This window comes from Pseudoalteromonas sp. Ps84H-4 (assembly GCF_024124645.1).
GTDB lineage: Bacteria > Pseudomonadota > Gammaproteobacteria > Enterobacterales > Alteromonadaceae > Pseudoalteromonas > Pseudoalteromonas lipolytica_C.
The window spans coordinates 115,344-173,014 of sequence record NZ_JAMXSK010000005.1; the positions used below are offsets into that span (position 1 = coordinate 115,344).

The window sequence follows — 57,671 nt, forward strand, 5'->3', positions numbered from 1 at the left end:
TCAATTGCACTTTCGCCAATCGTTAGCTCGCGACGTGTTGGTACGTTGAAAACAATTTTACGAAGCGGGCGACGTGGATCGCTCTTTTTGCTTTTAAGCTGATTAAATGTGTATAAACAGTCTTGTGTCGTTTCGACTGCTTGGCGGACTTTCCAGTAGGTGTCACGACTTTTAACATGTTGCTCAGTTAAAAAGCACACAGCTTCCATCGAACCTGTTTCGTTTAGCGTGTTAATCGTTTTTGAGATGATTTGTTTGTATTGTTTGTCATCAAGCTCACGCTCTTTACCACAACCAACTAACAGTACGCGCTCGCTCAGTACATTGGGAACGTGGTGTAATAACAATACTTGACCAGGTTTTCCTTCAAGATCACCGCGGCGAAGTAAGTTTGAGATATAACCGTCACTTATTTTATCTAGCTGTTCACCAATGGGCGATAAACGACGTGGCTCATAAACGCCAACTACAATACATGCGCTACGTTGTTTTTCTGGACTACCACTTTTTACGCTAAATTCCATTGTTACTCCTGATGTTGAGTCTAAATACCTTCGTAAAATAAGGGTAAGAAATTCATTTTGAGCTGTTTCTTACATTTTTTAGTTTATAAGCACTAATGTTAGTACATAAACTGTGACTCTATTTATGTGTTTTTGAACTTTATCTTAATGTGAATATCAATATCACATAATAGAGGCCATCTGTACCATTTAAGCAAGATTATATGTTCTTGCTAGGTATGATATTTAACTTTGATGGCATATAATAAAGTGAGTAAAATAACTAGTTTACTCAAAATTCCTTACTATTCCAGTGAAACTCGATGTTTAACAGGGGCGAGCATTGCTAATTTTTCGTTATTTGACCACTGAAGTCTTAAAGTCGCAGGTCGCCGTATTTTTAACTTTGATGACTATTTTCGTGTCTCAAAAGTTTGTTGTTATTTTAGGAGACGCCTCTGAAGGGGGGCTTCCTGCTAAGCTTGTGCTTTCGATGATTGCACTAAAACTACCTCAACTTGCTTCACTTATTCTGCCTTTAAGTATCTTCTTGGGTATTATCTTGGCGTACAGTCGCATTTATGCTGACAGCGAAATGACAGTTTTCAGAGCATGTGGTGTGAGTGAGTGGTACGTGGTTCGAGTGACACTTATTTCAAGCACTGCTATGGCCGTATTAGCAGGGGCGCTTACACTCTATATCGCGCCATGGGCCAGTGAGCAAGAATATCAATTAAAAGAGCAAGCTAAAGCTGACGCTGGCTTGTCGGCTTTACGTGCCGGACGTTTTCAGCAAACCGGGAACGAAAAAGCGGTTGTGTTTATTCACAATATTGAAAATGGTGGCAAAGAGCTTCACAAAGTATTTGTTGCCCAGTTGCCAGACCGAGAGAAAGGTGACTTAGCCCGTTTAGTATATGCTGAGCGTGGGGTGGTGATTGAACAAGAAAATGGTGAGCAACAACTTGTTTTAAACGACGGTAAACGTTACGAAACCGATGGCGAAACAGCTGCCCTTAACTTAACCGAATTCGATGGCTATAGTGTGCAAATCCAAGATCAAGAAATTGAGCATCAGCGCCGTAAATTAGAAGCTGTTCCAACATTTGATCTGTTTAAAATGAAAACCACTGAAGCAATTGCGCAGTGGCAATGGCGTTTAGCTATTCCGCTTTCAATTCCATTATTAACTTTATTAGCAGTGCCTTTAAGTGTGGTAAATCCACGTCAAGGTAAATTTGCTAAATTAGTGCCTGCAATCAGCTTATATTTAGGGTATTTCATATTACTGAATGCCGCTAAGTTTGCTGTTGAAGATGGCAAAATTCCGCCTTCAATTGGTTTGTGGTGGATCCATTTATCAGCCTTGTTTATTGGTGGGTTCTTGATTATTAAAGGTCGTCCGCTCGGTGCGTGGTTAAAAGCAGTAGTGACTAAGCGGGAGTTAAGCGCATGATGAAAACACTCGACTGGTATTTAGGTCGCAGCATAATTCAAACAACCGGTTTTGCCTTAATGGTATTGGTGGGTATTAGCACCCTAATAAAGTTTATTGAGCAGTTAAAATCGGTTGGTCGTGGTAGCTATGATATTGCAACAGCCCTTATTTACACACTGTATAGTATGCCAGGCGATTTAGTTATTTTCTTTCCGATGGCTGCGCTAATTGGTGGCTTAACGGGACTTGGTGCGCTGGCCTCAAACAGTGAGCTGGTAGTCATGCAAGCGGCGGGGATGTCACGGCTGCAAATTATTGTTTCAGTAATGAAAACCGCTATGTTTATGGCTATTTGTATGATGGCACTAGGTGAGTGGGGTGCACCAGAAGCACAGCTCAAGGCAAAAGATATCCGTAACCAAGCGATTTATGGCGGGGATGTTTTTAATGCCAAACAAGGGGTGTGGGCAAAAGATGGTAACAACTTCATAAATATCGAAGATGTTGATCAACAAGGCATACTTCGCGGTGTACACATGTATCATTTTGATAAGTCACTGCAATTAACACAAATTACGAAAGCTGAAGAAGCACTCAACCGCAAGGATGGCTGGTTACTTCGCGATGTTAATAAGGTAATGATTACACCTGAACAGATCACTACCGAGCAACAAGGTGAAGAGTTTTACAGCTCCCAACTTACCGCCGAAAAGCTAGGGGTTGTATCTGTAAAACCTGAGGCTTTATCGTTCACTGGATTATGGTCTTATTTAAGCTATTTGAAACAGAATGAGCAAGATACGAGCACCTATGAATTAGCATTGTGGCGTAAGATTATGCAGCCTATATCGATAGCCGTGATGTTATTAGTGGCATTATCATTCATATTTGGACCACTTCGTACCGTGACAATGGGCGCACGCATCATTATGGGCGTGATCACAGGTATCACTTTTCACCTAACCAATGAGATTTTTGGTCCTGTGGTTATGGTGTATCAAATTCCAGCCGTGGTAGGGGCTGTATTGCCAAGTGTTTTATTTATTGGCTTTGCTACTTACTTATTGAATAAACGGGTGTAATGCTCGTTTAAGACACAAAAAAAGCGTGGTTTTGAGCCACGCTTTTTTTGTGCTTGATTTGTTGCTTAATCAAGTGAGCGATAAATACGTTTATTTTCTTCTTTGGTTAAGGTGATAACTTCTGTTTTTGCGATGTAATCTTGCAATGCGCGCTTATTTTTAAAATCAACCAACACCACTAGATTCCCTAAACCTAATAGCGCAGTAATCGCTCTGATAGCACCTTGATGCCAACTCATTAAGCGACCATCGAGGGTTTGCACCTTCAAACGCCATGCACGCATACCAATAGTTTGGCCACTTTTAGCCCAAAAATAGCTAAAGAAACTAATACTCACCACTACCAATAACGCACTACGAATCCCATAAAGTAATGGCGAATTTTGAATGAATGCCGATACATCTTCGGCGTTGCCAATGCTAAGTACATCTAATGAAATTAGCCCTTGAACAGCTAATAAATACAGTACAGTTGTCAGCATCGCAAAAGCAATTACAACTAAGGTATCGTAAATTAAAGAGGCAAAACGGCGCCAGAAACCGGCACGTGGAAACTCAGCTGACATAAACTATCTCATCCAATTAAATTGCGCAGTAGTTTAGCAAAGTACTTAGCAAACAAGAAATACTTAGCGAAGCTTTAGCGCGTCGACAAACAGGTCTGACCTGCTATAGTAAAGAAAATAATAAAAATGAGTACACAACTATGGCTGTTTCTCAAAGTGAAACCCATCAGGTATTTAATCAACCTAAACCGCTTGAAAATTACAACGCCTATAAGGCTGACAGCGTGCTTCAGTATTGGCAAAACCGTTTTGCAGGGCAATGGGGGGCTGCACATTTAACGGCGTTTGGAGAGCAAGTGGGCGGCACATTATTGCGTGCTGGGTTCTTAGCAAATAAACACTTGCCAGAACTAAATACACACAGCCGCTTTGGCGATCGCATAGACCAAGTTGATTATCATCCAAGTTATCATCAGCTGATGCAGCATGCCATAGAGCAAGGGCACTGCGCATTGCCTTGGCAACAAAAAAAGGCTGGTAGTCATGTTGTAAGAGCAGCGATGGCGGTGCTCCACAACCATGCTGATCCGGGCTCCGGCTGCCCATTAACCATGACCTTTGCCAGTGTGCCTGCAATAGCCAGTCAAAAAAATGTAGCGGCTATGTGGCTACCTAAAATACTGGCAAATCATTACGATTCAGATAATAAACCTTGGTACGAAAAAAAGGGTGTCACCATAGGTATGGCGATGACCGAAAAACAAGGTGGCTCTGATGTTAGAGCTAACACCACCAAAGCCGACGCCATCAATGAGAGTGGTGCAGGGCAATTATATGCTTTAACCGGCCACAAATGGTTTTGCTCAGCGCCCATGAGTGATGCATTTTTAGTACTCGCTAATACCGATGAAAAGCAATTATCTTGCTTTTTAGTGCCACGCTGGCTCGAAACTGGCGAGAAAAATGCCATGTATATTCAGCGCTTAAAAAATAAGTTAGGTAATCAATCAAATGCGAGTTCTGAAATTGAATTTAGAGGTGCGCATGGCTGGTTACTCGGGGAGCCAGGAAGAGGTATTGCTACAATCATTCAAATGGTTGCTCTAACTCGTTACGACTGCATGCTAGGCTCAAGTTCGTTGATGTTACAAGCAGTAAAAGAAGCAATATGGCATACATCTGGGCGCAGTGTATTTGGGAAAAATCTGCATCAACAGCCACTGATGCTCAATGTGCTGGCTGATTTAGCTATTGAAGCAGAAGCTGCACTTGCGATTTCAATGCGTATTGCTCATGCCCTTGATAATCAAGATGATAGCAATGAAGTGGCATTGATACGCAGTGCCACGGCAATCGGTAAATATTGGATTTGTAAGCGGGCAGTGCAGCACACTTATGAGGCTATGGAATGTATTGGTGGTGTGGGTTATGTTCAAGACAACATTACCAGCCGACTTTATAAAGAAGCACCAGTTAACTCTATTTGGGAAGGCTCTGGTAATGTGCAGTGCCTTGATCTTTTGCGCGTGTTTAGCCGTGAACCTGAATCACTTGAGGTGCTTATCAATGAGCTTGAAAAAGCGCGCAGTTTGCACCCTGATTTTGCGATAAAACTCGATGAACTTAAAGAAATACTCACAGATACCGCAAACTTCGAAATGCATGCTCGGCGCATAATTGAAAGGCTGGCACAGCTTTGGCAAGCAGCAACGCTATTGCAATTTGGCGAACCGTTTATAGCAGATGCGTTTGTGAAAAGCCGATTAACCGGTGTGGGGTTTAGTCAATATGGTTGCCTTAGTTGTGATATTGATTGTCAGGCCATTGTTTCGAGAATGATGCCAAAACTCTAAAGTTAACAACTTGTTTAATAATTGTTCGGTTGAGTAGCCGCTGCGCACAAAAGGCTTGCTGCCTTACCCATTCTTTGTATAATGCTTGGCATAGAGACAAAAGCAGTTTAAAAAGTTTTTGCTCTAAAGTGGTTTTTCTTTATCTTCTCGTGTTTAGAAGGTTAAAGAAAAATGAAGCCAGTATGATGGAATTGGTAGACATGACGGATTCAAAATCCGTTGCCTTCGGGCGTGGCGGTTCAAGTCCGCCTACTGGTACCACTTTTTAACCCTAGCCAATTGGTTAGGGTTTTTTTATGCCTGAAAAAGCTATCAGCCATCAGCTATCAGCTATCAGTTTTTAGCCGATCGGTGCGGTTATTGGTTTTTGAAACCACCCTCAGCAATTCAATTCGTAAAGGTATTGTAGGAGGTACTTTAGTGCCGAACTAGCAAAACCTACCCAAATAACACCAAACCAGCAATGCTAAAAAACATAATTCATGGCTAAAGCCATTCCTACGGGTACATTTTGCCCAGAGCCTAGAACCTAGCACCCAGAGCCTAGCACCTATAACTCAAATCTAAGTACCAATTCAGCCACTATTAAAGCAACTTTTGTTCTATTTATAAGCGGTCAAGTTCGAACTATGCTTAATTATTAAATAACCCCGAAAAATGTGTGCTTTTTTGCTCGCAATGTCATCATTTTAGACTAGTGTCCGATGGTGTTTAGAACAATCTTATAATACAATTTGTGGTCTAAGTATAAGTGAAGTCAATCACTTAGTGCATTGAATCGGTAGGGTGGCATCGCGTGGGTACATACGACTTAAAACGTATTGTTGAAAGTATATCTAATCTTAAAAGTGAAAACTTTTATAATGCAATATGCCTTTCCTTGTCTGAAGTACTTGGTGCCTCTTATGTTTTTTTAGCTCAAGTTGATGAGTCAACGTTACATGCGACGACCATTGCTTTGGCTGCGCATGACGAAATTGTTGAAAACATCAGCTACGATATCCGCTATACCCCCTGTAACGATGTAAAATGCGGCAGTATTTCTAGTTATAGTGCTGGTGTTCAGCAGCTATTTCCAAACGATCAGATGCTCGTTGACATGGGAGTTGAAGCTTATGTAGGGGTACCTCTACAAAGCGTGTCTGGCAAAACTAATACTATTCTTGTCGCACTATTTCAGCATGAAATAAACGACGCGATGCAAATAGAATCGTTTTTCTCATTATTTACCGGCCTTATTCAACGTGAAATTGAGAAAGACCGCTTTATTGCTAAACTCGATTTTGCAAATCAACTTATAGAACAAAGCCACGAAGCAATTTTTATTTGCGACCACAATGTACATATTACTTACGCGAATACCGCATTTACGAAAATGACGGGCTACTCGTTGGATGAAGTTTTAGGGCAAAACCCAAAAATTTTAAGCTCAAACAAATATGATCCTCACTTTTACAAAGCAATGTGGCACCAAATTAATACTGAGGGTAAGTGGTCCGGTGAAATCACTAACAAGACCAAACAAGGTACGCTATATACACAATTTTTATCTATAACCAAAATGCAAAATAATGGTGAAGATTGTTATGTGGCGTTTATTCTTGATATCACTGAGAAGAAAGAAGCAGAACAGAAAATCTACTTTCATGCGAATCATGACCAGCTCACCGGTTTAACCAATCGCTTTTATTTTAAAGAGTACTTGTGCCAGCTTGTGTCGTCGCTGTCTTATCAAGACGATGTGGATACCAATTTAGCTGTAATTTACTTTGATATCGACAAGTTCCAAGATATTAACACGGTATACGGCTTAACATTTGGTGATAGGGTTTTATGTAAGTTAGCAGAGCGACTTGAACGCCATTTTAAAGAATGTGCTTTTTCGCGAATAGATGGCGATAGTTTTGCTATCTTGCAGACCTATCAGCACACGAGTGAACTTGAACATGTATGTAAACAGGTTACTACGTTATTGCTTGAGCCTTTTTCAATTGGTGGTATCAATCAACAAATATCAGTTACATTGGGTATTAGCAGATTAGAGCAAACCAGTGATACAACATCGCAACATAAAATAGAAAAAATTGCTCGTCGTTTAATAAGACAAGCAGAGCTGGCTACATTAAATGCAAAGCAAGTTGCAGAAGAGTACTTATTTTTCTGTAAAGATATGGATATTAAGGTTAAAAAGCATAACCTATTAGTTGAGCAATTAACGCAAGCGGTTAAAAATAACGAGTTAGAGGTGTATTTTCAGCCGATTATTGATGTTGAAAATAACACGGTTGCTAAATTCGAAAGTTTGGTGCGTTGGAATAATCAAGGGCAATGGGTATCACCTGTTGAGTTTATTCCGTTAGCTGAAGAGTCTCGAGTGATTATACCTCTCGGTGAACTTGTGTTGATTAAAACCTGTCAGCAAATAAAAGCGTTAGAAGCAGAAGGTTATGAAAACTTTGTTTTTAACGTGAATCGCTCTTTATTTGAGTTTACTGAGTTTAACCCTGAGCGTAATACATGGCTTGAAATCATTAAAAAACAGGGTGTTAAACCATCAAAAATTTCATTTGAGTTAACTGAAAGTGTGCTAGCGCCAGAAAATACAAACCATCTCGATGTATTAAAGCAGTTGAAGCAAGCAGGGTGTTTAATTTCATTAGATGATTTTGGTACCGGTTATTCGTCCCTTAGTTATTTGCGCCGCTTCCCGGTTGATGTACTTAAGCTTGATAAGTCATTTATTGATGAAGTGCATGTTGATTTAGGTGACGAAGCGCTGGTTAAATCGATTATCCAAATGAGTCGGGTGTTAGGTATTAAAGTTGTTGCTGAAGGGGTTGAAGAGCGTGAGCAGCTAGCGGTTCTAACTGAAGCGGGTTGTGATTATATTCAAGGCTATTACTTTTCTAAGCCATTGCCAGCAAATGATGTAGTGCCATTTTTAACGCAATTTTCTCGAGAGCAGTAGGTAATTACGGTATGATTTTGATATCAACCAGTTAGCAAAGCTTGTGATGTCAAAATTAACCGCAAAGCAAAACATAAAGGCGATTGTTACTGCCATTAAGGTCGAAGAGCAGTCGCTTAGAACACGTTTCCCTATACTCAACCAGCAAAACACCATTGCGATGGTTATTTTACTAATGTCGTTAAGCGCACTGATTGGCGTTGCGACACTTTATTACCTAGCTATTATACCTGCATGGCTGTGTATCATTCTGGCTGCTTTTATTACCTCGATATCCCATGAGCTTGAGCATGACCTGATCCACAAGCAGTATTTTAGTAATCGCCCTTATATTCATAACCTAATGATGTTAACCGTGTGGCTAATGCGACCCAATACGGTTAACCCTTGGTATCGCAGAAAAATTCATTTACATCACCATAAAGTATCCGGCACCTCACAAGATTTAGAAGAGCGCTTAGTGGGCAATGGCATTAAATCGCCATTTTTGAGAGCCTTGGTCATTACTGATGGCCTGCTAGGTTTGCTTGTGAATACCAAGCGATTTAGTAAAGAAATTAGCGGTTTTAAGTTTTTACGCGTGTTTAATGCAGGCTTTCCGATTACAACCGCGTACTTTGCGATTCTTTATGGGGTAATTGCTTATTACGCTGTGCAGTTTGTGCAGCCATTTACATTGCCAACATGGGGAGCTGAATTACTGGCGATGGCAGAGTTTTTAATGGTGGTACTTATTGTGCCTAATATGATTCGTTCGAGCTCTCTTAACTTAGTGACATCTTCCATGCATTATTATGGCGGTGTAAATAACTTGCTTGAGCAAACGCATGTGATCACCAGCCGCTGGTTTTTACCGTTTCAGTTATTTTGTTTTGATTTTGGCCGCACGCATACAATCCATCATTTTGTGCCGAATCAGCCCTTTTACATTAGGCAATTGATCAGCAAAAAAATACATCCTATTATGGCCCAGCATGGGGTACGTTTTAATGACTTACAAAGCTTAAAACATGCCAATCACTACCCAGTAAAAGAGCAGTCATCTCAACAAGGAGTTTAATATGAAGGTTACCGGTCGTTGTCATTGTGGTGAGGTAACTTACCATGCAGAAGTTGATGAAAATAAAGTGATTAACTGTCACTGCACTGACTGCCAAATTATCTCGGGTGGGCCTTTTCGCACGGTTGTGGTGTCTGTGCCAGATGGGGTTACCTTCACAGGTGCTTCACCAAAAGAATATATAAAAATCGCTGAAAGTGGTAATCAACGTGCGCAAGGATTTTGTGGTAACTGTGGTACAGCCTTGTATGCTACTTCTGTAGGAGCTGGTGAGCGTATTTATGGCTTACGAATTGGCGCTGTAGAGCAAGCTGATGAGCTTATCCCTAAAGCCCATATTTGGTATCGTTCACATAAACCTTGGCTCGATAACCTAAGTGACATGAGTGCCTTTGAAACCGCACCTAAATAGGTGCGGTTTCATTTTTATTGTTGCTCGATAGTGACATTTCGGCCACTTAAGTAACCAAATAATGCACACAGTAGGCTTGATGCAATACACAGCCAAAGTGCTCCTGCCCAGTTATTAAAATAGCTATGTAAGGACCCCGCAATAATAGGGCCTGTTGCAGCTAGTAAATACCCGATGCATTGTGCCATACCTGATAATGCCGCGGCTTGCATTGAGTCATGAGTTCGCAAACTTACAAATGATAAGCCTAAGATAAAACACGCACCTGAGCAAAAACCTAGCGTGATCGACCAGAGTGTCGCAAAACTAGGTGCAACTAATAACCCGACTGAACAAAGCGCACCAAGTAACGCCAGGCTTAGGGTTAAGATGCGTTGATCTTTTAATTTGGCAAGTAGTGGAATAAGCACAATACCCGGCAGTGCCGAGGAAACTTGAAAGGCGCCTTGCAAAGCACCTGCATGCTGAGCGCTATGGCCACCTTCTATAAGTATACTGGGTAGCCAACCTAGCATGATATAAGTGAAAAATGAGTTGAAACCGAGCAGCAAAGTGATTTGCCAAGCAAGTGCTGAGTGCCAAATTTTGCTTTGTGTGCTACCAGGTACATGAGACTGTTTTGGCATGGTATGTTGCTTAAGTTGCGGTAACCACACCACTATTGCCAGTACAACCAATAAGCCATAACTTGCGAGTGCCAATTGCCAGCCAAGTTCTTTATATTCTGCCAGCGGAATGATAAGTGCTGAATAGCTGCCACCAAATATGCCCATTGCTAAAACATAACTAGATGTCATCACTGCCACTTTATGTGGAAAGTCTCTTTTTATCAGGCTTGGCAATAGCACATTACCAATCGCGATACCTACGCCAATCACTGCGGTGCCAATAAATAGCACAGTGGCAGAATCAATAACACGAGATATAACCCCTATGCCTATTAGTACAAGAGCAATAAATAGCGATACTTCAAGGCCGCACTTTTTAGCAAGACTTGCCGCCATAGGCGAGGCAATAGCAAACGCGATTAAAGGTAGAGTCGTCAACATACCGGCTTGCGATGCATTTAACTTAAATTGTTCAATGATCTGTTCAAGTACTGGTGCAATGCCAGTGATCGGTGCTCTTAAACTGGCTGCAATAAGAAAAATGCCCAGCACTAAAACAAGGTTACGAAATAAGTTTTGAGATGATGTCACGCTGTTTAGAAATCATAGCAAGAGGTACATTTATCATACCAAAACACTAAACAGCGTGGGTGAACTATGAGATAGCTCACCAATAAATGCGGTTACTTAAAACTGATAACTTACTGATAACATGGCATTGCGCGGTCTACCCGGAAAGTAGCGGTCGCCACTAAATGTGGTGTAGTCAGCACGCTCAGCATAACGCTCGTCGGTTAAATTGTTCACTCGTGCAGTCACCGTAAAGTTTGCTGTTAATTGCCACGCCGCTCTTAAGTTAACTAGCGAGTGGCCTTCGTAACTATGCAGGTTTTCAGGATCAGTAAAGTAACTGCTGGTGGTATGTAGCTCAAGTCCAACACGCGTTATGTCGTTTGCTTGCCAAAGTAGCTGTAAGTTTGCGATGTTACGTGGTGCAGTATCGATGAAATTGCCATTAATATTAACCCCGCCAAGTAATTGATCGTAACTGTAAGTGTGTTTGGCGTGGCTCGCTGCTAACTGCATCGATAAGCTTGGTGTAATGGCATAGGCCAACTCAAGCTCAACACCGCGATGCTGGGTTTGACCATCATTGACGTAATAAAAGTCACTGTCGCGGAAAATAGTATTCTCTTTATTCATTGCATAAATGCTAACTACATAATGCAGCTGTGCTTGTTGACCTTTTAAACCAAGCTCTAGGTTTTTAGCTATTTCGGATTTAAGATCTGCGACATTCTGTTCGCGCTGTAACTGATAAAGCTCTGCCGCTTGCGGTGCTCGATAACCTTCAGAAGCATTGGCATAGATAAACTGATTATCAGCATATTGATAGCTTAAACCAAGCTTAGGCGAGAAGTTAGTAAAGCGATTTACGCCGCTTTCTGGTCGAGAATAGCGACACCCACCCATTGCGCATGCTGTGCCATCGTCTTTTGTGCGACCAGCCAACATTTGGTTGTTGTAGTCATAACGCATACGCTCGTAGCGACCACCAAGACTGATGAGTAACTCATCAAGTTGCCAATCAAGGTTAACAAATGGTGCCAATAGGGTACTTGTTACTTGATAGTCATAATGTTTGCCTTGTGGCACGGTGGCGACTAAAAACGCTGAGCCTTGAGTGGGGCCGTCTTGATATTGTAAAAAATCAGCATCAGTAAGCTCACCATCAAAGCCAACAGTTAACAGGCTAGAAGCGGTCAACTTATGCTGCCAGCTAGATTGTAGGCCAACACCTTGCTGAGCATTTTCTTCAAGGGGAGTACCCGGTAAAAAATGCTTAAATAAGGTCATGCTTTGGTCACGAATATAAGGCGTTAGGGTAAAGCTGTTAGCTTCATTTTGTGTCCAATTTAGCTTTGACCAAACACGCAAAGAGCGGGCCTTACGAAATGCATCAGGGTCAAAGTTAGACTGTGCTATTTGCTCATCCTTATAGCTTTCAAAGCCCTCGATGTAGCCAGCCGTTTGCTGATCTAAATGGGTGTAAGTAAGGCCTGTACTTACACTTAGTTTTTCGCCATCAAAACGATGACGTAGCGAGAGCTTTTCTTGATCAACACTTTCGTCATCGCGATAACCCGTATCTCGGGTGATCGTGGCATTAATGCCTAAACCTTGCTTGCCAAAGTCACGACCCGTACCTAGTTTATAGCGGGTATAGCCAAACGAACCGTAATCAAAACCAAGTTGGTTGTGGTCATAGGTTGTATCTGGGGTGATCACGTTGACCACACCATGCACTGCGTTTGAACCATAAAGAGCAGAGCCCGGACCCTTCAGTACTTCGATACGTTCAGCCATTTCAGTATGGGCTTCGAATAATTCATTGATGTTGCAAAAGCCAGCTGCGCGAAGTGGAATACCATCTTCAGCAGTAAGTAAACCACCGCAAGCACCGGCACCTGATAGCACAGGCGAACGTAAGGCGGGTAAATACTCTTGGCCGTTACCATGTTGAAGATTAGCACCGGCAACTTGCTTTAGGGCTTGTTCAATATGGGTTGGAGCGATAAGCGTCAGTTGCTTTTGTGAAATACTACTAACCACAACAGGCAGTGGATCTGCCAATACCTCGCTGCGCGAGGCGGTTGTTGTAATATGTTCTAGCTCATTATTAGCAATCGCTTGCTGATTAATTAATGAGGTGCTCACAAGCACTGAGAGTATCGACAACTTCATGAAAACCCTTTGGTTAGGTACAACAAAAATCAAAGGGTAACTGCTTTTTAGGATGGGTAAAAGCTTTCGCGATTAATAACTTTTTACGTTGTGTTTATGACGCTAAAAATTCGCACTTTAAATCAGCATGAAAAGTACTGCCCTATTTTCGGTAATTAGCGTTGTAAAAAGTCAAAATCGAGTCATAAAATTGGCTATGATGACCAAAGAAGTTTAAAGAAATGTAAAGATTGGCTTTCTAATGTGTTGATATGTAAACAATTACGTTTTTAAATTGTAACCCTTCATCTATGATTCAGCCACAAACGTTAGGCTTTCAATATGAGCAAAGTTGAGGGTCTCAATTATGAATAAATTACTAACTATCTCTGTTGCTGTTTTGGGTTTAAGCTTTATTCCGATGGAAGCATACGCAAAACATGACCGTGACCATGATAGATATGAGCGCAAACATGAGCGTAAAAAGCATCATAAACATAAGAAGCATCACAAGCATCACCATCATCATGACAGATATGATCGCCACGATAGGTATGACCGTTATAGCTACCGTGATTTACCACCCGGTTTATACAAAAAAGTAGGACATGGTGGTGGTTTACCACCAGGTTGGTATAAACGTCTTCACCACGGTGACATCCTTGACCGTGATATTTATCGACATGGGCGTGTAATTAAGCGCCGTGATCGAAATGGTATTATTGCCATCGAAATCGATGACCGCCTGATTCATTTAGTACATGATACGCGAGAGATATTATCAATCGTTACTCGTCATCGTTAATCCTGTAAGAAGCCGCTAATGCGGCTTTTTTTTGGTTATTTCATACCTTGTTCAGGAAAACTTGCTACGCTTAAAAGTGTATATAAAAAAGGAGTATTTGCATGAAAGCATTATTAACGGTTGCTGTGTTGGGATTAAGTCTAGCCACAACAGGTGTATTGGCAAAAGATAAGGACAAAGACAAAGGAAAGAGTCTTCCACCGGGTCTAGAGAAAAAGCTAGATAACGGTGGTGATTTACCACCAGGTTGGCAGAAAAAACTTCGTAAGGGCGACATTCTCGATCGTGATATTTACCGCCGCGGTAAAATAATTAACTCGCGTGATCGCGATGGATTAATTTCTATTGAGGTAGACAATACTGTTGTTCGTTTAGTTGAAGACACTCGCGAAATTGTATCAATATTGAGTCGCTAGTTTTGCTACAAAGCTGTATGACTTATGGATTGAGTATACTGCTAGCTCTGCTGCTGGTGGTCTCAATCCTGCCATTTTCATACTCCCAACATTATTTAATTCGTAGTTGTGACTTTGTACGTTTGCAAGTGGTTTACCTTGCAGGAATGTGTTTAGTTGCATCATGTTATTTAATCAGTCGAACGGAGTCATTGCTTTTTATTGGCTGTGCTCTGGCTAGTATCCTAGTTCTGCTACTGCAAGTTGGTTGGATTTACCCTTACACAAGGTTGGCTAATCAAGAAGTTGCCTCAAGCAATAAAGATGATAAGCACAGTATTCGTATTATGTCGGCAAATGTACTGATGTCGAACACTGAATATGACAAACTGATTAGTTTAGTCAAAGCGCATCAACCTGATTTATTCATTACTTTAGAGTCTGATCAAATTTGGCAAAAAAAACTGAGTAGTTTAGAGCCAGATTATCCGTATCGTGTCTACTGCCCAAAAGATAATCGCTATGGCATGCACTTGTACAGCAAGTTTAAAATCAAACAACAGCAAGTTTGTGAGCTTATAGAAAGCGATATCCCCTCAATTCATATTTTGTTTGAAGATGCAGATGGCGTAGAAGTACAAGGGCACTTTATTCATCCTGCTCCTCCGAGTCCCACAGAAGAAGACAGTTCACGACCCCGTGATACTGAGCTGATTATTTTAGCGAAAGCACTTAAAAACAGGCAGCGACCTTGTATCGTTGCCGGTGATCTAAATGATGTTGCATGGTCGCGTAGTACCCGTTTGTTTATGCGTATCAGTGGTTTGTTAGACCCACGTAAAGGGAGAGGTTTTTTTAATACCTTTCATGCCAGTTATTTCTTTATGCGTTGGCCACTAGATCACCTTTTTCATAGTAATGAGTTTAGTGTGAAACGCATTGAGCGGTTGGCAAAATATGGTTCTGATCATTTTGCGCTTCTTACTGAGCTTGTTTATAACCCAGATTCTGACAATCAAAAACAGCAAGAGCAAATAGATAAAGAAAAAGCGGTGGATGAGTTAAAAATGCCAACAGTGTCAAAGCAACAGGTGCCAATGTTTGAAGAATGATAATGATTAGGTATTTAAAAGGGCTCCGTAGAGCCCTTTTTTGTGTTTAGTCGTTGACCATAATGGTTTTGATATTAACAAATTCTCGTAGCCCAAAGCCGCCATGTTCACGGCCATAGCCACTGTCTTTTACACCACCAAATGGCAGGTTTGGCTGGGCTAGCCCATAGCCGTTGATATTTACCATACCGGTATCAAAGTGGTGCTTTGCAAGCTCAATGGCAGCTTGCTCGTCTTTTGAGAAAATACCGCCGCCAAGACCATAGCGCGAGTCATTAGCAATTTGCATTGCCTCATCATTATCTTTTGCTCTGATAAGCGATGCTACAGGGCCAAATAATTCATCATCATAGGCTGGCATGCCCGGTTTGATATTCTCAAGTAGCGTTGGGCTGTAATAGCACCCCGAGTGTTCTGGAATATAGCCACCAGTAAGCACTTTTGCGCCGGCTTCTACCGACTCAGTTACTTGTTGATGTAGTTTATCGCGTAGATCTTTACGAGCCATTGGACCAAGCGTGGTTTTTTCATCATTCGGATCGCCAAGAACGACTTGCTCAAATTGCTCTTTAATTAAAGCTTTAAAATCATTGTATAAGGCATCAACCACAATAAAGCGTTTTGCGGCAACACAGGTTTGGCCGTTATTAATTAAACGTCCTTGAGTACATGCCGTGATCGCTGTGTTTAAGTCTGCATCATCAAGCACGACGTAGGCATCATTACTGCCAAGTTCCAATACGGTTTTCTTGACCTGTTTACCCGCACGCTCAGCGACCTTTTTACCGGTTTCGTCGCTGCCAGTAAATGTGACACCGCGAATAGCTTTATGCTCAATCAATTCACTTGCTGTACTGCCACCGATAAGTAGGTTCTTAAAGCAATAGTCTGGAAAACCTGCTTGCGAAAACAGTTGCTCAATCTTTTCGGCCATGCCAAATACATTACCAGCGTGTTTAAGAACCGTGGTATTGCCCGCCATAATGTTAGCGCAAGCATAGCGAATGACTTGGTAAAGTGGGAAATTCCAAGGTTGAATACCTAAAATAACACCAATTGGCTGATAGCTGATAATTGCACGGCCATTTTGCATATCGCGGCTTTCATCAGCAAGAACTGTAGGTCCTTGTTCAGCAGTGTAGCGACAAATTGCAGCACACAGCTCAACTTCTTGAAGGCCTTGTTGATATAACTTGCCCATTTCATCGGTCATCAATTGAGCTAATTCTTGTTTATTAGACTCAATAACCTCAGCAAGTTGATTGAGGAGTGTTGCACGTTGTTCGAGTGTGGTATCACGCCATGATAAAAATGTCTGATGACACTTGTCGACTTCTGCATTGGCTTCTTGCAATGACATTAAACTATAGGTTTCTAGGGGTTGTTCATTGGTTGGATTGATTGTAGTTACAGTATCAGTCATTATTACCTCCTTTAAAATGTAATGTGTAACCTGCAAAGGTAATACCGACTTGCATTTGTTTTTATCTTATTGTTTTTTAATGTTTTAGTTGTTTTTTCTTTAGTGTTTTATTTGCTTTGATATGTAAAAACTGCAATAGGCTGCAAAACTTACAAGGAATACGTAATGATAAATTCTGTGTTAAATACCGAGCTGGCAATTATTCAAGCGCCGATGGCGGGTGTGCAAAATGCCAAATTGACAGTGGCTGTATGTGAAGCTGGGGGGCTTGGTTCGTTACCTTGCGCTATGCTTTCGACTGAGCAATTAAAATCAGAGCTTGATTATATTAGTCAGCATACAGACAAACCCTATAATCTTAATTTCTTTTGTCATCATACACCTGACTATACACTGGAGCAGCAGACTGCTTGGCATAATGTGCTTGCACCTTATTTTGAGGAGTTTGCTATAGATGCCTCACAATTTACCCGTAACGCTTCACGCCAGCCTATTAATCAGCAGGTTATTGATGTAATTGCGCCTTATAAGCCGCCAGTTGTAAGCTTTCATTTTGGTTTGCCAAGTAAAGATATTCTTTCTCAAATTAAAGCGTGGGGCGGGGTCGTTCTTTCATCCGCCACAACCCTTGATGAAGCAAATTGGTTACAAGCAAACGGTGCCGATGCAGTTATTGCTCAAGGGATTGAAGCAGGCGGCCACCGCGGCCATTTTTTATCAATGGATTTATCGCTGCAACCAACCACAGTACAATTAGTGCGAGAGTGTGTAGAGCTTGATATACCCGTTATTGCTGCGGGTGGAATTTGCACAGCTGAAGATGTAGCACAGTACCAAGCATTAGGTGTTACTGCGGTGCAGGTTGGGAGCGCTTACCTACTGTGTGAAGAAGCTACGACAGGCACATTACATCGTGAAGCATTAAAAACAGTTTCGCCAGATTCAACTGAATTGACGACTTTGTTTTCTGGTCGTCCGGCGCGAGGAATACGTAATCGAGTGATGCAAAAGTTGGGTGCGATGCCAGAGCAAGCGCCACCTTTTCCTTATGCGTCAATTGCGATGACGGCATTGCGCTCAAAAGCGGAAGCAAATGGCGACAGTGGCTTTACACCGCTTTGGTGTGGTGAGCGCTTTATTGCCAGAGAAGGTATTAACGCTAAGCAAATTACTGAATTACTAATGCAAGGTTGGCAATCTTGAGTGATACCCAATTACTTCCGCTAGGTGATAGTTATCATCAGCTTGCCAGTGAGTTTCGTCATAAGCTTGCTGGGCAATGCATAATTAAGTGTTATGCTAAAGGTGATGTTCTATTGCAACAAGGCAATCAACAAGATGCGGGGTATTTGATTGTTTCTGGCGTACTTGCGGCAATACATGCATCAGAGCAGGGCTCAGAAAAGTGCAAAGAGTTTTATTTTCAAGATGAGTTTGCACTGCTCTATGGCAACTGGTTGACCAAAACTAATGCGTTTTACCAGCTTAAAGTGATACGAGATGCTGAGCTTATTAAAGTACCTTTGGCTTTACTTGATGGCCCTGATTGGCAAGAATTAAAACATAGGTTAATTACTCAGCAGTTATTATTTAAGGAGGCAAAAGAAGCCTTTTTACTACTTAATACGCCAGAGCAAAGGTATCAGTATTTGCTGGATAATAAACCGCATTGGCTTTCGCAATTGAGTTTAAGTGAGGTTGCTATGTATTTAGGGATCTCAGCTATTTCTTTATCACGAATTAGAGGGCGTCTTAACTTAAGTTAAGGTGTGGCAAAACGGTGAACATTACACTGCTGGTTTTTCAGGAGTCGTTATGTTTATTTTATCCCAGTGCTTAGTTGCAATCGCTACATTACTCGATTTAGCATCTTTTCAATTTAGGCAAAGGCACGTTATTTTAGCCTGTTTGTTTAGTTCGGTATTACTCACATCAGTTCACTTTTTGCTACTTGATAATTTAAGTGCCGCAAGCTTAATGCTAATAGCGGCAGTGCGCTATGCATATTGTATTTTTGCTCGTAAAACCTGGGTGATGGTTACTTTTATGTTGGTAAGTATTTCCGCTGTGAGCCTAACTTGGTATAACTGGGTAAGTTTTATTGCCTTAGTTGCAACTTTAATTCAAACCTACGCGTCGTTCCAAGGCAAAGACCTATCATTAAGGCTTATGATGGTTCTTGGTACACTGTGTTGGATAACACATAATGTGATCATGTTTTCCCCAGTCGCAGTGGTAATGGAAACGGTATTTCTATTGAGTAATTTATTAGGAATATGGCGCTACTACGCTTCACCTAAGGCTGTATAAGTATTAAAAGGTGTTAGCACGGTATAGTAAAATATACCGTGCTTTTATAGCAAAATAAGCTTAAAGCGTGTTGGCAATCAGCTTGAGTAAATAAGTTTCGCGCTGTATCGATAATCCCTGTTTATCACTCATTGCCATAGTTGTTTCATTGTGTGCTATGGCATCAAATATGTTTACCCATTTGGGTTGCATACCGTTTTGAACTTCGTAGTGTTCCATTTTTGGATCTGCAAATTCATCACTTATTTCACAAAAATAACAGTAAGATTTTATATGCACACAATCAAAATCGTCTTTGTACCAAGGCCTGATCTCTTCGTATAAACCAAGGGGATGTTTAATCTTTATTTGTTGCGCGCCAGTTTCTTCATGAAGCTCTCTGAGTAGCCCTTGCTCGATAGATTCACCGTCATCGATACCACCGCCAGGTAAGCTGTAGTCATCATAACGGGCGGTATATAAAAGTAGTACTTGTTCACCTTTCAATACAATGGCTCGTGCTGTGTTGCGAATAAACACACTACCATACTGTTCACTTAAACTTGGGTGGAGTACTTTTTTTAATAACTTCATGTGCCATAAAACTTCTTGTATTTAATCAAATACAGCTTAATTTAATATTTGAGTTGTTACTATAGCGTGTAAATGATATTAGATTTATTTTTTTACCCCAAAATGGAACTTGTTGGGGTAAAATGTCGGAATAAATAACTGCATATGCACTCTATGTGTAGTATTTTCTTTTCAGAAAAACTTTGCGTAGAATGATGAAAAAAGCTTAGGGAATTAATATGTTGAATGTACTTTTGGTTGATGATGACAGTGAATTTAGTGATGTTGTTTGTCACATCGTTGAATTCCTTGGGCATAACATTAATACTGCTGCCAATCTTGCCGAAGCTGAGCAATGGTTTGAAAATAATACGTTTGACCAAGTCTTTTTAGATTTTATGTTACCAGACGGCAGTGGTTTACACTTACTCGAACACCTAAAAAAAATAGGTCAATCTCCGCGAGTTACGCTTATTTCTGGTCACCCATCAGTAAAAGGTAAATTAGCCGAGATGTGTGAAGCTAATGTGGGGCATTTGGTAAAGCCGCTACAACGCGAAGACATTGAGCGTGTTTTAAACCCTAAAAAAGCGTCTGATAAGAAAAAGTCAGCACCTTCAATTAAGCGTCATTTTGGCACCTTAATCGGTGAGTCAGAAGTGATGAAAAAACTCTATACTATGATTGAGCGTGTGGCAGCAACATCAGCCAATGTGATGTTAATGGGCGAAAGTGGTGCCGGTAAAGAGGTTGTTGCGCAGGCTATTCATAACGCAACCGAGTGCGATGGTCCACTCGTGGCTACCAACTGCGGCGCATTTTCAAAAGAGCTGATTGGTAGCGAACTTTTCGGTCATGAAAAAGGCGCGTTTACAGGTGCGATTGCGCGTAAAGAGGGTGTGTTTGAACAAGCTGCTGGTGGTACGTTGTTTTTAGATGAAGTCACCGAAATGCCGATTGATATGCAGCCAAACTTATTACGTGTGCTTGAGAGCAAAAAAGTAACCCGAGTGGGCGGTACAAAAGAGCAAGCGGTGAATTGTAGGGTTATTTCTGCGACCAACCGTACTTTAACAGATCTTGCGCAAAACAATGTTATTCGTGAAGATATTTACTTTCGTTTAGCGGTATTCCCTATTGATATTCCACCGCTACGTGAGCGCAAAGAAGATATTCCACTGCTTGCGAATGCCTTTTTAGAACAACTCAATGAAGAAAATGGCACTGACTTTAAGTGGCAAGCAAGCCAGTTAAAAGAGCTTGAGGCTCATGATTGGCCTGGTAACGTGCGTGAGCTTCGCCATGCAATACATCGCGCTTTTATTATGAGCGATCCTAAAGGTACGGCAATTGTTTTACCTGAGTCATTAGAGTCTCCTTTCTCGAAAGTAAATAAAGAAACACAAAACAACCAAGTAATGGCAGGACAAACCATTGAAGAGGTGGAAAAAGAACTGATCCACGCGACATTGGATAAAGTACAAGGAAATAAAACAATTGCTGCCCAGATGTTAGGGATCAGCACAAAAACACTCTACAACCGTTTAAATGCTTACGGAGGCATTGGCGAATACAAATAATAAAGGATAGCTATGAATAATGACGAGTCTTTACGTAAGTTAGTCCATGATGCACGCGCACCATTGAATCGTATTTCAATGAATGCAGAGCTAGTTAAGCTTGTATTAGAAAATGATATGCCAAAGCAAAAAGCACTTGATGCACTTGATAAAATAATTGCTAACTGCCAACAGTGTAGTGAGCAATTACAATTAATTAGTGATACCCACGCTAGTGAGTAACGGAAAGCAAATGCAAAGAAAAAAACAGAAGGGAAAAATCACCATTAGCTGGGCGAGCTTTATCGCTGTCGTGCTGTGTATTGTGGTTGCAAACGCTATATTAGCTATTAATAGTATTCGCTCATTAACTGAGATCCAGAACAGTCTAGATAATACTAACTCTCTAAATACAGCTATTGAACGATTACACTTGTCTGTTGTTCAAGCTGAGTCAGGGCAGCGTGGCTATTTGCTTACTGATCGTGAAGATTACTTAATGCCATACAATGATGCAATTGCCTCAATGCAAGCACAAATAATGCTGGTGAAAAGTCTTCATTCAGAAATACCGGGACAAGCTGATCGTATCGCAAGGATGATTTATTTAGTCAATGATAAAGTTGCTGTGATGACCAAAACCACAGATCTTGCATTGGCTAATAAAGATTTAAAAGCCCGTCAATTGTTACTTACTGATAAAGGACGCGATTTATACAAAGAGATACGCACAGCTGTTGATGAAATCCAGATGCGGGAGCTTAATTTTAAAATAGAGTTATTTTCCGAGCTTTTAGAAATTAAGAACGAAGCAAAATTAACTTTTGCAATTACTGCTGTTACAAGTACCTTATTGCTGATCGGTATGTTTGTTTTAACACGCATTAACGCTCGTAATGCAGCAAAATATAGAGCTGATCTAGAAGAACAGAATGAAAATTTAGCTGTAAAAGTAGCAGAGCGTACTCAAGAGCTAACCATTTATTCAGATGAATTAAGCCGTTCTAACAGAGAGTTGGAAGAGTTTGCCTTTGTAGCAAGCCACGACTTACAAGAGCCGCTGAGAAAAATTCAAGCATTTAGCGACCGTCTAGAAAAAATGTTTAAGGATGATCTCGGCGAAAAAGGCATTGATTATATTAACCGTATGAAAAATGCGGCGCAGCGTATGTCTAACCTTATTAATGACTTACTTGAGTTTTCTCGAGTTACTACGCGTGGCAAAGACTTTGTAGATACCGATTTAAATAACGTTGTAAATGAGGTATTAGATGACCTTGAGATCGCTATTAAAGAGTCAGAATCAACTGTTAATTTAGAGCCACTTCCTCATATTCAGGCTGATCCGAGCCAAATGTTGCAGCTATTTTTAAATATTCTTTCGAATGCCATTAAATTTAGACGCGAGAATGTGCCGCCAGTCATAAACATTAATTACCAGCGAACTCAAGAGTTTAGCCAAGCTCATAATAGCGAGGTCGAGTGGGAGATCATTACTATTTCGGATAACGGTATTGGTTTTTCTGAAGAGTACCTAGAAAAAATATTTGTTCCGTTTCAGCGTTTACACGGGCGTTCACAATATAAAGGCACAGGCATTGGCCTATCGGTTTGTCGACGAATTGTAGAGCGTCACGGTGGCGAAATTTTTGCGAGCAGTCGCGTAGGTGAAGGTGCAAGCTTTACTATTAAATTACCTGTGGAAACATCCCTTTTCACATTACAAGGAGAGGCATAATGCCATTTAATAAAGTTAAACCAATTACCATTTTAATGGCCGATGATGATGAAGATGATCGTTTATTAACACAAGATGCTCTAGCTGAAAGCCGTGTTTTAAACGAGTTATATTTTGTTGAAGATGGCGTGGAACTACTTGAGTACCTTGAACGCAAAGGTAAGTTTAGCGAAAAAGAAAGTTCACCAAGGCCTGGCTTGATCTTACTAGATTTAAATATGCCACGAATGGATGGCCGTGAGGCGTTACAAGCAATCAAGACAAACCCTAATTTAAAAGGCATTCCGGTTGTGATTTTAACTACATCAAAGCAAGAAGAAGATATGGTTAAAGGTTACGATTTAGGGGCGGCTTCATACATTACAAAACCGGTCACTTTTGAGGGATTAGTTGAGCTGATGAAGACGCTTGGTAAGTATTGGGTTGAATTTGTAGAGCTGCCAACACCACTCAATGATTAAAGGATAATACATGTTAGATAAGGTAACCCGCTTACTCTTGGTTGAAGACGATGAAGATGATTATATTCTCACTTGTGATTACTTGGAGCAATTGGGTTCCCATACCTTTGATGTAGAATGGTTAAGCTGCCCCGAGCAAGCCATTAGTGTACTGAGCGAAAACAAGCATGATATTTGTTTGTTAGATTATCGTTTAGGTGCCTCTGATGGCTTAGAAGTGCTCAAACGGGCTGTTGCAAACGGTTTTCGTGGGCCGATTATCATGCTTACGGGGCAATCAGATGAAGCCCTTGATTCTGCGGCACTTGATGCTGGTGCGGTTGATTACCTCGTAAAAAGCGAGATGAATTCAAGCCGCTTTGCCCGTGCTATTCGTTACGCCTTAGCTCGCCGAGATGTTGAAGATGAGCGAGTTGAACGATTAAAAGCGGAAGCAGAAAATCGTTCTAAAGACCGCTTCTTGGCACATTTGAGCCATGAGTTACGTACACCGCTTTCATCCATTTTGGGTTATACCGAGCTGCTAATGCAGAGCGAAAAGAATCGGCATTTAAATAATGAACTTGGGGTCATTTATAGAAATGGCAAACACTTGCTAAGTTTACTTAATGATGTGCTCGACTTATCTAAAATTGCCGCCGATAAACTTGAACTAAATTGCAGTGATGTTAATTTTGATAGCCTTATGGCTGATGTGTATACCTTAATGCGCGTCTCAGCCTTGGATAAAGGCTTAAAACTTAAATTTGAGTCACAGCAAGCCTTGCCATTGATTATAAATACAGATGCCACACGGCTAAGACAAATTTTAATCAATATTATCAATAATGCGATTAAGTTTACCAACCAAGGTGAAATAGTCGTGCGCGCATGGACTGCTTGGGTCAATGAGCGAGAAATGCTGTTTTTTAGTATCAAGGACACAGGCCTTGGTATTCCTCAAGAAAAGCAGGCACTGATTTTTAAACCCTTTGAACAGATTGCCGATGTTGAGTCGAGGGATGTAGGTGGTGCAGGCCTTGGTCTTGCGATTTGCGCCGAATTATTAGCTCGTATGCAAGGCTCAATTGAGCTTGAATCAACCTTAGGGGAAGGGTCTGAATTTATCTTATCTATATACCCTGGCAATATACGTGAGGTTGAACGACAGGTATTGAGTTTCGATTCAAGCCCTGATTGTCAGCAAAAGTTAAGTACACTTTCAACTTCAGGGAGAGTGTTGGTTGTTGATGATTTAAAAGACCTACGAGTTCTCGTTGGACACATGATCACCAGCACTGGGGCAGATGTAGAGTTTGCTGAAAATGGTAAGCAGGCTATCGAGAAAGTGGCCAGTGCAGAGCAAGCAGGCAAACCTTTCGATATTGTGTTTATTGATTTACATATGCCGGTTATGGGTGGTAAAGAAGCCACCATTGAGCTTAGGAAAATGGACTATCAGGGGCCTATCATCGCGCTTACTGCCGCAACAATGAAAGGTGTAAAAAGTGAGCTTAGTGCGCTTGGTTTTAATGACATGATAGCCAAACCTGTTGATACTGGATTACTTTATCAAGTGCTCAATCATTATATTTGCCAAGGTAAAACAGAACCTGTTGTTGCTCGGGAGGATTCCCTCGCATTGACTCAGCAAAGTACACGTTATTTATTGGTTGAAGATGATGGTGATGCCGCACAAATAACCCAGCTATTACTTGAAAGTTTGGGGGTTGAAACCGTCATTGCCGATAGTTGTGCTGCTTGTCTGGATATTCTTCACGATAATCAACGCTTTGATAAAGTGCTGTTAGACATGCACTTGCCAGACGGTGAAGGTCTTGATTTGGCAGCTAAAATTAACCAAGAGTATGCGGGGTTAGCTTTAGTGGTAGTGAGTGGTGCTGAGCCTGATCCTGAAAAAATGAAACAGCTTGATATTGAACAAGTGCTATTAAAACCTATTAATTTAGGGATACTCAGCGAGCTTATAGCGCACTGATAGAGTGCCTAACTATAAGCTCTGGTTCAAATAAAGTTTGTAATGACGGGGTTTGCTTTTGGTAAACCTGATTCAGGATCCAGTTAGCCGCCATTCTGCCCATTTCTTCAATCGGGTAGTTTATGGTACTCAGTTGAGGGTAAACATGGCGAGTAAAAAACACATTATCGTATCCCATAATAGATAACTGTTTAGGGAGTGTAAGCCCTAATTTTCTTGCACTTGCCATAGCGCCAACAGCCATTTCATCGTTGGCACAAATTAAAGCACTAAATGGTTTGCCATGTTGATGCAATGCCGCAAGCCCTTCAAAGCCACTCGATTCCATGAAGTCACCTTGATATAGCAACTCTTCATCAAAAGGAACACCAAACTCAGCAAGCGCTTGCTTGTGACCTTCTAAACGGTCTTTGGCGTCTTGCTTCCATAATGGGCCACTAATATATGCTATCTGCTTGTGGCCTTTTTCTAATACATATTTGGCAGCAAGGTAACCGCCTTTTATATTGTTAAGTAGTATACAACGATCACTTAGCTGACTAATGTAGCGGTTGATCAGAACAAATGGAATACGGCCTTTACTAAGTTTAATTAGGTACTCATCACTAACAGCTTCTACGTGTAAAATAAGCCCATCACAATTGCGGCTTATTAAAAACTCAATACCTTGTTTTTCGCGTTCTTCATCACTATGGCCAGCTGCAATAATGAGGTGTTTGCCTTGATTTCGAAAAATGTTTTCAATACCACTCATCATTGGGCCATAAAATGGACCTTGTAATTCAGAGACCAGTAAGCCAACACTGTTTGAGCAATTTGATGCCAACGACTGTGCAATTGAGTTGGGGCGATAGCCTAACTCATTCATTGCAGCTGTCACTTTTTTACGAGTAACGTCACTGACATTGGCATTGTTATTCATTACTCTTGAAACTGTAGCAAGTGAGACTCCTGCAAGTTTCGACACCTCGTAAATGGTGGCCATGTTTGTCCTTTTAAAAAACCAAGTTATTGTTTATGTTGCGATGATAAGTCTGCACTAATCTGCTCAACAGTTTGATTATCAAGAATATACATTTTCATGATAAATGCGACAAGCATACTACCTATTGCTGGGTAAAGGGTAAATGAAATCAAAATACCTGATAATGTTGTCTCGCTAAGCTCTGCGTTAGCCTCATAGCCATAAAAAGCCAATAGCCAGCCCGCAATTGCTCCACCTAGCGCCAACCCTAACTTAATGAAAAACACCACACTAGCATACACTAATCCTGTTAAGCGCTCGCCAGTTTTCCATTGCCCGTAATCGATGGTATCAGCCATTTTGGCCCAAAGTAGCGGGGTTGCCATTTGGGTGAAAAAGCACCAAAAGAAATAGATAACAAATGCCAACACAATCTGCTCGCTAGGCAACCAAAATGCAATACAGCTGATAACAGCAGAAATATATTGTAAGCGTATGTATGCTGTTTTCTTGTCTACTCGCTTGCTCAGAGGGTTAGCACATGCACATCCAAGGATATTGCCTATCATGCCAATGGTTACAAAGTAGGTCACCAAATCAGCCTCGCCAAGTACATACTTAACATAGTAAATTGCTAAGGTAGTACGCAAAACCATACTGGTAAGTAGCATTACAGCGGCAAAACACAGTACTTTAAAAGGACTATTTTGCCATAATGTATTGAAACGACTTTTCCAACTAAGCGATGCATTGTTGTGTGCTGTAACTCGTTCTTTAGTGTAGCGAAAACAAATTAAAAATAGCACCACACCTAAGCCGCTCATTAGTGCCATTGTTAGCTGATAGCCCGTCGCGTTATCACCTTTGCCTAGCCAGTTAACTAGGGGCAAAGTACATGCACTCACAATTAACCCACCCAGCATACCAAAGACAAAACGGTATGATTGAATTGATACTCGCTCTTTCGGATCGCTACTTAACACGCCACCTAACGCTGAATAGGGAATATTAATAGCGGTGTAGACCAGCATCAACAAAGTGTAAGTAACAAACGCATAAACTACTTTGCCTGATTCAGGTAGGTCAGGGGTGGTAAAGGTGATCATACTGATCACCCCAAATGGTAAGGCAAGCCAAAGCAAGTAAGGGCGGTAGCTTCCCCACTTAGTGCGGGTCGAATCGGTTAGAGCCCCCATTAATGGATCGGTAATAGCATCGACAACTCTCACCACCAAAAATAAGGTGCCGACAACAGCAGGCGATATACCAAAAATATCTGTATAGAAAAACGTTAAGAATAACATCACTGTTTGAAAGATAATGTTACTTGCTGTATCGCCTAATCCGTAGGCTATCTTTTCTTTTTTTGTCAGCATGTGTGCTCTCGTGTGTTGTTATTTTTATCGTTGTCTTAATAATTCACGATATTGTTTTGCGCTTTCTTTCAAAATACGCTGCTGGCTATCATAGTCAATATACACTAACCCAAAGCGTTTCTCGTAGCCATACGCCCACTCAAAGTTGTCCATTAAGCTCCAAGCAAAGTAACCTTGAATATTAACGCCTTGACGAATTGCTGCACAAACTGCATTTAAATGAGTGTGATAATAATCGACTCGCTCAACATCATACACTTCACCATTGTTGAGTGTATCAGCCATAGCTGCACCATTCTCAGTTATGTACATTTTAGGCAAATCGTATTGCTGGTGCAGTGATACAAGCAGTTCAGTTAAGCCTTGCGGATAAACTTCCCAGCCCATATCGGTTACACGTACATTGGCTAAACTTGCTTCTTCAAACCAGCCATCTGGAGTATTTTTGTAGTGTATGCGGGTATAATAATTAACACCAATAAAGTCGACGGCTTGGCTAATAATCGCCATGTCGTCAGCAAGTATTGTTGGTTTAACTTCATCTGCTAACTGATCAAATAGCGGAGGATAGCATCCGTCTAGTACGGCTTTTATATACCATTGATTATGATACTGATCAGCAAGCTCTGCGGCTTTGCTATCGGCAGCAGTTAGCGGATAAGTAGGGCTGAAGTTTAGCACGATACCGGCTTCTGTATTTGGGCAGTTTTCACGTAAAACCTGCATAGCTAGGCCATGGGCAAGTAATAGGTGATGAGCGGCTTGTCGGCCTGCCTGTTGTGATTTTACACCAGGTGCATGCACACCTACTTCGTAACCTAAATAAGCACTACAGAATGGCTCGTTTAAGGTTGCAAATGAATCTACGAGATGACCGAGATGCTCAGTAACTAGCTCAGTATATTCTCTAAATTTGTAAGCTGTATCACGGTTTAACCAACCACCTTGATCTTCAAGATACTGAGGTAAATCCCAGTGATATAAAGTGACGTAGGTTTTGATGTTACGCGCTTTTAAAGCCGTTAGCAGCTCAAGATAAAATGCCATACCTTGTTTGTTTGCAGTCCCATCTTGATTCATGACTCTTGGCCAAGAAATTGATAAACGGTAAGCATCGACGCCTAAATCGGCAATCATTTCGACGTCTTTTTGCCAGTGAGCTATGTGTTCACAAGCGTTATCGCCATTACTTTGATCTGCAATAGCCCCTGGTTTTTCACAAAATGTGTCCCAGATACAATCAAGTCGAGTGTCGCGGGCGCCTTCGATTTGAAATGACGCAGTCGCTACACCAAAAGTGAATTCTGGTTTAAGCAAAAACGAATCAGGCAAAAGAGAAATAGATTTATACACTGAAGAGTCATCCTTCGCATTGATAATGTAAGGCTGCCAAAGGCATATACAATCTATCTGTAAGCGCTTACATTTTTATTGTAAATAAATTGCTAATTATATTTAATATGATATAAATGTAAGCGCTTACATTTGATGTTGCAACATTTTTCGCTATTTGTTGTTAGTAGTTTAGTTCTGGATATGCTGTAACAAACTGATAAATATAATTAACTAGAGATAAAATTATGGCTCATGTATCAACGCCTGTTGCGGCTTCAGCTAGCCAAGCTGATATGCCTAAGCAACACTTTGCACTGGCATCATTGACCACGTTATTTTTCATGTGGGGGTTCATAACGTGTTTGAATGATATTTTAATCCCTTACTTAAAAGGTATGTTTTCGCTTAACTACACGCAAGCCATGTTGGTGCAGTTTTGCTTTTTTGGTGCTTATTTTGTGATGTCTATCCCCGCGGGTAAATTGGTCAGCCGTATTGGTTACCAGTTTGGTATTGTTGTGGGCTTGGTGGTTGCCGCCATTGGTTGTGCCTTGTTTTACCCTGCAGCAGTAGCACATGTTTACGAATTATTTTTACTAGCATTATTCGTGCTTGCATCGGGTATTACTATTTTACAAGTATCTGCAAACCCTTACGTGAGTGTCCTTGGTCCACAAAAAACCGCGTCATCTCGATTAACGATGACACAAGCTTTCAACTCACTTGGTACTACTGTCGCTCCTATCTTTGGTGGTTGGCTAATTTTATCTGAAGTCAGTCATGCAACCGCAGAGCAAGTAAAGTTACCTTATTTGTTACTGTCATTAAGCTTATTAGTTCTTGCCGTTATTTTTGCTTTTTTAAAGCTGCCTAAACTAGGTAGAGAAAGTGACAATGAAGCTGCACATCAAGACTTAGAAGATTTTGTAGACTTAGGTAGTGTGTGGAAATACCGTCATTTAATTTTAGGTGCAGTAGGTATTTTTGTTTATGTGGGTGCTGAAGTTGCTATTGGTAGTTTTTTAGTTGGTTTTTTAACTTTAGATAATATTGCTGGTTTAGCTGAAAAGGAAGCCGCTCACTATATTAGTTATTATTTTGCCGGTGCGATGGTTGGCCGTTTTATTGGCGCTGCTGTGATGCAAAAATTTGATGCGGGCAAAGTGCTTGCGTGTCATGGCTTACTTGCTGTGGTGTTAATTGTGATCGCAATGACAGGTGAAGGCAGCCTGGCTATGTGGGCGATTCTTTTAGTTGGGCTTTGTAACTCAATTATGTTCCCAACTATTTTTAGCCTTGCGCTTCATGGCCTAGGTAAATACACCTCAAAAGGTTCTGGTATTTTGTGCTTAGCGATTGTTGGTGGCGCAATTATTCCATTATTGCAAGGTGTTATGGCTGATGCTATTGGCGTGCAACTGGCGCTCTTTTTACCTATCGCATGCTACTTATACATTACTTACTTTGCGCTAGTAGGCTCAAAAGTATCAACTCAGACTTCAAAGGTGTAAATATGAAATTGAAAAATACATTCACCCTCGGCTCTTTAATGATTGCAAGTATGGGGCTGTTAGGTTGTGCTGAGCAAGAAGTAACAGTTAAAGAAAAAGTGAAGCAAGAAATCTGGCCACATATTGAAACCGGGATTGCTGAAGACCCTGAGCTTGAAGCTAAGATTGCGAAGATGTTAGCCGGTATGACGCTTGAGCAAAAAATTGCACAAATGATCCAACCTGAAATTCGCGATATTACCGTTGAAGATATGCGTAAATACGGGTTTGGTTCTTACCTTAATGGTGGTGGTGCATTCCCTAATAACGACAAACATGCCAAGGCTTCTGATTGGATTGATTTGGCTGAAAAAATGTATCAAGCCTCAATTGATGACTCATTAGATGGCAGCAAAATTCCAACTATGTGGGGCACCGATGCAGTACATGGTCACAACAATGTGATTGGCGCTACATTATTCCCTCATAACATTGGTTTAGGGGCAACAAATAACCCTGAGCTAATTGAGAAAATTGCAGCCGCTACAGCACAAGAAGTAATGGTGACGGGCATTGATTGGGTGTTTGCACCAACAGTCGCCGTTGTTCGTGACGATCGTTGGGGCCGTACTTACGAAGGCTACTCTGAAGACCCTGAAATCGTTAAAGCATATTCAGCAGCCATCGTAAAAGGCTTACAAGGAGCTGTTGATAAAGATTTTCTGTCTGATAAACGCGTGATCAGTACTGTTAAACACTTTTTAGGTGATGGCGGTACAGAAGGGGGCGATGACCAAGGTAATAACACCGCGTCTGAACAAGAGTTATTCGAAATTCATGCACAAGGTTATGTTGGTGGTTTAGGTGCAGGTGCACAAACCGTGATGGCGTCATTTAACAGCTGGAATGGCGAGAAAATTCACGGTAGTAAATACCTACTTACTGATGTGCTAAAAGGTAAAATGGGCTTTGATGGCTTTGTCGTCGGCGATTGGAATGGTCACGGTCAAATTCCTGGTTGTAACAATGCAGATTGTGCGCAAGCTGCAAATGCAGGCCTTGATGTGTATATGGTTCCAACAGATGCATGGAAACCATTATATGAAAACTTAATTAAGCAGGTTAAGAGCGGCGAAATTGCGCAAAGTCGTATTGATGATGCGGTTACCCGTATTCTTCGTGTAAAAATGCGTGCAGGCTTATTTGATAAGCCAAGTCCTGCTAAGCGCCCGCTTTCTGGTAAAACAGAGATCATTGGCAGTGCAGAGCATCGCGCAGTTGCAAAACAAGCGGTACGTGAATCACTGGTTCTTCTGAAAAATAAACAGCAGCTGTTACCATTATCACCAAAAGCCAATGTACTAGTTGCTGGTTTAGGTGCTGATAATATTGGTATGCAGTCAGGTGGTTGGACTATCACATGGCAGGGTACAGGCAATGAAAATAGTGACTTCCCTGGTGGTACTTCAATTTTTGATGGTATTAAAAAGACCGTTGAGCAAGCCGGTGGCCAAGTTCAGTATGATCTAAATGGCGAATTTGAAACTAAGCCAGATGTAGCGATTGTCGTGTTTGGTGAGCAGCCATATGCTGAAGGTAATGGTGATTTAGACAACCTTGAATACCAACGTGGTAATAAAACAGATCTAGCCCTACTTAAAAAGCTAAAAGAAGCGGGTATTCCCGTGGTATCGCTATTTATTAGTGGTCGCCCAATGTGGGTGAATGCAGAGCTAAATGCCAGTGATGCGTTTGTTGCAACTTGGCTGCCAGGTAGTGAAGGTGACGCCATAAGCGATGTGCTTTTTAAAAATGCAGATGGTTCAATCAATCATGACTTTAAAGGTAAGCTGTCATTCTCATGGCCAAATGATCCAATCGGCAATCAAAACCGTGGCGATAAAGATTACGCACCACTTCTGCCATACGGCTTTGGTTTAACATATGAAGATGAGAATACCCTAGCTGATAATCTTGATGAAACTTCTCAGATGACAAGTGAACTTGAAGATCTAGTAATGTTTGAGCGAGCAATTAAGTCGCCTTGGTCACTTCAGTTGCAAAGTGGCAGTGAATTGCAAGCAATGACGAGTAGTCGAGCTGCTGTAAATGCAGTAAGTGTAAAAACCTTTGATAAAGACGTACAAGAAGATGCTCGTGCCATTAGTTTTAACGGTAAAGAGCCTGCATCAGTGCGTTTAGTGGCTGCGTTTCCGTCAGATTTACGCTCGTACATTGAGAAAAATGGTCAACTTGAGATGTTAATTAAAGTGGATAAAGCGGCTGATGCTCCTTTAATGTTAGGTATGCAATGTGGTGAAAACTGTGAAGGCCAGTTTGATATTCGCGAGCGACTAGCAGACACGGCCGAATGGCAAACTATCTCTGTAAACTTAGCTTGTTTTGCAGATAAAGGTGTCAATCTAGCGCAGGTATTTTCGCCTTGGCAGTTGGCAACCGACGGAGCATGGCAGGTGTCGATTGCTCATTTAAGCGTTGGTGTGACCGATAACCAAGAATTGACGAATACTTGTAAGTAACAACTCCTCCCTTACGTCCTTTTGGTTAACAGGTAACATACTGCCTGTTAACCACTTTCTCTTTATCAAGAGCTTTACTCTACTACATAGTTTAGTACTGTTGTCTTTCTTCTTCAGTTAGAATTACTCAATGATATACGTGTTTGCCTAAGTTTTACTTAAAAGGATCTGGTTATGCATTCAGTAAAATTAGCCTCTGAAGAATTTACACCGAGTAAGATAGTCTGCGTTGGACGCAATTACGCCGAGCATATTGCCGAGCTAAATAATGAAACTCCTACCAGCATGGTATTGTTTGTGAAACCTAATAGTGCAATTTCGCAACAGCTCCATGCCGAGCATAATGGTGAAGCTCTACATTATGAAACTGAGCTTTGCTTTCTGATAAAAAATAAGCAGTTAGCTGGAGTTGGATTAGGTCTTGATTTAACTAAGCGCTCGTTACAAAGCGCATTAAAAGAAAAGGGATTACCTTGGGAGCGTGCAAAAGCCTTTAATGGCGCAGCGCTATTTACTGAGTTTGTTAGTTGTGATGAAGCTTTGGCGTATCAATTTAATTTGCAAATAGATGGTAAGGAAGTGCAGTTTGGTGATACTCAGCTAATGCTGCATGATGCACAGCAAATTTTATCCGAAATTAGTGAGTTCATGGATTTAGAAGATGGTGACATCATCATGACCGGCACCCCTAAAGGTGTAGGTAAGGTAACCTCAGGCGCTATATTTAAGGTGACTTTGCAGGCGGCTGAGCAGACTCTTTTGAGCCATCAGTGGCAATCACGTTAAGCGGCTCTAAAATATAACGCTGATAATGTGACGAAAACTCAGGAAAGCTTTGCTCTAGCCAAATGCGTTGGCTAAGTTGATATTTTTCATCAGCCAAAATCTTATTTTTTAGTACAGTGTTTATTTTTGCTAAAACTTTTTCGGCGTAATTGTTTGGTGCACTAGATGAGCAACCTATTGCACCGAATATCATATTTTTTTCAGGAATATTTACGGCCAATTTTTGAATATTCTTTTGGTTTGTCTGATTGTAGTAATCAGCAACAAAAGGGTATTCAATGGTGTAATCAATATAGCCATGTTCAAGCTGGGAAAGCAGTGCGTAATTAGCATTACTACCAGTACTACTTAGTGCAGCACTCTCGTATAGCTTTGTATTAATTGCAATAGTGTCTATCAGGTTACCGAACTTACGAGCATCATTTTGACCATAAATGAAGTTGGCATCGGTCAGTAAAGAAATTAATGAGACTGGGTTGCCGTGTTTTTGCGTAATCTTTACTGCGGTGTCAGGGGTACTTAAAACACTAAATGGAGGATAGACCGTCGTTGGAATCGAGTAGGTTGCGCGATTGGTCTTTTCCTCACGGTGGATCATACAGGCATAACACGCCATATGGCCTTCATCGAGGTATTTACTGCCTCTTTTTTGCGGCAACATCACCTTGGTGTGTTTAATCTCTGGTAAGGCTTCAATCAACATATCGGTGATTTCGTTGCACAAGCCGCCATACGGGTTAGCTTGGCTTTTCTCTATATAGAATGGTTTACCATCATTTTCAAGCCAAGTAATTGAAAGTTGTTCTGAGGCACAAGTGATTGGGGTAAGCAATATACCAGTAACAATGCATAATACTTGTTTTACGTATTTACTCATCGATAACCCAAATACTAAAGTACTGTTAACAACTATACACTAAAGTATGGATAAATTTGTAGATAAAACTTTAAAATGATAAATAAGTGCTAGTGAGTCTACTGGAGGTAGACTCACTAATGTTTTAGAAGATAGCTTAGAATGGCATCGGATAGCGGTTAAATACGTCAGCGATTTTATCGTTAGCTTCATCGCTTAATTGCACCGAGAAAGCATCGATATTTTCTTTTAACTGCGCCATCGATGTTGCACCAATAATCGTTGAACTCACACCATCTACTTGATCACACCAAGCAAGCGCGAGCTGTGAAGGCGTTAAATTAAAGGCGTTAGCAATTTCAACATATTCAGCAATTGCAGCTTGCGATTGTGCTGTGTCTCTAAATAGGCCATTACGTTGTACTAGCGTCCAGCGGCTACCTTCTGGGCGCGCACCATTTAAGTACTTACCACTTAACATGCCACCACCCAGCGGTGACCATGGTAGGTAAGCAATATCTTCATGAATACATTGCTCAATCAAATACGGCCAATCTTTGGCATGCAACAAACTAAACTCGTTTTGAATTGATACCATACGCGGAAGGTTATGTTGTTCACTTAAACGCAGGTACTGGCTAATGCCCCACGGAGTATCATCAGATAAACCACAGTGTTTAATTTTACCTGCTTTAACACAATCATTCAGACCTTCGAGGATATCTAACATGCCAGCGATATTTTGCTCGGTGTCAGCCTCCGAGAAGCGCACTTTACCTGGCCACTGTTTACCAAAGTGTGGCGAAGTACGATTAGGCCAATGTAACTGGTATAAATCGATAACATCAGTTTGTAAGCGTTTGAGTGAAGCATCAACAGCTTCAACTACTGCCTGGCGAGTAATGTCGCCCGCATCGCGTACCCAAGGCAAACCGTTACCTGCAATTTTAGTGGCAATAACAAGGTTATCGCGTTTGTCTTTGTTACGAGCTAACCAGCTACCGATGATCTGTTCTGTTTTACCATAGGTGTCAGGAGAAGGTGGCACTGCATACATTTCTGCAGTATCGATAAAGTTAACGCCTTTATCTAATGCATAGGCGATTTGTTCATCGGCATCGGCTTGGTTGTTTTGCATACCCCATGTCATGCTACCTAAGCAAACACGAGATACATCAATACCACTTCGACCAAGTGGGCTATAAAGCATAATAGATCCTTGTTAATCGCTAGAATGGGCTTTAAGTGCAGCTAATAACTCATCATTTAACTGCGCTTTTTTACCCGTTTTAAAATTAAACATTACCACTTGTGATGAACCAATGGTTGTTACAGCATCTTGGCTTTCACTAAATACAGTGTAATGCATCATAAAACGATCTTGTTCAATGTCACTAATCTTAACACCAACATGCACCGTATCAGGAAATGTTACCGGGCGTTTATAGCGAGCATTGTTTTCGCTGATCACCGGGCCAACACCTGTTACTTGTAAATCTTTAAGAAAACCTAATTGAGTAAAAAAATCGATACGGGCTGTTTCGAAGTAGCGAAAATACACTACATTGTTGACGTGTTGCAGGGCATCCATTTCACCCCATGCAACATTGATTTTTGTTCTGATAGGGTGTTGTTCTATAAACGATTGCATAGTAAATCTTCATTGATTGTGAGATAACTTAGGTTAGCAATATGCAGCTTTTAGCTCAAGGTAATTAGAAAGCTCAGTATATTGTGCTAGATTTATAAGTTCACGCTTACGTAAAGTGTGCACTGGTTTAACACACATTGAAGGATCTTAATTATGCAGCAACTCACTTTGAAAGCGGCTAAGTGGATCGCTCTTTTCATCCTCCTTGCGCTCGCTCTGCTGTGTTACAGCATGGGCACAATGTCAGGATTCATCGTCTTAATTGGTGTAGGGCTGCTACTTGAGGCGGCATTCTGGCTGTTTGGAGCACGGCTTGTTAGCCGGAAAAAATCATCACAGCAAACAAACGAGCAAACAAGTTAAATTACCTAGCTTGCACATTCGGGTCGTTTAAATAATAATAACTGTATAAATAAACAGTTGTTGTATGTTAGATGAAAAAATTCATTCATATTGATATGGATTGCTTTTATGCGGCCGTTGAAATGCGTGATAACCCAGCCCTTGCCAATGTGCCACTGGCTATAGGCGGAAATAGTCGTCGCGGGGTTCTTTCTACAGCCAATTATATTGCCCGTAAATATGGTGTGCGTTCGGCGATGTCGAACTACCACGCCAAACAATTGTGCCCCGATCTGGTTATCGTGCCGGGACGAATGCAGGTCTATAAAGAAATTTCTACACAAATTCGCGCTATTTTTGCAAAGTACACTGACCTTATTGAGCCGTTATCGTTAGATGAAGCCTACCTAGATGTAACCGACAGTACCGCATGCAAAGGCAGCGCAACACTGATGGCGCAGCAAATTCGCCAAGAAATCTATAACACCACCGGGCTGACAGCCTCCGCAGGTGTTGCTCCGATTAAATTTATTGCCAAAATTGCCAGTGATGAAAACAAGCCAAATGGACAGTTTGTTGTATTGCCAGAGGAGGTTGATGACTTTTTGGCGAGTTTACCGCTTGGTAAAATTCCTGGTGTAGGTAAGGTGACATTAGAAAAGTTGCAACTGAAAGGGCTTTACACTGGGGCTGATGTGCGCGCGAAAGGGGTTAATTGGATGCAGCAACACATTGGTAATTTTGGCGTGTCTTTATACCAAAAATGTGCAGGTGAATACGTTGGCAAAGTGTCAACTGAGCGAGTACGTAAGTCACTTAGTGTTGAGCATACCTATGAATACAACAAAAATAATTTAGACGAATGTTTAAGCCAGTTACCCCGTTTAATGGAGGAATTAACTCGCCGTCTTGATAAACAGCAATTAAGTAACCGCATCAATAAATTATCGGTAAAAGTAAAGTTTGCCAACTTTGTTGTTACCAGTGCCGATCAAAGCCATCACCAATTAGACGAACGCATTTTTTCTGAGTTAATGAGTAAAGCCTATGAGCGAGGTAACAACCAGCCAGTACGCCTGTTAGGGATAGGTGTCGGAATAAAGAGTCAAGCTCACGAGCATTTTCAGCTGAGTATATTAGACTAAAGGTTAACACCTTGGTGCTTGAAAGTTTGTTAGTGTCTAGTTGGGGTGCTAGGCCTATCTAGTTCAACACCTTAGACAACATTATAACTTAATAAGAGAGATGACTATGCAATCGGTCGTAATCGTGCTGCTCGGAATAGTCGGTATGTTGTTCGGATGGTTCTTTTATTCGAAATTCATCGCCGAAAAAATATTTAAAATGGATGATAATTTTGTCACACCTGCTCATGAACTTGAGGATGGTGTGGATTATGTGCCAACCAACAAAGTTGTGTTATGGGGTCACCATTTCACTTCTGTTGCAGGTGCAGCGCCAATTGTTGGCCCTGCGATTGCCGTATATTGGGGCTGGGTGCCTGCGGTACTTTGGGTGGTATTTGGTACTATCTTTTTTGCTGGTGTTCACGACATGGGGGCTCTATGGGCCAGTGCGCGTAACAAAGGCAAATCAATGGGCGCTTTATCTGAAAGCGTAATTGGTAAACGCACCCGTGCGTTATTTATGATTGTGGTGTTTTTAGTACTGCTGATGGTGAATGCGGTATTTGGTGTGGTAATTGCCAAATCATTTGTATCTCAACCTAACGCTGTTTTTCCTGCTTGGTCAGCGATTGTCGTGGCGTTAGTCATTGGTCAGTTGCTACGCCGTAAAGTGTCGTTAATTCCACTTTGTTTAATTGGTGTGGGGATCCTTTATTACACTATTTATCTTGGTAGTAGCATGCCAATTGCATTACCTGATGAAATGTTTGGCTTAAGTGCTAATGCGAACTGGATCATCATCTTATTTATTTATGCGGCAATTGCTTCATTACTCCCTGTATGGATGCTGTTACAGCCACGTGACTTCATCAACGGTATGCAGCTATTAGTGGGATTAGTACTGCTTTATGGTGCGGTATTTATTTCAATGCCTGATATCACAGCGCCTGCTTTCAATACTCAAACGGCGGTAGATACACCAAGTATTATTCCATTGCTATTTGTGACCATAGCCTGTGGTGCGGTATCTGGCTTCCACGGTATTGTCTCTTCAGGTACTAGCTCTAAGCAGCTTAACAAAGAAACTGATGGCCGCTTTGTTGGTTACTTAGGTGCGGTAGGCGAAGGTATGCTTGCGCTTATTACATTGGTTGCAGTAAGTGGTGTTGCACTTGCGGTATCACCAGAAGAATGGCACGAAATTTATAGCCACTTAGGTGCCGGTAGTGTGAGCGCCTTCATTAATGGTGGCGCTAATCTAATTGAAAACGGCTGGGGTATTTCGCAAGAAGTTGCCTCGACATTACTTGCCGTAATGGTGGTATTGTTTGCGGGCACTACGATGGACTCTGGCGTGCGCCTGCAGCGTTATATCATCCAAGAGTGGGGCGATATTTATAATATCAGCATTATTCGTAACGGTATTGTTGCTACACTCATTGCAGTACTTAGCTGTTTATTGCTTGCCTTTGGTGCTGGTGGCGCTGACGGTAGCGGCGGTATGATCATTTGGCCATTATTCGGTTCGACTAACCAAATCCTTGCAAGCTTAACCTTACTGGTTATATCGGTAATGCTTATTAAAGCGAATCGCCCGGCAAAATACACCTTGATCCCAATGAGCTTCGTATTAGTTATGGCGTTCTTTGCTGGGGTTATTAAACTGGGCGAGTACTACCAACAAGGTAACTGGTTACTGGTGACACTTGATTTGTTAGTGCTGGTAGTGAGCGTACTGGTTATGCTTGAAGCTTGGTCTGTGATTGTTAAGCATCGTAAAGACTCAGCACACATTACAGAGCAGTAAACTTAGCTTGCCAGCCATATCGTAAGCTGTCTTACTTGGCTGGCAATAGCGCTCTAAATCAATGATAATAAGGTCCTATGTTTCTAACAGCAGGACCTTTTTTATGGCATACCCTCATGCAGTTGCAGCCCCTCAATTAGCGGATGCAAATCACGATGCATTGATTATTATCGGTGATGATTTTTCTTCTTTAGCAGACGCAAGCTTAAGCCAAGCTATTAGCGCTCAACAAGCCGTAGACGCACGTATTGGTAAACAAGTGACATTACTTGTCATTGACTCTAAACGCGTGATTTTAGCGCCTACAGGCCCTCTAAATCGTGATTATGATGATGTACGTCGTTACTTTGATGCAGCGAAGCAAGGTGTACTAGAAGCCAAAGCATCGGGGAGCACTCAGCCTGCTATTTTACTTGCTAATATAAATCAAGACAGCCGTTACAAGCATGCCCTTGAAGTGGCGTATTTAGGTGCTTGCCAAGCACTGTGGCAACCACTTGAAGCACGTGAGTTCCACGGTCAGGCGATTGAACCAATTAGCCAAATTAGCCTAGTGGGCGCAGATGCAGCGATGGTTAAAGCAGTGAATGCCATTGCTGCGGGTCAATACGCTGCACGTGACTTATGTGGTACCGAGCCTGAGCGTATGGCACCACCTCGTTTTGCAGATTATTGCGTTGAGTTATTTGCAGGTAGCAAAGTGTCTGTAGAAGTGATTTCAGATATCAACACTATCGATAAAGATTACCCAATGATGAGCACAGTAGCGCGCGCATCTTATGCTGTTGAGCGTCATCATCCGCGTGTTGTAAAACTAGAGTATGTTCCTGAAGGCGACGTTGAGCGCACCTTAATGTTTGTTGGTAAAGGTTTAGTTTACGATACCGGTGGTGCTGACCTTAAAGTGGGTGGCTTTATGGCTGGTATGAGCCGTGATAAAGGCGGTGCAGCTTCGGTTGCTGGCTTTATGAAATCAGTGGCTGACTTTGCACCAAAAGGCGTAAAAGTGATTGCTTATTTAGCCGTAGTTCGTAACTCAATTGGTTCTGATTGTTTTGTTCCTGACGAAATCATTACCAGCCGTGAAGGCGTTCGTGTTCGTATCGGTAACACAGATGCAGAAGGCCGTTTAGCAATGGGTGACTTACTAAGCGAAATGAAAGATCGTGCTTTAAACGAAGTAAATCCAGAGCTATTCACTGTTGCAACACTAACAGGCCACGCAGCACGTGCTATGGGTCCTTACAGCGCATATGTTGAAAATGGTCCAGCTCGCGCAGCGAAAATTTCGCGCCAAATTGCTGACTTAGGCGATTTATGGGCAGATGGCGCCGAAGTATCTCGTAGCCGCCGTGAAGATTATGACTTCATTCGTCCTCGCACGTTAGCTGATGATGTATTATCAAGTAATAATGCAGCTTCTGCAGTGACTGCTCGTGGTCACCAGTTCCCAATGGCATTCTTAGCAATTGTTGGTGGTTTAGATAAACATGGCACTGAATCAGCGCAACCATTACCGTATGTTCATATGGACATCGCAGGTAGCGGCGTAGAAGGCGGTGATTGGCAACATGGTAAGCCTACCGCAGCAACAGTAAGCAGCTTATTCGCTCGTTATTGTTTATAAGCTAAAAGCTATAAGTTTTTAGTTTTAAAAGCCCCGCACAGCTGTACGGGGCTTTTTTGTGGCGTTAGTCGAGCTTGAAGCGGTTTACGACATCACTTAACGCTTGTGAGCTTTGCTTTAAGTTTTCACTGGCGTTCGAGAGTCCTTCGGTATTCGACAGTGATTGTTCGGTTGATTGTGAAAGCTCATTAATCCGTAAATTAACCTCATCTGCGGCGCTGGTTTGTTGCTCGGTAGCGCGGGCGATTTGGCTGTTCATATCTTTAATAATAGAGACAAGTCGCTCAATCTCACTCAATGAGCTATTTGCTTCACCTGCTTGTGAAACCGTTTCAGTTGATAACTGTTGGCTTGCCGATACAGCATCAACAGCAGCTTGTGCGCCGGTTTGTAATTTACTGATCATGGCTTGAATTTCGTCAGTGCTTTTACCTGTACGACTTGCTAATGTACGTACTTCGTCAGCTACTACGGCAAAGCCTCGACCTTGCTCGCCAGCACGAGCTGCTTCAATGGCAGCATTGAGTGCCAGTAAGTTGGTCTGCTCAGCAATGCTGCGGATAACATCAAGTACTGAGCCAATGTTGTTACTCTCTGCAGCAAGATCCGCCGTTACCTTACTCACTTGTTCAATATTATGCGACAGTGTCTCAATGGCGGTAATGGTCTTGTTAAGAACCTGCTTGCCCGCTTCGGCATTTTGCGCAGCTTCATTAGCGGCATGCTCAGCTTGATCGGCATTTTGACTAACATCGTGAATTTGATGAGTCATTTGTTCCATTGCGGTTGCTACCTGAGTCGAGCTGTCGTTTTGTAGCTCAATAAAAGAGTGATTTGTTTTACTGGCATCATCAACACTATGGGCAAACTGATTTACTTGCTCGGCATTGTGGGCAACATGTTTCAGTGACTCACGCATTTTTGCGGTGTACAAATTAAAGTAGCGCGATAAACGAGACACTTCATCATTGCCATTTTCATCAAGCTTTTGGGTTAAGTCGCCTTCACCTTGCGAGATGTCTTTCATCATGTCGGCGGCAAGTTGTGTCGGGCGCAAGATGCTATTGGCAATGAGGTAGCTTAGTGCAACTAGTAGGGCAATGATCACTACCGCGATAATAATCACATTGTTACGTAGCGAAGAGAATGCCTCTTCAATAGTATCAATATAGACACCAGAGCCTACAATCCATTGCCATTTATCAAAGCCTTTTACGTAGGCAATTTTATCAACCGGCTCGTCTTTACCTGGCTTTGGCCACTTATAAGGAATAAAACCTTCACCTTGTTTTTTGACGATATTAACCATATCGACAAATAACAACACGCCATCTGGATCTTTACTGCCCGCTAGCGATTTACCATTTAATTCGGGCTTAAACGGGTGCATGACCATAACGGGTTGATAATCGTTGATCCAAAAGTAATTGTTGTTGTCGTAACGAAGTGCTGAAATTGTTTCGAGGGCTGCTTGTTTTGCTTGTTGCTCACTCAGCTTACCTTGCTCAAACAACGCATAGTTATGCTCAATGATAGAGTAAGCAGATTCAACAAGGTTTTGGGTTTTAATGTATTGCTCATGTTTTAGCGAGCTGTATTGCTGCGTTAAACTCGAGACGCTTAAAAATATCAGCCCTATAACGACCACACTCACTAACATGGCGAGGCGCTGAAAAATTGTAAAACGGCGTAAATTCATGTGTGTTCCTTCGTCATGCTTATAGGAGCAATGTATTAAACGTAGCCAAAATAGGTCGAAAATCTAGTTAAATAGTAGAATACATTGAGACAAAAAAAAGGCTGATTTAACAATCAGCCTTTAGTCTAAGTTACCGAAATAAAACGTTATTACTCAACGTTGAAGTGTCGGTTGAAGAAACTGGTGATAGTTTGGTGTAAGTGCGTTTGTACGCTCTTGCCACGTAAACTGTGTTTTGAGCCCGGATAAGTCATCATTTCGAACTGCTTTTCTTGATCTTGCAGTTGTTTAAATAACTTAGTGGCGTGAGTGAATAACACGTTATCATCTGCCATCCCGTGGTAAATCATCAGTGGGCCTTTTAAGCCTTCAGCATATGGGAAAACTGCACTTGCTTCGTAGCCTTTTGCGTTAGTTGCAGGGTGACCTACATAACGCTCAGTGTAGTGAGTGTCGTAAAGTGCCCAATCAGTTACTGGCGCACCAGAAACACCGGCTTTGAAGTAGTCGCCCGCTTTAAACATCGTCATAAGCGCCATGTAACCACCGTAGCTGTGGCCATAAATACCAATACGCTCTGGGTCAACGTAATCAAGGGTGCGTAAGAACTCGACACCTTTAATTTGGTCTGCCACTTCAGCCACACCTAAGTGCTTATAAATCACGTCTTCAAACTTTTTACCACGGTTGTATGAACCACGGTTATCAAGTTGAAAAATAACATAGCCTTGTTGTGCCATGTACTGGAAGTATAAGTTTTTACTACGCCAGCTGTTCGTTACACGCTGAGCATGAGGGCCGCCATAAACGTTAACAATAACTGGGTGCTTTTTACCATCTTGGTAATTAGTTGGCTTGAATAAACGGTAATGCATGATTTGTCCGTCTTCAGCCTTTAACGTGCCGTATTCAGGCGTGATCAAATCAGCTAGGTAAGGCGTTAATGGGTGTGACTTATCTAACTTGTTTTCTTCAAGCCAAGTGATAAATTCGCCATTAATTTTACGTAATGCTGCAGAGCCAGGCTTATTCACTGATGAGCTGTTATCGATAAAGGTTTTGTTATCTTTAGCAATCACCACATTATGGTAAGCACCTAGCTCAGTTACGCGCTTAATTTCACCTTTTTTGAATAGCGGTACACTGTATAGATGGCTCTCAAGAGCTGTGTCTTTACGACCCGCAAAATAAACAATGCCTTTTTTCTCGTCGATACCTTTTAAACTATCAACAACCCATTCGCCTTGGGTGATTTGACGGATCATTTCACCATTTGTGCGATACAAATACAGGTGTTTAAAACCGTCGCGCTCAGATGCCCAAACGAAATGTTTTTTATCGTTTAAGAACTGCAAATCAAAGTGCAGGTTAATCCAAGTATCACTGGTTTCTGTTAGGGCAACGGTTTGTTTTTTAGTGTCGCTATTATAAAAACGTAACTCTAAGTTATGTTGCGAGCGGTCTTGCCACTGATAAGAAAGCGTTTTGTTATCTTTTAACCATTTTGCACGAGCGATATAGATGTCTTGATCGTCGCCTAAATCAACCCAGTCAGTTTTTTGGTTGTTAATGCTCACAACACCTAACTGAATTTTAACGTTGTCGGTACCTGTAAACGGGTAGCGTTGGTTAAAAAGCTTTACTTCATCCGCGTAAATTTCATTACGGATCGCTTCTTTTACTGGGCTTTCATCAACACGGGTATAAGCGATTTTAGACTCATCACCAGACCACCAGTAGCCAGTCATGCGGCCCATTTCTTCTTGCGCAACAAATTCGGCCATGCCGTTTTTAATTACGCCCCCGCCATCTTTACTTAATTGGATTTCTTGACCCGTTTTTAAGTTAAGTGCATATAGGTTTTGCTCACGAATAAACGACACATAGTGGCCTTTGGGTGAGAAACGTGCATCGGTTTCGAATGCTTCTGTGTCAGTAAGTTTTCGACTTTTTGCAGAGGCAAGATCATAGTAGTAAAGGTCGCCATTAAGCGGGAATAAAAGCGCTTTACCATCTTTTGACCATTTATATTCTAAAATCCCTTTACCAAAAATACGCTGGCGTTCACGGCGGGCTTTTTCTTCGTCAGATAAGTTTTCTGGGCCAGAAAATAGTGCTGCAGAGTCAACTAATAAGCGATTTTTGTTATCTTTTAAATTGTATTCCCATAGGTCGTAGCGATTGTAATCATCGGTTTTACCTTGCAGGTAAGTTACACGACTGCCATCTGGAGAGAATTTAAGTTGTACAGGCGCTTTACCTGCTAAGCTTGGATCGTCAAAAATACGTTCAAGAGTGAGTGGTTCAGCGGTCACACTGAATGCTGTTGCCACCACTGGCAAAGCAAGTGAGAGAGATTTAATTTTTTTTAGCACAAGGGTACCTTCGCTCGAATAAAAACTGCCACGATGGTAATGGTAAGCTTAGGCAACTGCAACAAAATGCTATAAAGTAGGAGATGTTTACCCATTATCAAAGGATTTATTGATGAAAAATGCCGATATGCTGTTTTCTTTGGCCCCAGAACTAGCACGAGACTGTATCGAACTTGCTGATTGGCCGTTATGCAAAGTGTTATTGATGAATGACAGCCAGTATCCGTGGTTCATTTTAGTTCCTAGGCAGGCAGGGTTAAGAGAAATCATTGATCTATCAGAAGAGCTGCAAATCGTTTTTTTACAAGAGTCAGCTAAGCTTAGTAAGTTGATTCAACAGGTATTCACACCAGATAAATTGAATGTGGCTGCACTTGGCAACATGGTGCCACAATTACACATTCACCATATCGCGCGCTTTAAATCTGACCCAGCATGGCCTGCGCCTGTGTGGGGCAAGCTCCCAGCCATCCCTTATACTGATGAGCAAATTAAACAGCTAAAAGCACACTTCTAATTGATGTAAAATAGCTAGGATGAACTAGGATAAATAAATGAAAGAATATAAGAGCACCTCGTAATGAAAATGTATATTTTTGTCGTGCTCTTTGCTTTGAGTTCAGCACCTAGCGTTGCGAAAAGTTATTATTTTGTTGGCAGTCATTTTCCATCGATTTTAGAACATAATGAACAAGGCCAGGTGGTTGGCCTTGGTGGCGATATTGCTCACGAAATATGTCGTCGGTTGGGGCATACGCTAGTTATTGATATTATGCCGTTGAAACGTGCCTTGAAGATGGTTGAACAAGGTCATGCTGATGCCATTATTGGCCCATACAAATCCCATTTGCGTGAACAGTACATGCATTATAGTGCTTTACCATTTTACGAAGACCCGATAGTTTTTTACACCAAACCGGATAGTGAGGTTACGTGGGTAGGTAATTTTGCCAGTTTACGAAAAGATACTATTGGGGTTATTCGCGGTTGGAACTATGGTGATGAGTTTAAACGCAATGCATCGAGTTTGTCGCTGTCTGAGGTCGCCAGTGTCAGGGCTAGCTTTTTGCAATTAATGTATGACAGGGTTGATGTTATCCTGACTCATCCTCGTGCTGCGAAACCTGTTATAGATAGTTTAAATATTAAAGATAAAGTGGTTATGCTATCGCCAATCGTGACAGTCAATCAAGGCTATTTTGGTTTTAGTAAAAGTCGTGAACTCGATGAATTTATTAATGCTTTTAATGCTGAGTTTCAAAAAATGTTGATCAACGGGGATATTGTTCGTTTGAACAAAAAGTATGAACTCAGCTTTGTCGCTCATCATTAAAAAACGCTGCATCATGGCAGCGTTTTTTATTTGAGTTTTGCTATTAATTACTGCAAGCGAGCGCCTGCAATAAACTTATAGACCCAATACTTCTTTACCTTGTTTAAAGGTAACATCAACAGGAATGTTTGCTTTACTTAGTTTTTCTAAGTCTTTTGCAAGTTCTGCTTTAATTTCACCATGAGTGGCGATTAATTGATCCACTTTTTGATAATCACCGTCACCTTGAATGGTAAGAATTAAGCGAGACAGTTTTTCCATTGCAAGGCTCATTTTCTCCATGTTAACGCTGTATAGGCCGTCAGCATTTTTAGAGAAAGCACCTTCTTCAGCAAAGAAGTTAAAGCGGATCATGTTCGCTTTACCGTGTGCGCTTGATGCACCAAAACGTACAGAGCGGAAGATACCTGCCATAAAGGTGATGTAGTAATCTTCTAATGTACCATCAGTGATTTCGCCTTTCTTAAGTAATTGCTCAACCATGTAAAGACCTAAGATATCGGCTTTACCTTCTTCAAGTGCGCTTGCATGCTCTTGCAATGATTGGCGAACAGTACCTTTATCGGTAATCGTGTTTTTGATACCTAAACCATGCGCTACTTCATGGAACATTGTGTTGGCAAAGAACGCATCAAAGGTAATGTGTTTACGTTGTTCAGGGACAATCAACTGCTCAGAGATAGGCACTAAGATTTTATCGAATTTAGCACGCATAGCGTTTTTAAGTTGCAGACGACGGGTGCCTTTTTCTAGTTGAACTTGCTCATCATTTGGTAGGTTGATAGCAATTGTTTTACTACCTGCATTAGAGTGGCCAGCATAGTAAACTACATCATACGCGTTCAGATCTGCATCAGAGCCAGGGACCTCTTGTTTGTACTTGTCGTCAACAGGTAAGCCTTTTTGCAGTTCAGGTAGAAACGCCGCAAACTTAGCTAGTCGTTCACTCCAGGCAAGATCTTTAACAAGCACATACGACTCATAGGCTGCACGATAACCGAATAGCTGATCTTCGTAAGTTTCAATCGGACCAATAACCACATCGATTGGGTTATTTTTCATATCCATCCATGCAAAATCAGAAGCTCTAAAGTCATCAGTCACAAGCGCATCTGCGCGCATGCTTAAGTAATTTGCAAATTCTTTATCATCAGCAAGCTGGCTTGCTTCGCGCAGTAAGTTGGCCGCTTTTTCAAGCTCTTGTGCGTATTCTACAGAATAAGCAACGCTATAAAGTAAACCTTTTTCGTCACGCTTAATGACAGAGTAAAGCCCTGTTTTATCATCTAAAATTGCTTTGTTTAGCTCTTCTTTGCTCATATCACGAGGATAAAACTCAGCGCCAGCTGCTTTTTCTTCATAGCCAGATAAAAAGACTTCATCGCCATTTAAGCGATCCCAAGGACCATAGTTGATATCAGCAAATTTTTGTATTTTCTGATCATTAATTTTCGCAAGGAAAGCATCTTTATTCTCACCAAATGCTTGGCGCCAGAATAGCTCATCCATTATTTTTGATGCATCAATTAACTTACCGATCATTTGTTTTTGGTTGTCGCTTAGATGGCTTAAATCTGATGTAAGGGTAAAGTCAGTATAAATATCTAAACGATTGCGATCGATATTAATTAGTTGCGGGTTATTTTCTTTAGCACTTTGCTCCGTTGTAGGTTTCGCTTCTGATGATGTTGCTGGTTGTTCAGAACATGCGCCAAGAAAAACAGCGCCAGATAAGATAAGTGCTTGGCTAATTTTATTTAATGTCATTTTTGCCCGTTCCCGATTTTTTGGTGAGAGTGATTGTTTAGAAAACAAAACGTGCACGCATTAAAGCAAAACTGATGCGTACCTGACAAGTTTACTCTATTTAGGGGTGTATTTAGCCTAAAATTATTAGCGAATAATAAAAAATAGATTATTGCTGTGATTTTCTTAACTTTAGCGCTAAGTTAGTCAATACTAAAACTATAATTAATTTAATAATGTCAGTCAGTAGCTTACCTGTAAAGTGAGCTACCCCAAGAGGATGGCACACATATGTCAACAGAAAATGCATTACTGACCATATTGGTCGATAGAATTAATAACGATACATTAGTACTACCTACATTGCCTGAAGTTGCAGTGAAGGTGAGGCAGGCTGCAGATAATCCAAACGTAAACCTAATGGACATGGCTGATGTTATTTCACACGACCCTGCATTATCAGCGCGAATGATAAAGGTAGCTAATAGTGCATTTATGGGGCGCTCAGTAAAAGTGACCAATTTGCATCAAGCGGTAACACGAATAGGCTTACGACAAATAAAAAACATCGCCACAGCAATGGCGATGGAGCAGCTGTTTGTGTCGCACAATGAGTTGATCAAAGGCTATATGGATAAGGCGTGGCAAAAAACCCTTAAAGTCGCGTGTCACTCAATTACTTTAATGGACTTCTTCTTACGCAGAAATAAGCAAACCTCGCTTAATCGCGACACAATTACTTTGGCGGCACTAGTTTATAACATTGGTGTATTGCCAATTTTAACTGAAGCTGAAAAGCATCCTGAAGTATTCGCAAACCCAAGTTTCCTTGCTCATGCTATCCAAAAGTTGGGCGGTAAAGTAGGTGGTGCAATTATGCGTGCTTGGGGCTTTACTGATGAGTTTGTCGAAGTTGCTGAAAGTTGGGCAAATCCAAACTATCGTCCAGAGCATATATGTTATGTCGACTTCATTCGTATTGGCGCGATATTAGAAGGGATCTTACAGGTTTCTGATAAGTCAGCAGCATTACAAACCTACATGGACAAAGGCGTGATTGAATCTCTTGATATGTTCAACGAAGATGAGTATCACGACATGCTTAATGAAGTAAAAGCAATTTTTACTGAATAACTACAACAAAAAAGCGCGACCAAGTCGCGCTTTTAATATTAACCATTATCTGAGTTAATTTTATAAATCTTCTGCGTCACCTAAGCCTTGGGTCAGATCTTCTAGCAACTGCTTAATTTCTTCTGATGCTAAGATAAAGTCTGCATCAAGTTTTACCGCCATATCTTCTTTTGGAATGTCGGCGTTTTCTTCTTTTAATGTTTCTGAATAGCTTAAGCGCTTAATAGAGCCATCGTTTTGCAGCATGAACTTAACGCGCTCTTGCCAATCAAGAGCAAGCTTAGTTACGCGCTTACCATTTTCTAGGTGAGATTTAACTTCATCACAAGATAGGTCATGGCCTTTTAATTTTACCTGAGCGCCACTGTCATCGGCTTCTTCAAGCTCTGCATCGTTACCGATAGAAAAGCCCTCAGGGGTACTGAAATTAGTTAACCAGTCAGTTAAAAATACATCTAAATCGTAGTTGGCAAATGCGGGTACCACAGGCAGTGTGCCAAGTGATTTACGTAATAAGGCTAAAAGCTCTTCTGCTTTATTAAAGCTTGCGCTGTTAACCACAACCCAGCCATTCTTTTGGTCAATAAATGCAAACTGTAGGCTCGACTTTTTGAACGCTTGAGGCAGTAAAGTATGCAGAATATTTTCTTTTAGTTCGTCTTTTTCTTTTTTCTTTACTGGGCGGTTTTCTTCGGCTTCGATTTGCTCAACTTTTTCTGCCACCATTTCATTGATAACAGCGGCTGGCAGAACTTTTTCTTCACGCTTAGCGCATACTAAAATGCTGTCTTGAGAGAAATGAGACAGAGTTTGACCATGCTTACCGAACGCTTTTGTCCAACCGAAAGTTGAAAGCTCTTGACCTGTACATGAGCGGAATAGGTCTTGCTCTAGGGCTTTGTCGAAGTCTTCTTGAGAGTATGAAACGTCTTGTTTAAAACGGTAACATATAAGGTTACTAAACCACATAATTAGGCTAATCCTTTCAATAAATTTGCCCAATCATAACAATAAAAAACTGATGCCGAAATGAATCATTTCGGCATTAGCTCTAATTGCTTATGAGTTAAACATTGAAAGTGGTTTTGGCATGTTTTTCGGAAAACTAATATGGTAATGCAAGCCTTTGCCTACTTCGCTTGATACTTCAATATCGCCACTGAGCGTCTGCTTAACGAGGTTAAAGGTAATATGCGTGCCCAAGCCACTACCGCCTTGGTCACGTTTAGTGGTAAAGAACGGGTCAAACAGTTTTTCGAGCTGATCTTTCGAAACGCCATTACCGTTGTCTTTAAAGTCGATAACTACTTCGTCGTCTTCATCTTTGATGATTATGTCAATCACGCCACTTTCGATGCCTTCAAAACCATGGATCAGAGAGTTCATAATCAAATTCGTAAAGATCTGACTAATCGCACCGGCTGGTAAATTTAAGGTCAAATCGCTAGGGCAATCTAAATTGATATGATGAGATGTTTTCTTAAGTTTAGGGTGAAGAGAGCGAATGACTTCACCTAAGTACTCTTTAAAGTTGATAGTGCGCACAGCTTCACTAGCTTGGTCTACTGCGATTTGTTTAAAACTCGCAACCAGTTCCGAGGCTCTATCTAAGTTACTCGTCAATAGGCTGGTGCTTTGTTTAGCATCATTAATAAATTCTTCTAACGCTTTTGGCGAGAGTGTTTTGTCTTTATATGCAGCTTCTATTTGATCAAGGCGCTCTTGTAAAAATGAAGTCGCAGTCACGCCAATGCCAATTGGCGTGTTTACATCATGGGTGATACCAGCAACTAGACCACCCAGTGCAGCCATTTTCTCAGAGCCGACTAAACGCTCTTGTGCCATGTTGAGTTCATCAAGGTAACGCTGCAGCTCGTTTTGTTTAGCAATCAGCTCTTGTTCGGTCTGTTTACGTAAATCGATTTCTTCGGTCAGCGTAAGCTTTTGCTTTTCAAGCTCGTATTTTTGTTCTTGTAAGTCCATCATCGCTTGACTCAAATTAGACGTTTTACGAGCTACTTCTTGTTCTAACTGCAAATTGTGTTGATCGAGTTTTTCATTACTGATTAACAACTCTTTTTGTGTGTGCTCGAGCTCTTCACGATAAAGTACAACTTTGTCGATAAGGCGATTGAATGACTCTTCCATTACTTTGAGCTCATTACGCTCGGTGGTTTTCACTTCAATATGACGACCTTCTAAGTCATTGAGCTCTAAATCTTCGATTTGTTCTGTAAATTGTGAAAGAGGCTCTGTGAGTCTTTTTCTAAAGGCAAGTAAGAATAAAAAGATCAAAAAGGTGGTTTTGATCATTGCATTACCAATCAAGAAGTAGATAGAAATCATGATTCGACTAAAAACGACTTCTCGACTTGAGAACAATGTGACATCACCAACTTGAGTCGTTTTACCTGAAAACTCAAAAATCAGTGGAAATGTATAACCGAACAAACCTGAAGGCGTGTCCTCAATAATGGCTTCTTCTTGCACTAACTGTTGGCTGTAAAGTTCATGTATATCTAAAGAACGGCCAAGTTGCGAAAGAACTTCACCACTATCGTCACGAACAATAATGCCTTCAATCATGGGGATTGCTAATAAACCTTCAGCGGTCGTAATAGTCTGTTTATCATTAAGTTCCCAAATAGCTCGGGTTAAACTGCGACTAAAGGTTTTTTGCAGTGTTGTTAGTTCATCGCGAATGTAATCTTTGGTGTTAACGTATTCAGCAATAACCTGTCCACATGTCACTACAAAAGTAAGTAGAAAGTAGACCGATAGTACATTTGTTAATAACTCTTTTGACAGGCTTTTTTGTAGCATGGAATATCCATAGCTCCTTGGTGACATGATTAATACATTCAGCTAGTTCTAAAGTTAGCTAATAAATGCTTAAAAATAAATAAATATATCCTTTTTTACTGGAAGTTTATTAATTGTTACTAATTTCTTAATAAACTTAGCCTTACTGCACTAATAAAAGTGTGTTATAAATTTGTACCGTATTTAATTTTAGACTTTTTTTACGTTGTAATTGTGACAACGAAGATTTTATTTCATGGATAATCTTAATTTTACCGTGCTGGTCTGTGATGACTCTACAATAGCCAGAAAACAGGTTGTGCGCTGTTTAGATGATTGTCTCAGTGCTGATATTCAACAAGCCTCAAATGGTCGAGAAGCGCTTGCCTTGTTAAGAGAGCAAAGTTTTGACTTGCTGTGCCTAGATTTAACAATGCCAGAAATCGATGGGATCGAAGTGCTCGAATCAATCAAGGCAGAAAAAATAGAATGCTTTGTTATCGTTATTTCGGCTGATATTCAAGCAGAAATGAAGCAAAGAGTAGTAAAGTTGGGTGCAATTGACTTCATTGATAAACCGATAGATATTGTGCGCTTAAAAGCTACTTTGCATAAATTTGGTATTCGTTAACTTTTAAAATTATTTAAATGCATAATTTATCTTTTTTTAAGGGTTGACATCTTGGCTGTTTTTAAGGCAGTCTACAGACTATGAAAACATTTAATCACGCAACGACCATTATTATTACAACCATCATCCTTACGGGATAGTGGCATAGGTCGGTGCAACAAAATTATAGGCCTGTGTTCACTAGAACACAGGCCTTTTTCGTTTATGGAATGAGGAAACATAAATAATGCGAGTATTAAAATTTGGTGGGTCGTCCTTGGCCGACTACGCATGTTTGCAACAGGTAGCTCAGTTAGTCAAAGAAGAACTGAAAGATGAAATGTTATTAGTGCTATCTGCACCGGGTGGCATGACAGACTCTTTGGTTGCATTGGCAAGTACAGCTGAACAAGGTCAAGACTTTAGTGAGCAGTGGCAGAATTTAATCAATCGCTGTGAGCAGCTAAAATCGGCGGTAGAAGCAGACTATGGTCAAGTAGCAAACTGGCCAGACTTAAGTGAGTTAAAAAATAAGCTTGATGGAGTGGCGCTATTAAAATGTTGTCCAGATCAAGTACGCGCTTATGTAATTAGCTTTGGTGAGCGTATTAGTGTTGCTCTAATGGAATGTATGCTCAAACAAAGCAATGCACGTTATTTAGAAGCAACAGAATGTATTGCTTCAGTGGGTGGCTACATTGATGCAGAGGCTGACCTTAATGTAAGCAAATTACGTTTTCAAGAAGCGTTAAAAGCTGCCCCAAGCACTATTTATATTATGCCGGGCTTTACTGCTGCGAATGAGCAAGGTGAATTGACTACTCTTGGTCGTAATGGCTCTGATTATTCTGCTGCAATAGCTGCGGCGTGTTTAGACGCTGATGTATGCCAAATCTGGACTGACGTTGATGGTGTTTACAACGCAGATCCGCGTTATATTAAAAAAGCTTCTAAAGTTGATTCGCTATCTTATAAAGAAGCGATGGAGCTTTCTTATTTTGGTGCGAAAGTATTGCACCCGAAAACGATTTTACCTTGTGCCAAAGCGGGTGTGCCGTGCGAGATTAAAAATACTCATAACCCACGTGCCGAAGGTTCTGTGATCAGTAACGACAGTGTATCTAACGAGCCAGTTAAAGCGTTATCAAGTTTACAAAACCTCGCTATGTTGACGGTGTCAGGGCCTGGTATGAAGGGTAAAGTGGGGATGGCATCAAAAGTATTTAATGCCTTGGCTCATGACAATGTCTCAATCGTATTAATTACTCAATCTTCGTGTGAATTTAGTATCAGCTTTTGTGTGCATGAGAGTGATTTATCGTTAGCTCTTGAAGCACTGCAAACAGCCTTTGAATTAGAATCGCAAGCTGGTTTAATCGAGCCAGTACAAGTACAACGTAACCTTGCAATTGTCACTTTAGTGGGTGATAACATGCGTGCTCACAAAGGTTTAGCGGCCAAGTTCTTTGCTTCATTAGCTCAAGCACAAGTGAATATTGTAGCTATTGCACAAGATTCAACTGAAAGTGCTATTTCAGCAGTGATTGACGGTGAGCTATGCAACGACGCAGTAAAAGTGTGTCACGAGAACTTCTTTACTCACATCCCATCAATCGACGTGTTTTTACTTGGTTGTGGTTTAGTTGGGCAAGAGCTTATCCAGCAATTAGAGCGTCAACAAGCGTGGCTCGAAAAGCGTAATATCAAGCTTAATTTATACGGTGTTGCGAATTCAAAACAGTTATACCTAGACAGTGAAGGTATCGCTTTTGATGGTTGGCAGGATAAACTCGCAGCCTCTGAACAAGGCTTCGACCTTAATTTAGTTGAGCAATTTGTAAAACAAAACCACCTTATTAATCCTGTAATTGTTGATTGTAGCTCAGCCGATAAACTTGCTGCGCAATATGTTGATTTCTTAAATGCAGGTTTCCATGTGGTTGCGGCAAACAAAAAAGCCAATACTAGCTCGTATGCGTACTACCAAGATTTAGTTGCAGCGACACAAAAGAATAACCGTAAGTTTTTATACGAAACAAACGTAGGTGCAGGCTTACCGGTACTTGATAATCTCAAATCATTATTTGGTGCAGGTGACGAACTAATTAAGTTCAGCGGTATTCTATCGGGCTCATTATCGTATATGTTTGGTGCGCTTCAGGATGGTTTATCACTTAGCGAAGCAACATTAAAAGCGAAAGAAAGTGGTTTTACTGAGCCAGACCCGCGTGATGACTTATCGGGCACAGATGTAGCCCGCAAGCTGTTGATTATCGCTCGTGAATCAGGTCTTGAGTTAGAACTGAGCGATATCGAAGTAGAGTCTGTATTACCAAAAGGGTTTGCAGAAGGCGACTCTGTTGATGAGTTTATGGCGAAGCTACCTAGTCTAGATGCTGAATTTAACGACCGCATTCAAAGTGCAGCCAGTGAAGGTAAAGTTCTACGTTATGTAGGCACAATTGAAAATGGTCATTGTAAAGTCGGTATTGAGGCTGTCGATAGCAGTCACGCACTTTATGATATTCGCGATGGTGAAAATGCATTAGCAATTTTAAGTCAATACTATCAACCACGTCCGTTCGTGATTCGTGGCTATGGTGCTGGTGCTGAAGTAACAGCAGCAGGTGTATTTGCTGACATCCTCAAAACATTAACACGATAGGAGCAGGTTATGATCCGTGTATATGCACCTGCTTCTATCGGCAATTTTGCAGTTGGGTTTGACGCATTAGGCGCTGCTTTAGCGCCCATCGATGGCACTTTATTGGGTGATGTAGTTGAAGTAAGTCCTGCTGAGCAAGACACTTTTGTATGCTCTGGCGACTATGCCCATAAACTGCCTGCCAATGCAGAAGAAAACCTAGCATATCAATGTTTAATTCACTTTAAAGAACACGTTGCGCCTGCTATGCCAGCGGTAAAACTTGAACTTAAAAAGAATCTACCTATTGGCTCTGGGTTAGGTTCAAGTGCTTGCTCTGTGGTGGCAGCCTTTGCAGCCCTTGATAAATTTGCACAAACCAATTTATCACAAGAGCAACTCATCGAATTGATGGCTGATTTTGAAGCTATGGTTAGTGGCGGCCGTCATTACGATAACATCACACCATGCTACTTAGGTGGCTTGCAATTAACTGGCGAACTCATTCCCAATAAATCAATTTCGTTACCTGTTGATAATCAATGGTATTACGTGGCGGCTTTTCCTGGCTTTTCGCTAAATACCGCAAAAGCACGCTCAGTACTGCCAAAACAATTATCAATGCATGACAGTGTTGAATTTGCACAACGTCTTTCGGCTTTTAGCAGTTTACTGCTAACGGGACGCTTTGATGCTGCGCTATCAATCATGACTGATGAAATAGCTGAGCCGCATCGAGCACCCCTTATCCAAGGTTTTGCCGAAGCGAAACAAGCATTACCAGAGCTTGGTGCCGAAATCGTCAGTATTTCGGGTGCAGGCCCAACATTATTTACCGTGTGTAAAAGTTTAGATGCTGCAGAAAAATGCGCAGCTTGGCTGAACGATAATTACATTAATGAGCAGGGTTTCAGCCACATCTGTCAACTCGATCAGCTTGGCACACGAGAGCTTTAAAGAATTTAAGGAAACAACATGCAATTACATAATTTAAAAGATGAATCACAACAGGTGTCGTTTGTTGAAGCGGTAAAAACGGGATTAGGGCGTAATCAAGGTGTCTTTTTTCCTGATAGCTTAACGCCTATCAAAGATGTTGATGCGCTACTTGATTTGGACTTTGTTAGCCGTAGCAGCAAAATTTTATCACACCTGATTGGTGATGAGCTGCCTGCCGATACTGTTGCACAGATGGTGCAAAATGCGTTTAACTTTGATGTGAAATTGGTTGAAGTTGAAAAAGACATGTATTGCTTAGAGCTTTTTCATGGTCCAACGCTTGCCTTTAAGGACTTTGGTGGTCGTTTTATGGCTGAGTGTTTGGCGCAGTTTAACCAAGGCGAAAAAGTAACGATTTTAACGGCAACATCGGGTGATACAGGAGCTGCCGTTGCCCATGCGTTTTATAACAAGCCAAATATTGATGTAGTTATTCTGTATCCGAAAGGTAAAATTTCATTAGCTCAGCAAAAACTGTTCACCACACTTGGCAATAACATTCACTGCTATGCAGTTGATGGTAGTTTTGATGACTGTCAAGGCATGGTCAAAAATGCGTTTTTAGACGATGAAGTAAAACAAAAACTTGGCCTTAACTCAGCTAACTCGATCAATATCAGTCGCTTGGTCGCTCAAGTGTGTTATTACTTTGAAGCAATAGCCCAGTTGCCAAAAGAAAAGCGTAGCAAGGCACATATCTCAGTACCAAGTGGTAACTTTGGTAATGTGTGCGCTGCGATGATTGGTGCAGTACTTGGTATGCCTGTCGCAAAATTGAGTGCAACAACCAATCAAAATGACACTGTGCCACGTTTTTTACAAAACAAAGAGTGGGCACCTAACGAAACGCTTGAGTCATTATCGAACGCAATGGATGTGAGTAAACCGAATAACTGGCCTCGTGTTCAATTTATGTTAGATAATAATTGGTTTAGCTATGA

General features: G+C 41.3%; 48 protein-coding genes and 1 tRNA gene (2 of these 49 cut by a window edge). 32 read left to right on the forward strand and 17 right to left on the reverse strand.

Features of this window, described 5'->3' with window-relative positions:
• On the reverse strand, positions 1-524 hold the 5' end (the start) of the coding sequence (gene pepA / locus NH454_RS07075) for a leucyl aminopeptidase (RefSeq protein ID WP_135923634.1). Its footprint begins 991 nt before the window's first position; the window shows 524 of its 1,515 coding nt (coding positions 1-524); it begins with the start codon at positions 522-524; its stop codon lies beyond the left edge, outside the window.
• A 322-nt stretch (positions 525-846) separates the two neighbouring features.
• Here pepA and lptF point away from each other — a divergent pair, with 322 nt between their 5' ends.
• Positions 847-1,959, forward strand: coding sequence for an LPS export ABC transporter permease LptF (gene lptF, locus NH454_RS07080; RefSeq protein ID WP_135923635.1), 1,113 nt, complete (start codon positions 847-849; stop codon positions 1,957-1,959).
• On the forward strand, positions 1,956-3,023 hold the full coding sequence (gene lptG / locus NH454_RS07085) for an LPS export ABC transporter permease LptG (protein ID WP_135923636.1): 1,068 nt from the start codon (positions 1,956-1,958) through the stop codon (positions 3,021-3,023). Before lptF ends, lptG begins: the two co-directional genes overlap by 4 nt.
• A gap of 65 nt (positions 3,024-3,088) precedes the next feature.
• Here lptG and NH454_RS07090 read toward each other — a convergent pair whose 3' ends face one another.
• Positions 3,089-3,589, reverse strand: coding sequence for an RDD family protein (locus NH454_RS07090; protein WP_253038621.1), 501 nt, complete (start codon positions 3,587-3,589; stop codon positions 3,089-3,091).
• Between the two features lie 140 nt (positions 3,590-3,729).
• Here NH454_RS07090 and NH454_RS07095 point away from each other — a divergent pair, with 140 nt between their 5' ends.
• The 5 genes from NH454_RS07095 (at position 3,730) to NH454_RS07115 (ending at position 9,822) form a co-directional block, all read left to right on the forward strand.
• A complete protein-coding gene (locus NH454_RS07095) occupies positions 3,730-5,382 on the forward strand; it encodes an acyl-CoA dehydrogenase family protein (protein WP_253038623.1) in 1,653 nt (550 codons plus the stop codon).
• 176 nt (positions 5,383-5,558) lie between these two features.
• Positions 5,559-5,643 (forward strand) — tRNA-Leu (locus NH454_RS07100).
• Positions 5,644-6,178: 535 nt separating this feature from the next.
• On the forward strand, positions 6,179-8,350 hold the full coding sequence (locus tag NH454_RS07105) for a GGDEF domain-containing phosphodiesterase (RefSeq protein ID WP_253038625.1): 2,172 nt from the start codon (positions 6,179-6,181) through the stop codon (positions 8,348-8,350).
• 46 nt (positions 8,351-8,396) lie between these two features.
• Positions 8,397-9,410, forward strand: coding sequence for a fatty acid desaturase (locus NH454_RS07110; RefSeq protein ID WP_135923640.1), 1,014 nt, complete (start codon positions 8,397-8,399; stop codon positions 9,408-9,410).
• Between the two features lies 1 nt (position 9,411).
• The gene (locus tag NH454_RS07115; protein ID WP_253038627.1) at positions 9,412-9,822 is read left to right on the forward strand and encodes a GFA family protein; all 411 of its coding nucleotides are present in this window, start codon (positions 9,412-9,414) and stop codon (positions 9,820-9,822) included.
• Between the two features lie 14 nt (positions 9,823-9,836).
• Here the strand turns inward: NH454_RS07115 and NH454_RS07120 are convergent, their stop codons facing one another.
• Together NH454_RS07120 and NH454_RS07125 are read right to left on the reverse strand one after the other, a co-directional pair.
• Positions 9,837-11,021, reverse strand: coding sequence for an MFS transporter (locus tag NH454_RS07120; protein WP_253038628.1), 1,185 nt, complete (start codon positions 11,019-11,021; stop codon positions 9,837-9,839).
• Positions 11,022-11,117: 96 nt separating this feature from the next.
• A complete protein-coding gene (locus NH454_RS07125; RefSeq protein WP_253038629.1) occupies positions 11,118-13,175 on the reverse strand; it encodes a TonB-dependent receptor in 2,058 nt (685 codons plus the stop codon).
• Between the two features lie 346 nt (positions 13,176-13,521).
• Between NH454_RS07125 and NH454_RS07130 the strand changes: the two genes are divergently transcribed.
• From NH454_RS07130 to NH454_RS07140, 3 genes are all read left to right on the forward strand, one after another.
• Positions 13,522-13,959 carry a hypothetical protein gene (locus NH454_RS07130; RefSeq protein ID WP_135923644.1) on the forward strand — a complete coding sequence of 146 codons (438 nt, stop codon included), beginning with the start codon at positions 13,522-13,524 and terminating at the stop codon, positions 13,957-13,959.
• A gap of 101 nt (positions 13,960-14,060) precedes the next feature.
• The gene (locus tag NH454_RS07135) at positions 14,061-14,375 is read left to right on the forward strand and encodes a hypothetical protein (protein WP_135923645.1); all 315 of its coding nucleotides are present in this window, start codon (positions 14,061-14,063) and stop codon (positions 14,373-14,375) included.
• Between the two features lie 17 nt (positions 14,376-14,392).
• Positions 14,393-15,466 (forward strand): endonuclease/exonuclease/phosphatase family protein, encoded by a 1,074-nt coding sequence (locus NH454_RS07140; protein WP_253038630.1) that lies wholly within the window; start codon positions 14,393-14,395, stop codon positions 15,464-15,466.
• A 46-nt stretch (positions 15,467-15,512) separates the two neighbouring features.
• Here the strand turns inward: NH454_RS07140 and NH454_RS07145 are convergent, their stop codons facing one another.
• Positions 15,513-16,889 (reverse strand): NAD-dependent succinate-semialdehyde dehydrogenase, encoded by a 1,377-nt coding sequence (locus NH454_RS07145; protein ID WP_253038631.1) that lies wholly within the window; start codon positions 16,887-16,889, stop codon positions 15,513-15,515.
• A 165-nt stretch (positions 16,890-17,054) separates the two neighbouring features.
• On the opposite strand from NH454_RS07145, the gene NH454_RS07150 reads away from it, so the two are divergent.
• From NH454_RS07150 to NH454_RS07160, 3 genes are read left to right on the forward strand one after another with little or no spacing between them, the layout of a single operon-like run.
• Complete coding sequence (locus tag NH454_RS07150; protein WP_253038632.1) at positions 17,055-18,092, forward strand: nitronate monooxygenase; 1,038 nt, start codon at positions 17,055-17,057, stop codon at positions 18,090-18,092.
• Positions 18,089-18,655, forward strand: coding sequence for a Crp/Fnr family transcriptional regulator (locus tag NH454_RS07155; protein WP_138557208.1), 567 nt, complete (start codon positions 18,089-18,091; stop codon positions 18,653-18,655). The genes NH454_RS07150 and NH454_RS07155 overlap by 4 nt, the downstream gene beginning before the upstream one ends.
• 49 nt (positions 18,656-18,704) lie before the next feature.
• On the forward strand, positions 18,705-19,199 hold the full coding sequence (locus NH454_RS07160; protein ID WP_253038633.1) for a YgjV family protein: 495 nt from the start codon (positions 18,705-18,707) through the stop codon (positions 19,197-19,199).
• A 60-nt stretch (positions 19,200-19,259) separates the two neighbouring features.
• Here the strand turns inward: NH454_RS07160 and NH454_RS07165 are convergent, their stop codons facing one another.
• A complete protein-coding gene (locus NH454_RS07165; RefSeq protein WP_135923651.1) occupies positions 19,260-19,772 on the reverse strand; it encodes an NUDIX domain-containing protein in 513 nt (170 codons plus the stop codon).
• 218 nt (positions 19,773-19,990) lie between these two features.
• Here NH454_RS07165 and NH454_RS07170 point away from each other — a divergent pair, with 218 nt between their 5' ends.
• From NH454_RS07170 to NH454_RS07190, 5 genes are read left to right on the forward strand one after another with little or no spacing between them, the layout of a single operon-like run.
• A complete protein-coding gene (locus tag NH454_RS07170) occupies positions 19,991-21,331 on the forward strand; it encodes a sigma-54 dependent transcriptional regulator (protein WP_253038634.1) in 1,341 nt (446 codons plus the stop codon).
• A 12-nt stretch (positions 21,332-21,343) separates the two neighbouring features.
• Complete coding sequence (locus tag NH454_RS07175) at positions 21,344-21,553, forward strand: histidine kinase (protein ID WP_135923653.1); 210 nt, start codon at positions 21,344-21,346, stop codon at positions 21,551-21,553.
• 10 nt (positions 21,554-21,563) lie between these two features.
• On the forward strand, positions 21,564-23,048 hold the full coding sequence (locus tag NH454_RS07180) for a sensor histidine kinase (protein WP_135923654.1): 1,485 nt from the start codon (positions 21,564-21,566) through the stop codon (positions 23,046-23,048).
• A complete protein-coding gene (locus NH454_RS07185; RefSeq protein WP_135923655.1) occupies positions 23,048-23,509 on the forward strand; it encodes a response regulator in 462 nt (153 codons plus the stop codon). The genes NH454_RS07180 and NH454_RS07185 overlap by 1 nt, the downstream gene beginning before the upstream one ends.
• A gap of 10 nt (positions 23,510-23,519) precedes the next feature.
• Positions 23,520-25,487, forward strand: a complete 1,968-nt coding sequence (locus NH454_RS07190; RefSeq protein WP_253038635.1) for a response regulator — start codon at positions 23,520-23,522, stop codon at positions 25,485-25,487.
• Here NH454_RS07190 and NH454_RS07195 read toward each other — a convergent pair.
• Genes NH454_RS07195 through NH454_RS07205 form a run of 3 tightly spaced genes read right to left on the reverse strand, consistent with a single transcriptional unit; the run spans position 25,474 to position 29,180 of the window.
• Positions 25,474-26,472, reverse strand: coding sequence for a LacI family DNA-binding transcriptional regulator (locus NH454_RS07195; RefSeq protein WP_253038636.1), 999 nt, complete (start codon positions 26,470-26,472; stop codon positions 25,474-25,476). The two genes, NH454_RS07190 and NH454_RS07195, sit on opposite strands and share 14 nt — an antisense overlap.
• A 23-nt stretch (positions 26,473-26,495) precedes the next feature.
• Positions 26,496-27,827: a glycoside-pentoside-hexuronide (GPH):cation symporter gene (locus NH454_RS07200; protein WP_199526860.1), complete on the reverse strand. Its 1,332-nt coding sequence runs from the start codon at positions 27,825-27,827 to the stop codon at positions 26,496-26,498.
• 24 nt (positions 27,828-27,851) lie between these two features.
• On the reverse strand, positions 27,852-29,180 hold the full coding sequence (locus NH454_RS07205) for a GH1 family beta-glucosidase (RefSeq protein WP_235381818.1): 1,329 nt from the start codon (positions 29,178-29,180) through the stop codon (positions 27,852-27,854).
• Between the two features lie 275 nt (positions 29,181-29,455).
• Here NH454_RS07205 and NH454_RS07210 point away from each other — a divergent pair, with 275 nt between their 5' ends.
• The 3 genes from NH454_RS07210 to NH454_RS07220 all read left to right on the forward strand — a co-directional run bounded on the left by NH454_RS07210 (position 29,456) and on the right by NH454_RS07220 (position 33,978).
• A complete protein-coding gene (locus NH454_RS07210) occupies positions 29,456-30,673 on the forward strand; it encodes a sugar MFS transporter (RefSeq protein ID WP_235381846.1) in 1,218 nt (405 codons plus the stop codon).
• A 2-nt stretch (positions 30,674-30,675) separates the two neighbouring features.
• A complete protein-coding gene (locus NH454_RS07215; protein ID WP_253038638.1) occupies positions 30,676-33,192 on the forward strand; it encodes an exo 1,3/1,4-beta-D-glucan glucohydrolase in 2,517 nt (838 codons plus the stop codon).
• Positions 33,193-33,366: 174 nt separating this feature from the next.
• Positions 33,367-33,978 (forward strand): fumarylacetoacetate hydrolase family protein, encoded by a 612-nt coding sequence (locus NH454_RS07220; protein WP_135923662.1) that lies wholly within the window; start codon positions 33,367-33,369, stop codon positions 33,976-33,978.
• On the opposite strand, the gene NH454_RS07225 is transcribed toward NH454_RS07220, so the two are convergent.
• The 3 genes from NH454_RS07225 to NH454_RS07235 all read right to left on the reverse strand — a co-directional run bounded on the left by NH454_RS07225 (position 33,917) and on the right by NH454_RS07235 (position 36,485).
• Positions 33,917-34,855, reverse strand: a complete 939-nt coding sequence (locus tag NH454_RS07225; protein WP_199526862.1) for an ABC transporter substrate-binding protein — start codon at positions 34,853-34,855, stop codon at positions 33,917-33,919. The genes NH454_RS07220 and NH454_RS07225 overlap by 62 nt on opposite strands.
• 136 nt (positions 34,856-34,991) lie before the next feature.
• Positions 34,992-36,044, reverse strand: coding sequence for an aldo/keto reductase (locus NH454_RS07230; protein ID WP_253038640.1), 1,053 nt, complete (start codon positions 36,042-36,044; stop codon positions 34,992-34,994).
• Positions 36,045-36,056: 12 nt separating this feature from the next.
• Positions 36,057-36,485 (reverse strand): thioesterase family protein, encoded by a 429-nt coding sequence (locus tag NH454_RS07235; protein ID WP_135923665.1) that lies wholly within the window; start codon positions 36,483-36,485, stop codon positions 36,057-36,059.
• A gap of 153 nt (positions 36,486-36,638) precedes the next feature.
• On the opposite strand from NH454_RS07235, the gene NH454_RS07240 reads away from it, so the two are divergent.
• The 4 genes from NH454_RS07240 to NH454_RS07255 all read left to right on the forward strand — a co-directional run bounded on the left by NH454_RS07240 (position 36,639) and on the right by NH454_RS07255 (position 41,388).
• Positions 36,639-36,848, forward strand: a complete 210-nt coding sequence (locus NH454_RS07240; protein ID WP_135923666.1) for a hypothetical protein — start codon at positions 36,639-36,641, stop codon at positions 36,846-36,848.
• A gap of 71 nt (positions 36,849-36,919) precedes the next feature.
• A complete protein-coding gene (gene dinB, locus NH454_RS07245; RefSeq protein WP_199526866.1) occupies positions 36,920-37,972 on the forward strand; it encodes a DNA polymerase IV in 1,053 nt (350 codons plus the stop codon).
• A 106-nt stretch (positions 37,973-38,078) separates the two neighbouring features.
• Positions 38,079-39,761 carry a carbon starvation protein A gene (locus NH454_RS07250; protein WP_135923668.1) on the forward strand — a complete coding sequence of 561 codons (1,683 nt, stop codon included), beginning with the start codon at positions 38,079-38,081 and terminating at the stop codon, positions 39,759-39,761.
• Positions 39,762-39,864: 103 nt separating this feature from the next.
• On the forward strand, positions 39,865-41,388 hold the full coding sequence (locus NH454_RS07255; RefSeq protein WP_253038642.1) for a leucyl aminopeptidase family protein: 1,524 nt from the start codon (positions 39,865-39,867) through the stop codon (positions 41,386-41,388).
• A gap of 64 nt (positions 41,389-41,452) precedes the next feature.
• Here NH454_RS07255 and NH454_RS07260 read toward each other — a convergent pair whose 3' ends face one another.
• Positions 41,453-43,087 (reverse strand): methyl-accepting chemotaxis protein, encoded by a 1,635-nt coding sequence (locus NH454_RS07260; RefSeq protein ID WP_235381833.1) that lies wholly within the window; start codon positions 43,085-43,087, stop codon positions 41,453-41,455.
• Between the two features lie 149 nt (positions 43,088-43,236).
• On the reverse strand, positions 43,237-45,462 hold the full coding sequence (locus NH454_RS07265) for a S9 family peptidase (RefSeq protein WP_253038644.1): 2,226 nt from the start codon (positions 45,460-45,462) through the stop codon (positions 43,237-43,239).
• Positions 45,463-45,574: 112 nt separating this feature from the next.
• Between NH454_RS07265 and NH454_RS07270 the strand changes: the two genes are divergently transcribed.
• Both NH454_RS07270 and NH454_RS07275 read left to right on the forward strand, forming a co-directional pair.
• Positions 45,575-45,979, forward strand: a complete 405-nt coding sequence (locus NH454_RS07270) for an HIT domain-containing protein (protein WP_135923675.1) — start codon at positions 45,575-45,577, stop codon at positions 45,977-45,979.
• 63 nt (positions 45,980-46,042) lie between these two features.
• Complete coding sequence (locus NH454_RS07275) at positions 46,043-46,795, forward strand: transporter substrate-binding domain-containing protein (protein ID WP_235381837.1); 753 nt, start codon at positions 46,043-46,045, stop codon at positions 46,793-46,795.
• 75 nt (positions 46,796-46,870) lie between these two features.
• Here NH454_RS07275 and NH454_RS07280 read toward each other — a convergent pair whose 3' ends face one another.
• A complete protein-coding gene (locus NH454_RS07280) occupies positions 46,871-48,562 on the reverse strand; it encodes a Zn-dependent hydrolase (protein ID WP_135923677.1) in 1,692 nt (563 codons plus the stop codon).
• Between the two features lie 270 nt (positions 48,563-48,832).
• Here NH454_RS07280 and NH454_RS07285 point away from each other — a divergent pair, with 270 nt between their 5' ends.
• Positions 48,833-49,675: an HDOD domain-containing protein gene (locus tag NH454_RS07285; protein ID WP_135923678.1), complete on the forward strand. Its 843-nt coding sequence runs from the start codon at positions 48,833-48,835 to the stop codon at positions 49,673-49,675.
• 60 nt (positions 49,676-49,735) lie between these two features.
• On the opposite strand, the gene rdgC is transcribed toward NH454_RS07285, so the two are convergent.
• Both rdgC and NH454_RS07295 read right to left on the reverse strand, forming a co-directional pair.
• A complete protein-coding gene (gene rdgC / locus NH454_RS07290; RefSeq protein WP_135923679.1) occupies positions 49,736-50,644 on the reverse strand; it encodes a recombination-associated protein RdgC in 909 nt (302 codons plus the stop codon).
• A gap of 90 nt (positions 50,645-50,734) precedes the next feature.
• Positions 50,735-52,498, reverse strand: coding sequence for a HAMP domain-containing sensor histidine kinase (locus NH454_RS07295; RefSeq protein ID WP_135923680.1), 1,764 nt, complete (start codon positions 52,496-52,498; stop codon positions 50,735-50,737).
• 235 nt (positions 52,499-52,733) lie between these two features.
• Here NH454_RS07295 and NH454_RS07300 point away from each other — a divergent pair, with 235 nt between their 5' ends.
• The 4 genes from NH454_RS07300 to thrC all read left to right on the forward strand — a co-directional run.
• The gene (locus NH454_RS07300) at positions 52,734-53,108 is read left to right on the forward strand and encodes a response regulator (protein ID WP_199526873.1); all 375 of its coding nucleotides are present in this window, start codon (positions 52,734-52,736) and stop codon (positions 53,106-53,108) included.
• 226 nt (positions 53,109-53,334) lie between these two features.
• Positions 53,335-55,752: a bifunctional aspartate kinase/homoserine dehydrogenase I gene (thrA, locus tag NH454_RS07305; RefSeq protein WP_135923682.1), complete on the forward strand. Its 2,418-nt coding sequence runs from the start codon at positions 53,335-53,337 to the stop codon at positions 55,750-55,752.
• 9 nt (positions 55,753-55,761) lie between these two features.
• Entirely contained in the window at positions 55,762-56,688 is a 927-nt protein-coding gene (gene thrB, locus NH454_RS07310) for a homoserine kinase (protein WP_135923683.1), read from the forward strand.
• Between the two features lie 18 nt (positions 56,689-56,706).
• Positions 56,707-57,671 carry the 5' portion of a threonine synthase gene (gene thrC / locus NH454_RS07315; protein WP_235381839.1) on the forward strand. It continues 319 nt past the right edge of the window, so 965 of the gene's 1,284 nt are visible here — the first part of the coding sequence; it begins with the start codon at positions 56,707-56,709; the stop codon falls past the right edge of the window.

Excerpts from the sequence above, each read along its gene's own strand:
- lptG (WP_135923636.1), top strand. The coding sequence starts at position 1,956 with ATGATGAAAACACTCGACTGGTATTTAGGTCGCAGCATAATTCAAACA.
- NH454_RS07090 (WP_253038621.1), bottom strand. The coding sequence starts at position 3,589 with ATGTCAGCTGAGTTTCCACGTGCCGGTTTCTGGCGCCGTTTTGCCTCT.
- NH454_RS07095 (WP_253038623.1), top strand. The coding sequence starts at position 3,730 with ATGGCTGTTTCTCAAAGTGAAACCCATCAGGTATTTAATCAACCTAAA.
- NH454_RS07110 (WP_135923640.1), top strand. The coding sequence starts at position 8,397 with ATGTCAAAATTAACCGCAAAGCAAAACATAAAGGCGATTGTTACTGCC.
- NH454_RS07115 (WP_253038627.1), top strand. The coding sequence starts at position 9,412 with ATGAAGGTTACCGGTCGTTGTCATTGTGGTGAGGTAACTTACCATGCA.
- NH454_RS07125 (WP_253038629.1), bottom strand. The coding sequence starts at position 13,175 with ATGAAGTTGTCGATACTCTCAGTGCTTGTGAGCACCTCATTAATTAAT.
- NH454_RS07130 (WP_135923644.1), top strand. The coding sequence starts at position 13,522 with ATGAATAAATTACTAACTATCTCTGTTGCTGTTTTGGGTTTAAGCTTT.
- NH454_RS07135 (WP_135923645.1), top strand. The coding sequence starts at position 14,061 with ATGAAAGCATTATTAACGGTTGCTGTGTTGGGATTAAGTCTAGCCACA.
- NH454_RS07140 (WP_253038630.1), top strand. The coding sequence starts at position 14,393 with ATGACTTATGGATTGAGTATACTGCTAGCTCTGCTGCTGGTGGTCTCA.
- NH454_RS07145 (WP_253038631.1), bottom strand. The coding sequence starts at position 16,889 with ATGACTGATACTGTAACTACAATCAATCCAACCAATGAACAACCCCTA.
- NH454_RS07150 (WP_253038632.1), top strand. The coding sequence starts at position 17,055 with ATGATAAATTCTGTGTTAAATACCGAGCTGGCAATTATTCAAGCGCCG.
- NH454_RS07160 (WP_253038633.1), top strand. The coding sequence starts at position 18,705 with ATGTTTATTTTATCCCAGTGCTTAGTTGCAATCGCTACATTACTCGAT.
- NH454_RS07165 (WP_135923651.1), bottom strand. The coding sequence starts at position 19,772 with ATGAAGTTATTAAAAAAAGTACTCCACCCAAGTTTAAGTGAACAGTAT.
- NH454_RS07170 (WP_253038634.1), top strand. The coding sequence starts at position 19,991 with ATGTTGAATGTACTTTTGGTTGATGATGACAGTGAATTTAGTGATGTT.
- NH454_RS07175 (WP_135923653.1), top strand. The coding sequence starts at position 21,344 with ATGAATAATGACGAGTCTTTACGTAAGTTAGTCCATGATGCACGCGCA.
- NH454_RS07180 (WP_135923654.1), top strand. The coding sequence starts at position 21,564 with ATGCAAAGAAAAAAACAGAAGGGAAAAATCACCATTAGCTGGGCGAGC.
- NH454_RS07185 (WP_135923655.1), top strand. The coding sequence starts at position 23,048 with ATGCCATTTAATAAAGTTAAACCAATTACCATTTTAATGGCCGATGAT.
- NH454_RS07190 (WP_253038635.1), top strand. The coding sequence starts at position 23,520 with ATGTTAGATAAGGTAACCCGCTTACTCTTGGTTGAAGACGATGAAGAT.
- NH454_RS07195 (WP_253038636.1), bottom strand. The coding sequence starts at position 26,472 with ATGGCCACCATTTACGAGGTGTCGAAACTTGCAGGAGTCTCACTTGCT.
- NH454_RS07200 (WP_199526860.1), bottom strand. The coding sequence starts at position 27,827 with ATGCTGACAAAAAAAGAAAAGATAGCCTACGGATTAGGCGATACAGCA.
- NH454_RS07210 (WP_235381846.1), top strand. The coding sequence starts at position 29,456 with ATGCCTAAGCAACACTTTGCACTGGCATCATTGACCACGTTATTTTTC.
- NH454_RS07215 (WP_253038638.1), top strand. The coding sequence starts at position 30,676 with ATGAAATTGAAAAATACATTCACCCTCGGCTCTTTAATGATTGCAAGT.
- NH454_RS07220 (WP_135923662.1), top strand. The coding sequence starts at position 33,367 with ATGCATTCAGTAAAATTAGCCTCTGAAGAATTTACACCGAGTAAGATA.
- NH454_RS07225 (WP_199526862.1), bottom strand. The coding sequence starts at position 34,855 with ATGAGTAAATACGTAAAACAAGTATTATGCATTGTTACTGGTATATTG.
- NH454_RS07230 (WP_253038640.1), bottom strand. The coding sequence starts at position 36,044 with ATGCTTTATAGCCCACTTGGTCGAAGTGGTATTGATGTATCTCGTGTT.
- NH454_RS07235 (WP_135923665.1), bottom strand. The coding sequence starts at position 36,485 with ATGCAATCGTTTATAGAACAACACCCTATCAGAACAAAAATCAATGTT.
- NH454_RS07240 (WP_135923666.1), top strand. The coding sequence starts at position 36,639 with ATGCAGCAACTCACTTTGAAAGCGGCTAAGTGGATCGCTCTTTTCATC.
- dinB (WP_199526866.1), top strand. The coding sequence starts at position 36,920 with ATGAAAAAATTCATTCATATTGATATGGATTGCTTTTATGCGGCCGTT.
- NH454_RS07250 (WP_135923668.1), top strand. The coding sequence starts at position 38,079 with ATGCAATCGGTCGTAATCGTGCTGCTCGGAATAGTCGGTATGTTGTTC.
- NH454_RS07255 (WP_253038642.1), top strand. The coding sequence starts at position 39,865 with ATGGCATACCCTCATGCAGTTGCAGCCCCTCAATTAGCGGATGCAAAT.
- NH454_RS07260 (WP_235381833.1), bottom strand. The coding sequence starts at position 43,087 with ATGAATTTACGCCGTTTTACAATTTTTCAGCGCCTCGCCATGTTAGTG.
- NH454_RS07270 (WP_135923675.1), top strand. The coding sequence starts at position 45,575 with ATGAAAAATGCCGATATGCTGTTTTCTTTGGCCCCAGAACTAGCACGA.
- NH454_RS07275 (WP_235381837.1), top strand. The coding sequence starts at position 46,043 with ATGAAAATGTATATTTTTGTCGTGCTCTTTGCTTTGAGTTCAGCACCT.
- NH454_RS07280 (WP_135923677.1), bottom strand. The coding sequence starts at position 48,562 with ATGACATTAAATAAAATTAGCCAAGCACTTATCTTATCTGGCGCTGTT.
- NH454_RS07285 (WP_135923678.1), top strand. The coding sequence starts at position 48,833 with ATGTCAACAGAAAATGCATTACTGACCATATTGGTCGATAGAATTAAT.
- rdgC (WP_135923679.1), bottom strand. The coding sequence starts at position 50,644 with ATGTGGTTTAGTAACCTTATATGTTACCGTTTTAAACAAGACGTTTCA.
- NH454_RS07295 (WP_135923680.1), bottom strand. The coding sequence starts at position 52,498 with ATGCTACAAAAAAGCCTGTCAAAAGAGTTATTAACAAATGTACTATCG.
- NH454_RS07300 (WP_199526873.1), top strand. The coding sequence starts at position 52,734 with ATGGATAATCTTAATTTTACCGTGCTGGTCTGTGATGACTCTACAATA.
- thrA (WP_135923682.1), top strand. The coding sequence starts at position 53,335 with ATGCGAGTATTAAAATTTGGTGGGTCGTCCTTGGCCGACTACGCATGT.
- thrB (WP_135923683.1), top strand. The coding sequence starts at position 55,762 with ATGATCCGTGTATATGCACCTGCTTCTATCGGCAATTTTGCAGTTGGG.